This window comes from Pseudomonas sp. PS02303, from assembly GCF_029959925.1.
In the GTDB taxonomy this organism is placed as follows: domain Bacteria; phylum Pseudomonadota; class Gammaproteobacteria; order Pseudomonadales; family Pseudomonadaceae; genus Aquipseudomonas; species Aquipseudomonas mandelii.
Genome location: NZ_JASCOM010000004.1, coordinates 1 through 57,671, shown reverse-complemented (window position 1 = coordinate 57,671; position 57,671 = coordinate 1). Strand labels below are relative to the sequence as shown.

At 60.0% G+C, this 57,671-nt stretch carries 51 protein-coding genes (1 of these 51 running past the window's edge); 23 read left to right on the top strand and 28 right to left on the bottom strand.

Features of this window, described 5'->3' with window-relative positions; all coding sequences use genetic code 11:
* The 6 genes from QMX98_RS02250 to QMX98_RS02225 all read right to left on the bottom strand — a co-directional run.
* Positions 1 to 1,110, bottom strand: the 5' portion of a protein-coding gene (locus tag QMX98_RS02250) for an AMP-binding protein (protein WP_282410178.1). The gene continues 429 nt to the left of window position 1, outside the view; 1,110 of the gene's 1,539 nt are visible here — the first part of the coding sequence; its start codon is at positions 1,108 to 1,110; its stop codon lies beyond the left edge, outside the window.
* A gap of 5 nt (positions 1,111 to 1,115) precedes the next feature.
* Complete coding sequence (locus tag QMX98_RS02245) at positions 1,116 to 1,616, bottom strand: (2Fe-2S)-binding protein (protein ID WP_008060977.1); 501 nt, start codon at positions 1,614 to 1,616, stop codon at positions 1,116 to 1,118.
* A gap of 2 nt (positions 1,617 to 1,618) precedes the next feature.
* Complete coding sequence (locus QMX98_RS02240; RefSeq protein WP_282410177.1) at positions 1,619 to 2,425, bottom strand: FAD binding domain-containing protein; 807 nt, start codon at positions 2,423 to 2,425, stop codon at positions 1,619 to 1,621.
* A complete protein-coding gene (locus tag QMX98_RS02235; protein WP_282410176.1) occupies positions 2,422 to 5,421 on the bottom strand; it encodes a molybdopterin cofactor-binding domain-containing protein in 3,000 nt (999 codons plus the stop codon). Before QMX98_RS02235 ends, QMX98_RS02240 begins: the two co-directional genes overlap by 4 nt.
* Before the next feature lie 163 nt (positions 5,422 to 5,584).
* Positions 5,585 to 7,795, bottom strand: coding sequence for an EAL domain-containing protein (locus QMX98_RS02230; RefSeq protein ID WP_282410175.1), 2,211 nt, complete (start codon positions 7,793 to 7,795; stop codon positions 5,585 to 5,587).
* A 155-nt stretch (positions 7,796 to 7,950) separates the two neighbouring features.
* Positions 7,951 to 8,919, bottom strand: a complete 969-nt coding sequence (locus tag QMX98_RS02225) for an oxidoreductase (protein WP_077750309.1) — start codon at positions 8,917 to 8,919, stop codon at positions 7,951 to 7,953.
* Between the two features lie 26 nt (positions 8,920 to 8,945).
* Between QMX98_RS02225 and QMX98_RS02220 the strand changes: the two genes are divergently transcribed.
* Positions 8,946 to 9,926 (top strand): AraC family transcriptional regulator, encoded by a 981-nt coding sequence (locus QMX98_RS02220; RefSeq protein WP_282410174.1) that lies wholly within the window; start codon positions 8,946 to 8,948, stop codon positions 9,924 to 9,926.
* An 80-nt stretch (positions 9,927 to 10,006) separates the two neighbouring features.
* On the opposite strand, the gene QMX98_RS02215 is transcribed toward QMX98_RS02220, so the two are convergent.
* The 4 genes from QMX98_RS02215 to QMX98_RS02200 form a co-directional block, all read right to left on the bottom strand.
* Positions 10,007 to 10,303 carry a hypothetical protein gene (locus QMX98_RS02215; RefSeq protein ID WP_282410173.1) on the bottom strand — a complete coding sequence of 99 codons (297 nt, stop codon included), beginning with the start codon at positions 10,301 to 10,303 and terminating at the stop codon, positions 10,007 to 10,009.
* 180 nt (positions 10,304 to 10,483) lie between these two features.
* On the bottom strand, positions 10,484 to 12,136 hold the full coding sequence (gene mqo, locus QMX98_RS02210) for a malate dehydrogenase (quinone) (RefSeq protein WP_083377015.1): 1,653 nt from the start codon (positions 12,134 to 12,136) through the stop codon (positions 10,484 to 10,486).
* Positions 12,137 to 12,453: 317 nt separating this feature from the next.
* Entirely contained in the window at positions 12,454 to 13,164 is a 711-nt protein-coding gene (locus tag QMX98_RS02205; RefSeq protein ID WP_282410172.1) for a GNAT family N-acetyltransferase, read from the bottom strand.
* 24 nt (positions 13,165 to 13,188) lie between these two features.
* Positions 13,189 to 13,824: a TetR/AcrR family transcriptional regulator gene (locus QMX98_RS02200; RefSeq protein WP_077749872.1), complete on the bottom strand. Its 636-nt coding sequence runs from the start codon at positions 13,822 to 13,824 to the stop codon at positions 13,189 to 13,191.
* A gap of 162 nt (positions 13,825 to 13,986) precedes the next feature.
* Between QMX98_RS02200 and QMX98_RS02195 the strand changes: the two genes are divergently transcribed.
* A complete protein-coding gene (locus QMX98_RS02195) occupies positions 13,987 to 14,427 on the top strand; it encodes a hotdog fold domain-containing protein (protein ID WP_010459379.1) in 441 nt (146 codons plus the stop codon).
* 105 nt (positions 14,428 to 14,532) lie between these two features.
* Here QMX98_RS02195 and QMX98_RS02190 read toward each other — a convergent pair whose 3' ends face one another.
* Positions 14,533 to 15,660, bottom strand: a complete 1,128-nt coding sequence (locus QMX98_RS02190) for a diguanylate cyclase (RefSeq protein WP_282410171.1) — start codon at positions 15,658 to 15,660, stop codon at positions 14,533 to 14,535.
* 297 nt (positions 15,661 to 15,957) lie between these two features.
* On the opposite strand from QMX98_RS02190, the gene QMX98_RS02185 reads away from it, so the two are divergent.
* Positions 15,958 to 16,401, top strand: coding sequence for a hypothetical protein (locus QMX98_RS02185; protein ID WP_224795516.1), 444 nt, complete (start codon positions 15,958 to 15,960; stop codon positions 16,399 to 16,401).
* Between the two features lie 13 nt (positions 16,402 to 16,414).
* Here the strand turns inward: QMX98_RS02185 and QMX98_RS02180 are convergent, their stop codons facing one another.
* Entirely contained in the window at positions 16,415 to 16,984 is a 570-nt protein-coding gene (locus tag QMX98_RS02180) for a YceI family protein (RefSeq protein WP_282410170.1), read from the bottom strand.
* 179 nt (positions 16,985 to 17,163) lie between these two features.
* On the opposite strand from QMX98_RS02180, the gene QMX98_RS02175 reads away from it, so the two are divergent.
* Complete coding sequence (locus tag QMX98_RS02175) at positions 17,164 to 17,910, top strand: SDR family oxidoreductase (RefSeq protein WP_010459367.1); 747 nt, start codon at positions 17,164 to 17,166, stop codon at positions 17,908 to 17,910.
* A 39-nt stretch (positions 17,911 to 17,949) separates the two neighbouring features.
* Here QMX98_RS02175 and QMX98_RS02170 read toward each other — a convergent pair whose 3' ends face one another.
* The 5 genes from QMX98_RS02170 to QMX98_RS02150 form a co-directional block, all read right to left on the bottom strand.
* On the bottom strand, positions 17,950 to 18,441 hold the full coding sequence (locus tag QMX98_RS02170; RefSeq protein WP_010459366.1) for a DUF2269 domain-containing protein: 492 nt from the start codon (positions 18,439 to 18,441) through the stop codon (positions 17,950 to 17,952).
* A 2-nt stretch (positions 18,442 to 18,443) separates the two neighbouring features.
* Entirely contained in the window at positions 18,444 to 19,571 is a 1,128-nt protein-coding gene (locus QMX98_RS02165; protein ID WP_282410169.1) for a saccharopine dehydrogenase NADP-binding domain-containing protein, read from the bottom strand.
* 269 nt (positions 19,572 to 19,840) lie between these two features.
* Positions 19,841 to 20,488, bottom strand: a complete 648-nt coding sequence (locus tag QMX98_RS02160) for a hypothetical protein (protein WP_042932140.1) — start codon at positions 20,486 to 20,488, stop codon at positions 19,841 to 19,843.
* Between the two features lie 562 nt (positions 20,489 to 21,050).
* Positions 21,051 to 22,394 carry a HAMP domain-containing sensor histidine kinase gene (locus tag QMX98_RS02155; protein WP_010459360.1) on the bottom strand — a complete coding sequence of 448 codons (1,344 nt, stop codon included), beginning with the start codon at positions 22,392 to 22,394 and terminating at the stop codon, positions 21,051 to 21,053.
* Complete coding sequence (locus QMX98_RS02150; RefSeq protein WP_010459359.1) at positions 22,391 to 23,050, bottom strand: response regulator transcription factor; 660 nt, start codon at positions 23,048 to 23,050, stop codon at positions 22,391 to 22,393. Before QMX98_RS02150 ends, QMX98_RS02155 begins: the two co-directional genes overlap by 4 nt.
* A gap of 132 nt (positions 23,051 to 23,182) precedes the next feature.
* Here QMX98_RS02150 and QMX98_RS02145 point away from each other — a divergent pair, with 132 nt between their 5' ends.
* From QMX98_RS02145 to QMX98_RS02120, 6 genes are all read left to right on the top strand, one after another.
* On the top strand, positions 23,183 to 23,506 hold the full coding sequence (locus tag QMX98_RS02145; RefSeq protein ID WP_010459356.1) for a PepSY domain-containing protein: 324 nt from the start codon (positions 23,183 to 23,185) through the stop codon (positions 23,504 to 23,506).
* Positions 23,507 to 23,598: 92 nt separating this feature from the next.
* Positions 23,599 to 24,069 (top strand): DUF2271 domain-containing protein, encoded by a 471-nt coding sequence (locus tag QMX98_RS02140; RefSeq protein WP_010459354.1) that lies wholly within the window; start codon positions 23,599 to 23,601, stop codon positions 24,067 to 24,069.
* A gap of 25 nt (positions 24,070 to 24,094) precedes the next feature.
* A complete protein-coding gene (locus tag QMX98_RS02135; protein WP_282410168.1) occupies positions 24,095 to 26,275 on the top strand; it encodes a PepSY domain-containing protein in 2,181 nt (726 codons plus the stop codon).
* The gene (locus QMX98_RS02130) at positions 26,259 to 27,236 is read left to right on the top strand and encodes an FAD:protein FMN transferase (protein ID WP_282410167.1); all 978 of its coding nucleotides are present in this window, start codon (positions 26,259 to 26,261) and stop codon (positions 27,234 to 27,236) included. Before QMX98_RS02135 ends, QMX98_RS02130 begins: the two co-directional genes overlap by 17 nt.
* A 31-nt stretch (positions 27,237 to 27,267) precedes the next feature.
* On the top strand, positions 27,268 to 27,969 hold the full coding sequence (locus QMX98_RS02125) for a VIT family protein (RefSeq protein WP_010459348.1): 702 nt from the start codon (positions 27,268 to 27,270) through the stop codon (positions 27,967 to 27,969).
* 207 nt (positions 27,970 to 28,176) lie between these two features.
* Entirely contained in the window at positions 28,177 to 28,824 is a 648-nt protein-coding gene (locus tag QMX98_RS02120; protein ID WP_077749865.1) for a BON domain-containing protein, read from the top strand.
* Positions 28,825 to 28,880: 56 nt separating this feature from the next.
* Here QMX98_RS02120 and QMX98_RS02115 read toward each other — a convergent pair whose 3' ends face one another.
* Complete coding sequence (locus tag QMX98_RS02115) at positions 28,881 to 29,528, bottom strand: c-type cytochrome (RefSeq protein WP_282410166.1); 648 nt, start codon at positions 29,526 to 29,528, stop codon at positions 28,881 to 28,883.
* A gap of 353 nt (positions 29,529 to 29,881) precedes the next feature.
* Here QMX98_RS02115 and QMX98_RS02110 point away from each other — a divergent pair, with 353 nt between their 5' ends.
* The gene (locus QMX98_RS02110) at positions 29,882 to 31,246 is read left to right on the top strand and encodes an erythromycin esterase family protein (RefSeq protein ID WP_282410165.1); all 1,365 of its coding nucleotides are present in this window, start codon (positions 29,882 to 29,884) and stop codon (positions 31,244 to 31,246) included.
* Positions 31,247 to 31,294: 48 nt separating this feature from the next.
* On the opposite strand, the gene QMX98_RS02105 is transcribed toward QMX98_RS02110, so the two are convergent.
* On the bottom strand, positions 31,295 to 31,747 hold the full coding sequence (locus QMX98_RS02105; RefSeq protein ID WP_282410164.1) for a hypothetical protein: 453 nt from the start codon (positions 31,745 to 31,747) through the stop codon (positions 31,295 to 31,297).
* A gap of 66 nt (positions 31,748 to 31,813) precedes the next feature.
* Entirely contained in the window at positions 31,814 to 34,654 is a 2,841-nt protein-coding gene (locus tag QMX98_RS02100; protein WP_282410163.1) for a cation-translocating P-type ATPase, read from the bottom strand.
* A gap of 210 nt (positions 34,655 to 34,864) precedes the next feature.
* On the opposite strand from QMX98_RS02100, the gene QMX98_RS02095 reads away from it, so the two are divergent.
* From QMX98_RS02095 to QMX98_RS02085, 3 genes are all read left to right on the top strand, one after another.
* On the top strand, positions 34,865 to 35,932 hold the full coding sequence (locus tag QMX98_RS02095) for an ArsO family NAD(P)H-dependent flavin-containing monooxygenase (RefSeq protein ID WP_083377029.1): 1,068 nt from the start codon (positions 34,865 to 34,867) through the stop codon (positions 35,930 to 35,932).
* A gap of 206 nt (positions 35,933 to 36,138) precedes the next feature.
* Positions 36,139 to 37,632 (top strand): arginine-ornithine antiporter, encoded by a 1,494-nt coding sequence (gene arcD / locus QMX98_RS02090; RefSeq protein ID WP_077749859.1) that lies wholly within the window; start codon positions 36,139 to 36,141, stop codon positions 37,630 to 37,632.
* A gap of 84 nt (positions 37,633 to 37,716) precedes the next feature.
* Positions 37,717 to 38,259, top strand: coding sequence for an Hsp20/alpha crystallin family protein (locus QMX98_RS02085; protein ID WP_010459321.1), 543 nt, complete (start codon positions 37,717 to 37,719; stop codon positions 38,257 to 38,259).
* Positions 38,260 to 38,312: 53 nt separating this feature from the next.
* On the opposite strand, the gene QMX98_RS02080 is transcribed toward QMX98_RS02085, so the two are convergent.
* Positions 38,313 to 39,701 carry an MBL fold metallo-hydrolase gene (locus QMX98_RS02080; RefSeq protein ID WP_169857274.1) on the bottom strand — a complete coding sequence of 463 codons (1,389 nt, stop codon included), beginning with the start codon at positions 39,699 to 39,701 and terminating at the stop codon, positions 38,313 to 38,315.
* Positions 39,702 to 39,797: 96 nt separating this feature from the next.
* Positions 39,798 to 40,718 carry a universal stress protein gene (locus QMX98_RS02075; RefSeq protein WP_154912516.1) on the bottom strand — a complete coding sequence of 307 codons (921 nt, stop codon included), beginning with the start codon at positions 40,716 to 40,718 and terminating at the stop codon, positions 39,798 to 39,800.
* Between the two features lie 303 nt (positions 40,719 to 41,021).
* Between QMX98_RS02075 and ftsH the strand changes: the two genes are divergently transcribed.
* Together ftsH and QMX98_RS02065 are read left to right on the top strand one after the other, a co-directional pair.
* Positions 41,022 to 42,866 (top strand): ATP-dependent zinc metalloprotease FtsH, encoded by a 1,845-nt coding sequence (gene ftsH / locus QMX98_RS02070; RefSeq protein ID WP_010459316.1) that lies wholly within the window; start codon positions 41,022 to 41,024, stop codon positions 42,864 to 42,866.
* Between the two features lie 9 nt (positions 42,867 to 42,875).
* Positions 42,876 to 43,301, top strand: coding sequence for a potassium channel family protein (locus QMX98_RS02065; protein ID WP_010459314.1), 426 nt, complete (start codon positions 42,876 to 42,878; stop codon positions 43,299 to 43,301).
* A gap of 33 nt (positions 43,302 to 43,334) precedes the next feature.
* Here QMX98_RS02065 and QMX98_RS02060 read toward each other — a convergent pair whose 3' ends face one another.
* Together QMX98_RS02060 and QMX98_RS02055 are read right to left on the bottom strand one after the other, a co-directional pair.
* Complete coding sequence (locus QMX98_RS02060) at positions 43,335 to 44,219, bottom strand: universal stress protein (protein WP_010459312.1); 885 nt, start codon at positions 44,217 to 44,219, stop codon at positions 43,335 to 43,337.
* A 52-nt stretch (positions 44,220 to 44,271) separates the two neighbouring features.
* Complete coding sequence (locus QMX98_RS02055; protein ID WP_282410162.1) at positions 44,272 to 46,644, bottom strand: phosphoketolase family protein; 2,373 nt, start codon at positions 46,642 to 46,644, stop codon at positions 44,272 to 44,274.
* 251 nt (positions 46,645 to 46,895) lie between these two features.
* Between QMX98_RS02055 and fnr the strand changes: the two genes are divergently transcribed.
* A complete protein-coding gene (gene fnr / locus QMX98_RS02050; protein WP_102593859.1) occupies positions 46,896 to 47,639 on the top strand; it encodes a fumarate/nitrate reduction transcriptional regulator Fnr in 744 nt (247 codons plus the stop codon).
* A gap of 23 nt (positions 47,640 to 47,662) precedes the next feature.
* Positions 47,663 to 48,646 carry a zinc-dependent alcohol dehydrogenase family protein gene (locus tag QMX98_RS02045; RefSeq protein ID WP_102593858.1) on the top strand — a complete coding sequence of 328 codons (984 nt, stop codon included), beginning with the start codon at positions 47,663 to 47,665 and terminating at the stop codon, positions 48,644 to 48,646.
* Here the strand turns inward: QMX98_RS02045 and QMX98_RS02040 are convergent.
* Positions 48,636 to 49,547 (bottom strand): universal stress protein, encoded by a 912-nt coding sequence (locus QMX98_RS02040; protein ID WP_282410200.1) that lies wholly within the window; start codon positions 49,545 to 49,547, stop codon positions 48,636 to 48,638. The genes QMX98_RS02045 and QMX98_RS02040 overlap by 11 nt on opposite strands.
* Before the next feature lie 228 nt (positions 49,548 to 49,775).
* Here QMX98_RS02040 and QMX98_RS02035 point away from each other — a divergent pair, with 228 nt between their 5' ends.
* A complete protein-coding gene (locus QMX98_RS02035; RefSeq protein ID WP_077749854.1) occupies positions 49,776 to 50,339 on the top strand; it encodes a GNAT family N-acetyltransferase in 564 nt (187 codons plus the stop codon).
* A gap of 53 nt (positions 50,340 to 50,392) precedes the next feature.
* Here QMX98_RS02035 and QMX98_RS02030 read toward each other — a convergent pair whose 3' ends face one another.
* Complete coding sequence (locus QMX98_RS02030; RefSeq protein ID WP_169857278.1) at positions 50,393 to 51,316, bottom strand: universal stress protein; 924 nt, start codon at positions 51,314 to 51,316, stop codon at positions 50,393 to 50,395.
* 211 nt (positions 51,317 to 51,527) lie between these two features.
* On the opposite strand from QMX98_RS02030, the gene QMX98_RS02025 reads away from it, so the two are divergent.
* Positions 51,528 to 52,427, top strand: a complete 900-nt coding sequence (locus tag QMX98_RS02025; RefSeq protein WP_282410161.1) for a diguanylate cyclase — start codon at positions 51,528 to 51,530, stop codon at positions 52,425 to 52,427.
* Between the two features lie 15 nt (positions 52,428 to 52,442).
* Here the strand turns inward: QMX98_RS02025 and QMX98_RS02020 are convergent, their stop codons facing one another.
* On the bottom strand, positions 52,443 to 53,684 hold the full coding sequence (locus QMX98_RS02020; protein WP_102593855.1) for an MgtC/SapB family protein: 1,242 nt from the start codon (positions 53,682 to 53,684) through the stop codon (positions 52,443 to 52,445).
* Positions 53,685 to 53,957: 273 nt separating this feature from the next.
* On the opposite strand from QMX98_RS02020, the gene QMX98_RS02015 reads away from it, so the two are divergent.
* The gene (locus tag QMX98_RS02015) at positions 53,958 to 54,884 is read left to right on the top strand and encodes a universal stress protein (protein WP_077749851.1); all 927 of its coding nucleotides are present in this window, start codon (positions 53,958 to 53,960) and stop codon (positions 54,882 to 54,884) included.
* Between the two features lie 70 nt (positions 54,885 to 54,954).
* On the opposite strand, the gene QMX98_RS02010 is transcribed toward QMX98_RS02015, so the two are convergent.
* Positions 54,955 to 56,313, bottom strand: coding sequence for an MATE family efflux transporter (locus QMX98_RS02010; RefSeq protein WP_042932146.1), 1,359 nt, complete (start codon positions 56,311 to 56,313; stop codon positions 54,955 to 54,957).
* Between the two features lie 96 nt (positions 56,314 to 56,409).
* On the opposite strand from QMX98_RS02010, the gene QMX98_RS02005 reads away from it, so the two are divergent.
* Together QMX98_RS02005 and QMX98_RS02000 are read left to right on the top strand one after the other, a co-directional pair.
* Positions 56,410 to 56,943 carry a hypothetical protein gene (locus QMX98_RS02005; RefSeq protein WP_282410160.1) on the top strand — a complete coding sequence of 178 codons (534 nt, stop codon included), beginning with the start codon at positions 56,410 to 56,412 and terminating at the stop codon, positions 56,941 to 56,943.
* Positions 56,944 to 57,124: 181 nt separating this feature from the next.
* Positions 57,125 to 57,442 (top strand): hypothetical protein, encoded by a 318-nt coding sequence (locus QMX98_RS02000; RefSeq protein ID WP_009048737.1) that lies wholly within the window; start codon positions 57,125 to 57,127, stop codon positions 57,440 to 57,442.
* The last annotated feature ends 229 nt before the right edge of the window (positions 57,443 to 57,671 follow it).

The window sequence follows — 57,671 nt, the reverse complement described above, 5'->3', positions numbered from 1 at the left end:
GTTCAGGTAGCCTTCGAACGCCTCGTCACTCGCCAGGTCGGCGATGATCTGACCCTCCTCCAAGGGGTTGACCTGCACGTCTGCCGTTTCAGCATCAATCGGAACCACGCGCACGCGCTGGTTCATTGCACTGCGCCCTGACGAACCGGGTTTGCGGCTGGCTTGCTGGTCGATGGTGAAGGTGTAGATCTCCGAGCTGCCGTAATGATTGACGAACAATTGCGGCTGGAACGCCTGCTCGACGCGACGCATCAAACCGTCGCTCATCGGTGCACCGGCAAAGCCGATTTTCTCCACACTGGCGACTCGCTCGCGGGCAAAGGCCGGGTGTTCGATGAGCATGTGGTAGAGCGTCGGCACCAGGTACAGGTTGCTGACCTTTTCCCGCTCGATGGCCTGCAGCGTGGCCTCCACATCGAACTTCGGCACACAGACGAAATGTCCGTCGATCAGCGCCATGGACAGCAACGAACGCACGCCCATGGTGTGGTAAAGCGGCATGACACCCAGCGTGCACTCGCCCTGGCGGTAGAGGTTTTGCGCTACGTGGGCAACCGCTGCGGCGCGTTCACTACGGTGCCGACGCGGCACGCCCTTGGGCTTGCTGGTGGTTCCGGAGGTGTACAGCAGCAGTGAAAAGTCTTCGGCGTCGGCCTGCAAAATGATGCCGGAGGGGGTCTGCGAACACAGTTCCTCGAAACTCAGGTCGGTGTTGGCGGCACGCAGACCGGTGGCGATCCGTGGCAGCCTTGTGGCGGCGCTGCAACCGGCCACGGCGGTCACGGTCGCGTCGTCGTAAGCCACTGCACGGATTTGCGCATCTTCGATGCAGTAGCCCAGTTCCTCGGCAGTCGAACGCCAGTTCAACGGGGTCATGACGATGCCCGCAAACTGACAGGCCCAATGCAAGGTTGCCATCTGCCAGCGGTTTTGCATCACTACCAGCAGTCGATCGCCGCGTTGCAGCCCAAGGCATTGCAAGCCCCAGGCGGCACTCTGGATATCGACGAACCATTCTTCATAGGTTTTCTTCAACGCACCGTCACTGACCGCCACGGCGTGCGGGCGGCGTTCAACGGCAGCGAGGAAACTGCGTCCGAGATCGAACATTTTTGTTATACCCCTTTGTTCGTTTGGCGCTGGGCAGCGACTTCGAGCACGGCCTGAACGATGCCGGTGTAACCCGTGCAGCGACATAGGTGCCCCGAAAGCATGTCGCGTACCTGGGTCTCGTCCGGGTTGGGTACCCGCTCGAGAAAATCCACGCAGGACATGAGAATGCCCGCAGTGCAAAAGCCGCACTGCAAGGCGTGATGACGGCGAAAGGCTTGTTGCAGGTCGCTCAGAGTGTCGTCGTCAGCCAGGGACTCGACGGTCTCGATACGCCGCTCGTGCCCCTGTACCGCGAGCATCAGGCAGGAACGCATGGCGACTCCGTCCACCAGCACCGTGCAGGCACCGCAGACACCGTGTTCGCATCCGACATGGACACCGGTGGCACCGAGGTCGTGGCGCAGGAAGTCGCAGAGTTGGGTCCGCGGCTCAGCCAGGGCTTCGCGGGAGCGGCCGTTGAGTTCCAGGCGGATCGGAAAGGTTTGGTCGGCAGTTACACGCATGTTCAGACTCCTTCGATCAGCTGGTGACCCAGCTCGCGAATCAGTTGGCGGCGATAGGCAGCGCTGGCGTGCACATCGTCTTGTGCATCGAGCGACCAGGCGGTTTGATTGAGCGCGTCCGGCAGCTCCGCACCACGAGGCAGGCTGCGACGTTGCGGACGGTCGGCGACCCCGCCGATGCCCAGTTCGACCTGATCCGCGCCGATGGCTGCGGCCAGGGAGACAATTGCAAAGTCGCCGTGGCGCATGGCGATCTCGCGGAAGCGATAGGTAATGCCTTCGCGCTTGAGCGGAAAGCGCACCTCGACAACCAGTTCATCCGCACGCTTGTCGGTGGTGAGAATGCCTTGGAAGAAGTCAGCAGCCTTGACAATGCGCTTGCCTTTTTTCGACTCCAGAACGATCTCGCCACCCAGCGTCACCAGGCACAGCGGCAACTCGGCGCTCGGGTCGGCATGAGCCACCGAACCGCAGACTGTGCCGCGATTACGCGTCTGGAAGTGACCGATCCAAGGCATTGCCAGCGCCAATAAAGGCACCTCGTCCATCAGGGTCGAACGCGCCAGCAACTGCGCCTGTCGTACCCCGGCACCTACCGCCAGGCAATCCTTGCGCAGTTCGATATAGGCCAGGTCAGCCACATGATTGATATCGATCAGCAACTTGGGCTGAGCCAGGCGCATGTTCAGCACCGCCATCAGCGATTGGCCACCGGCGATGATGCGAGCTTCCTGGCCGTACTCGGCGAGCAGCTCAACCACCTGACGACGGGTGTCAGCCCGAACGTAATCGAAAGCAGCCGGTTTCATTGCGCACCTCCCTTGCCAAACAGTGCGCCAAGCGACGCACGCAGCCGCGCCCACCAGCCGGTAGAGATGGCTTGGCCGCTGACCCGTTGCGACAGGCGAGTAAAGATTTGTCCGATGATCACTTTCGAGGCCCCTTGCAACATTCGGCCGCCGACCGCGGCGACCTTGCCGCTGACCGCCACCTGGTATTGGTATTCCAGGCGTGTGTGGCCGTTTTCCAGTTCAACGAAACGCACCTTGGCCTGCCCCTGGGCCGACCCCATCGAGCTGCTGCCGGAACCGGACAGACGCAATGAATGCGGCGGGTCCAGATCACTCAGGGCAACCTTGGCCTCGAAGCGCGCGCGGATCATGCCGACGCCGACAGTGACGTCTGCGCGGTAACGGTTTTCGCCTTCAAGCACGAGGTCGTGACAACCGGGAATGATCGCAGCCAGCGTCTGCGGGTCGAGCAAGGTGTCGAAGACCTGTTGCGGCGAAGCAGGAATCACCACAGAGTCGTTGGCCCGCAGTGCCGGTCCACCGGCAGGTACTGCGTCGAGGTTTTCATCGGGCTCCATACCGGCGGGCCGTGGCGGCTCGTCGATCCCGATCAGCGTGCGTACTTTCGATGGCGTCAGTGGCAGACGGATGTCCGAGCGGCCGAGGGCGTCGGCCACCGCGTTGGCGACGCACACCGGCGTGCTCATATTGTTGCCCTCGCCCACACCCTTGGCGCCCAGTGGGGTGAAGGGCGATGGCGTTTCCATGTGCAGGATCATCGGTTCGATCACTTCCGGTGCGGTCGGCACCAGATAATCAGCGAAGGTCCCGGAGAGGAAGCTGCCGTCCTCGCCATAGGCGAACTCTTCCATCAGCGCCGCGCCGAGGCCTTGGGTGAAGCCGCCACGAATCTGGCCATCGACCAGTGCCGGGTTGAGCAGGCGGCCGGCGTCATGGCAGGTGACGTAGCGATCGATGTGGATCTCGCCGGTCATGCGGTCGATTTCCAGACCGCAGATGTCGAAGACAAAGCCGTAGCACAGCGAGCTGTTGACCTGATCCTTGTCGTCCGGTGCCTCCAATTGCGGCGGGCTCCAGAAGGCGGTTTCACGCAGACCGCCGTTTTCCCCTTCCGGCAGCAGGCCCGGCGACCAGTGGGTCGCACCGGCAATCCGATGAAATGGTGCTACCGCCCCGCCATTGACCACGAATATCTTGCCGCCGGCGAAACGAATATCTTCGGGACTGGCCTGCAATTGCTCGGCGGCAATCGCGGCGAGGCGATCGCGGATCTTCAGCGCGGCTTTGTAAACGGCACCGGCCACAGCGCCGGCGAAGCGGCTGGAATAGTTGCCCGAGGCAATCGACCAGGCGTCCTTCTGGGTGTCCAGCTCGACGTTGACCACGATGGATTCCAGCGCAACCCCAAGCACTTCGGCGACGACTTGAGCGACGGTGGTTTGATGGCCCTGCCCTTGCGGTGCCGAGGACACATGCACACTGACGTCACCCAACGGGCCGACGTTGATGGTTGCGGTGGCGACAGCGCCGTTTTTCGGACCGGCCTTGCGCCGCTCTTCGGGTGTCATCGCAGTGGTGATGTAGCCCATGTTGGAAATCGACGGTTCGATGACAGCGGCATAACCAATGCCATAGATCCGGCCTTCGGCACGCGCCTGATCACGACGTTTGAGCAACTCGTCGAGACCGCCATCAGCCGCCGCCAAGGCAATGCCAGCCTGGTAGTTGCCGGAATCGAGCAACGCACCGGCAGCCGCGCGATAAGGGAAGGCATCGGCCGGCACCAGGTTGCGGCGGATCACATCCAACGGATCAAGCTTCAACTGCACGGCGATGTGTTGCAGCAACCGTTCAAGGGCGAAATACACCTGTGGGCCACCGAAACCACGGTTCAGGCCGGAAGGGGTTTTGTTGGTCAGCACCACTCGGTTGCGCACTTGCAAATTGCGGATCGCGTAGGCACCCGTCAGGTTGCCGTGCATGCGGTAGAAAGTCGCCGGTTCAGGCGCTCTCAGGTAGGCACCACAATCGTCGATCTGGTCATAACGCAAAGCGGTGATACGGCCATCGGCTTCTACCGCCGCTTCAATTTCGGTCACCCGATTGGTCGCCGAAGAAGCCCCCTGAAGATGTTCCAGACGGTCCTCGACCCACTTCACCGGTGCACCGACCTTGCGTGACGCCAGGCCCATCATCACCACGTAAGGGAAAACCCCTTGCTTGATGCCAAAGCTGCCGCCGGAATCTTTCGGTGTACGCAAACGGAGGCGGTTGCCGGGTACATTCAGTGCCCGGGCCATGACCGTGTGCAACGCATAAGGGCCCTGAAAATTGGCCAGCACGTCATAAATGCCGGTGGCGCGCTCGTACTGAGCCAGCACCACATAGCATTCGATGGGCGTGCAGGAACTGCGCGGAAACTTTACTTTGAGCGAGACCTTGTGCGGCGCCTGCTCGAAGGCCTGCTCCGGCTCGCCATAACGAAAGTGCCGCTCATTGACCACGTTGCTGCCGACTGCTTCGTGCAGGACCGGCGCCTGTTCGGCAGTGGCCAGTTCAGGATCGATGATCGGTGGCAGCGGCTCGTATTCAACGCGCACCCCTTCGATGGCGTCCTCGGCCAGATAGCGGCTCTCGGCGATCACCACGGCCACCGGCTCCCCGACGTAACGCACCTTGTCGACGGCGACGCACCAGTGCTCCATCGGCTGACGCACACCCACCGGGAACGGCAGCGCCCAGCGTTTGACGTCTTCGCCGATCAGCACGCCGTGCACACCTTTCATCAGCAGCGCACGGGAAAAGTCCACCGAGGTGATACGTGCATGAGCGTGGGGTGAGCGGATGATCGCCGCGTGCAGCGTTCCCGGAGGGATCGCAGCGTCATCGGCATAGCAGCCGAGGCCGCGCAACAAGGCGGCGTCCTCGACACGGGTCTGACGGGCGCCGATGTGGCTGGTCGGGCTTTCGGTAGCAGGCTGGAAAGTAGTCATTTTTTTCGCGGCTCTTGTTGTTGTGCAGCGCGATAGCGTTAGAGCCGAGTGTGTGAGAAAGGCGCGGGGAGCGCCTTGCCTGAGGAGAGGGAGTTCTGCGCTGGAGTCTGAAAATTTGCCTTAGCGTCTGATTTTCAGGACTGAGACCCGACATAATGGCCGGTCAGGGATGGGACGCGGGATGGCTCAGGAAAGCTTCGATTTCTGCACAAGGCATCGGTTTGGCGAAGTAATACCCCTGAAAAATATCGCAACGACTGCCCTTCAGGAAATCCACCTGGGACGCCGTTTCCACGCCCTCGGCGACCACCGTCAGACTGAGGTGATGGGCCATGGAAATAATGCCTTGGGTGATCGCTGCATCGTGAGGGTCGGTAGCGATTTCCTGAATGAACGAGCGGTCAATCTTGATCTTGTCGATGGGCAAACGCTTGAGATAGCTGAGGCTGGAAAAACCGGTGCCGAAATCATCGAGCGCAATGCGCACCCCCAGCGCCTTGAGCCGGTGCAACGTGTCGATTGCCTGTTCCGCGTTATGCAACAGCAGCGACTCGGTGATCTCCAGCTCCAACTGCTCACCACGCAGACCATGTTTCTCCAGGGTGGCCTGGACACACTGGACGAACTGGCCACGCTGAAAATGCATCGGCGAAATATTCACGGCCATTGAGATGCTCGTAATGCCCTGCTCGCCTAGCTGGCGCAGTTGCGCGCAGGCCGTATCGAGTACCCAAAGGCTTAGCGGGATGATCTGACCACTGTCCTCTGCCACCGGCACAAACACCGCGGGTGAGATAAAGCCTTTTTCCGGATGCTCCCAGCGCAGCAACGCTTCGATCCCGACCACCCGACCCGTGCGCGCTTCTATCTGCGGTTGATAATGCAGCTTGAGCGACTGGGTCTCGATAGCCTTTTGCAGGTCATTGCGCAGGCTCGCGTGCTCGCAAACGCGCTGATTTAGATCGCTGGTGTACCACTGAAAGTTGTTGCGCCCTTGCTGCTTGGCTTTGTACATGGCCATGTCAGCCTGCTGAATCAGCTGCATCGGCTGCTCGATGTGACCATCGTTCAGGGTGATGCCGACACTTGCGCTCAGGTGCAGGTCAATGCCCTGGATGCAGTAGGGCCTGGCAATGCTGGCCATCAATCGCTCGGCTACCGGTACAACGTCCTCATCACGAAGCAAGTCCGGCAGCAGAACGATAAATTCATCACCGCCCATGCGCACGATGGTATCGCCGGGACGAATCTGCTGGGTCATACGCTGCGCCACCTCAATCAGCACCTGATCGCCGAAGTAGTGTCCGATCGAATCGTTGATGGATTTGAATCCATCCAGATCAATGCACATCACCGCCAGACGACGCTTGCGCCGACGACTGATGTGACAATCCAGAACAAGCCGTTCTTCAAGCGAAACACGGTTGAGCAAGCCGGTCAGCCGGTCATGGCTGGCGTTGAAGCTCAACTGGCGCTCGTAATGCTTCTGCTCGCTGATGTCCCGGGCAATGCCGAATACCCCGACGATTTCTCCGTTGACCATGATCGGCAGGTTAGAGATGTCCATGGTCAGCAGATTGTCACTCTCGTCGAGAACCCGTGCCTCGAAGCGCTGAGGTTCTCCGGCGCGGGCTGCGGAAAAATGCTGACTGACCCGCTCCAGGTCCTCTTCGAGTACCAGATGGGAAAAGTGATGACCAATGAAATCGGTTGCGGTGTACGGTTTCAGCTTCAGGCCTGCTGCGTTCACACTTTGGATATTGCCGAACAGATCGAGGGAGAACACGGGGTGGGGGTTGTAGGTGAACAATGAACGAAAACGTTGTTCGCTTTCCTCCAGTCGTTGGCCATCACGCTCATGACGAATCGCAATGACTGCCAGTTGGGCCGCGCGGTCCAGTCGTTGAATCTGCGCCTCGTCCGGCGCATGGACGCGGTTCTGGTACAGGGTAAATGTACCCAACACGCGTCCCTGATGGGAGAGCAAAGGCACCGACCAGCAGGAACGCAGGTTATGCCCCAGCGCCAGGCTGCGGAAACGCTCCCAGTTGGGGTCCCGGGCGATGTCTTCGGTGACCACAAGCTCGCGCCGGAACGCAGCGGTGCCGCAGGTTCCTTCCTGTGGACCAATGGCCATTCCATGAATCGCGTCACTGTATTCGACCGGAAGGCTGGGCGCCGCGCCGCTCAGCAAGCGTTTGCCCTCGGCATCAGTGAGCAGTATCGAACAGAAGGTTTCGGGGGCCTGTGCGTCGTGCATCTGGCAGATGGCGCAGAGTATGTCGCCCAGATGATGATCGGTCGCGATCATACCGAGAATGTCACGTTGCGATTCGGGGAGTGTCTTGCTGCGAAAACCAGGACGAGTATTCATGGTGGTTCCTGAAGACTCTCGAGGTCGTCCGGTCTTCAGAGAGCCAGAAATAGTAGGCGGCCGATCACTGTCCACTAGTGCGTCGGACGCGCACTCTATAGAGCACCGACGCACTAAAAAAAGACTCAGATCCAACATAAAAAACAGTATCAGATTTATGAAACTGTCATCTCTGTCCATTGCTCCGATGCGGCCCAAAGACGCTCGGCATACTCAAGATCGACTGCCCATCTGGCCACGCCCTTGCGTCCCGTCTCCGATTCGTTGATAGAGGCGATATTGCAATCTTCGCAGTAAACACCGCCCAAGGTTGCAAGCGTGGCGCTGGTCGCACACCACAGGCCGGTTGCAGCGCCCTGTTCCAGTGTCTTGAGTCCGATCTCCGGGTTCAGGCGCTGCCGACCGTGCTCATCCAGCACGTCGAATGCGGCTATTTCGGCGCTGCTCAGATGGCGTCCGAGGCTGGTCAGGACTTGCCCCGGGTGCAGCGAGAATGCCCGCACGCCGCGATGACGTCCGCGTTTGTCGAGCGCCATCGCAAACAATGCGTTGGCGGTTTTCGACTGACCGTACGCCACCCACTTGTCGTATGGCCGGCGCAAAAAATCGATGTCGTCAAAATCCACCCCGGCGATCTGATGCCCTCGTGACGAGACCGAAACCACGCGCGCCGCACCCGCGGCAATCAGTGCCGGCCACAGCCCGCAAGTCAGGCGGTAATGACCGAGATGGTTCGTAGCGAACTGACTTTCGTGCCCATCGCCGTCTCGCGTCAGTGGCGAGGCCATGACCCCGGCGCAGTTGATCAGCAGCGAGATCGGACGGCCACTGTTGAGCATGCGTCGGCTGAAGGCTTCAACCGATGCGGGTTGCATCAAGTCCATCTCCAGTACTTCGACCCGCTTGACCTCTGCCAGGGCAGCCAGGGCCCGGACCGGATCTCGGGCGGGAACGATAACGTGCGCGCCGGCGGCAGCCAGGCTCTTCGTGGTGACCAGTCCGATTCCCGAATAACCGCCGGTGACGATCGCAATTTTGCCGGTCAGGTCAACACCTGCCATGACCTCGGCGGCGGTACTGGCGGCATTGAAGTCGGAGTGAATAGGGTTTTGAAGCGTCGGCATGAGAAATCTCCCTCGCAGGTATCGAAGTGCTCGATTCTTCACTAAGCTCGCTGGACGAAACAGCTCAAGAAACCCGGTTTTCTATCGTGATCATCCAAAATTCAGTTTCTGATCCATTGTCCGAAGTCCTGGCGCTGTCAGGACTGCGTGCCGCCTGCTCCGTGCGATTGCAGGCAGGCGGCACTTGGGCATTACAGTTCCGGCCCATCGAATTGAAATTCAATGTCGTGCGACGAGGCGAGTGCTGGTTGCGCATGGACGGCATGGCGCCTTGTCATCTAAGGGCTGGCGACTGTTTTGTCGTTGCTCGTACGCCGTTCGTTCTGGCCAGCGGGCCGGATGTGGAGGCGATAAATGCCTCCGATGTGTTTTCCCATGCGGGGGCGTCGGCAATGTTCGGCGTGGGTGACGATGTCGAGTTGCTGGGCGGCAGCGTTTCACTTGTCGGTCCTGCGGCGATGGAGTTGCTCGATGCATTGCCGCCTGCACTCATCATCCGCGCCGGGTCCGGAGGCGCATCGTCGTTTGGCTGGCTGCTGGATGAACTGGATCGTGAGTGGCAATCGAATCAAGCTGGCGCGCAAGCAATGTGCAACGATCTGCTGCGGCTGATCTTCATTCACGTGCTTCGCCATCGCATCACCGCCGCCGACGCTACTGATTTGAATTGGCTGGGAGGACTTCGAGATCCGGTCATCGCCAAGGTGTTGCGTGCCATTCATGGCGCACCCGAAAAATCTTTGAGGTTGGCTGAAATGGCGGATATGGCTTGCATGTCCCGCTCTGGCTTTACTGCATTATTCAAGACGCGCGTGGGGCAGTCGCCCGGCGAATATGTCACGCGATGGCGCATGCAAGTGGCGGCGTCGAGGTTGCGCGATGGCACGGACAACGTCGCTACCGTTGCCGCTTCGCTGGGTTATCTGTCGGATGCTGCCTTTGGAGTCGCGTTCCGCCGTGTTCACGGAAAATCGCCCGGACAATATCGACGCGAAGCACTGCGATAACCGGGTATTGAGGTGGGCCAGGCTTGCTCGCAATTTGGCCTGAGGAAGCTAGGGCGTAACGCCCTAGCAGATCGCAGAGGTCACTTTTTCTTTTTCGCCGGCTTTTCTGCCTTGTCTGATTTCTTAGCCTTGTCTGGCTTGCTATCAGCTTTTTTTGCAGATTTCTTCGGTTCGGCATCTTTTTTCTTGTCTTTCTTTTCGGAAGATTTCGAAAGAGCCGAAGCCGCAGCTGATTTCTTTGCCTTCGATGACTTTTTGTCTTTCAAATCCTTGCTGGCGTTCGAAGCATCACCTTTGCTTTTCTTCTCGTCTTTAGCCACGTTGACCACCTCTCGGAAAATGCCGGTATTGGCACATTGCCTGTGCGATTCGTCCACAAGCTAATCATTAGGCGAGCGCACCCAAAGGCGGTTCAAAATTTTTGATGCGTTGAGACAGGCTTTGGATGAAGCACCGAGATGTGAGCCCAGATGAATCTACCCCCTCGAAAACCACTCCCCACAAAAAAGCCCACTGACCGTCTCCGATCAGTGGGCTTTCTCTTATTACGCTTCTACTTACAAAGCCATATCACTGGCAGCATTAGCCTTCGGCGCTTTCGCCTTATCAGCATCAGCCGGAGCAGCAGCCGGAGCCGCTACCTGACCAATCGCTGGCGGCGGTGTCAGTTGCAGCACCTTGGCGGTGTAAGCCCACTCCTGCGCAACCTTCTCAGGGCTGCCGTTCAGCTGAGTGCCATAGCTCGGCACGATCTGATGCAGCTTTTCCTGCCAGGCAGGCGAAGCGACCTTGTCCTTGAACACTTTCTGCAGCACGGTCAGCATGATCGGAGCAGCCGTCGAGGCGCCAGGCGATGCGCCCAGCAGGCCGGCAATGGTGCCGTCTTGCGATGCAACGATCTCGGTGCCCAGCTTCAGCACGCCACCCGCTGCTTCATCACGCTTGATGATTTGCACGCGTTGGCCGGCTTGCCACAGGCGCCAGTCTTCGGCTTTGGCGTTCGGGAAGTATTCTTTCAGGGCGTTGAGGCGGTCTTCGTCAGACAGCATCAGTTGGCCGGCGAGGTACTCGACCAGCGGGTATTCCTTGATGCCGACTTTGGTCATTGGCCACACGTTATGCGTGGTGGTGGTGGTCAGCAGGTCCAGGTACGAGCCTTCCTTCAGGAACTTGGTGCTGAAGGTCGCGAATGGGCCAAACAGAATGACGCGCTTGCCGTCCAGGACACGGGTGTCCAGGTGCGGAACCGACATTGGCGGTGCGCCAACGGAGGCTTTGCCGTAGGCCTTGGCCAGGTGTTGTTCGGCCAGGGTCGGGTTTTCGGTGACGAGGAACGAGCCGCCTACCGGGAAGCCTGCGTATTCCTTGGCTTCAGGAATACCGGACTTCTGCAGCAGGTGCAGTGCACCGCCGCCCGCGCCGATGAACACGAACTTGGCGTCGGTTTCGGACTGGGTGCCGTCTTTCAGGTTTTTGTAGCTGACGCGCCAGGTGCCGTCGTCGTTCTTGGTGATGTCTTGCACTTCGCTAGACAGTTTCAAGTCGAACTTCGGTGTGGTTTGCAGGTGCGCGACGAACTGGCGGGTGATTTCGCCAAAGTTGACGTCGGTGCCGATCGGGCTCCAGGTGGCCGCGATTTTCTGGTTCGGGTCGCGCCCTTCCATCATCAGCGGAACCCACTTCTTGATCACAGCCGGGTCTTCGGAGTACTGCATGCCGGCGAACAGCGGGCTCGCTTGCAGGGCTTCGTAGCGCTTCTTCAGGAACTTGATGTTGTCATCGCCCCACACAAAGCTCATGTGCGGCGTGGAGTTGATGAACGAACGCGGGTTTTTCAGCACGCCTTGCTGAACCTGCCAGGCCCAGAACTGACGGGAGATCTGGAACGCTTCGTTGATTTCAACGGCTTTCGGGATCTGTACGTTGCCCTTGTCGTCTTCCGGGGTGTAGTTCAATTCGGCCAGGGCGGAGTGACCGGTACCGGCGTTGTTCCAGCCGTTGGAGCTCTCCAGGGCGACGCCGTCGAGGCGCTCGATCATTTCCATCGAAGTGCCAGGTTCCAGCTCGTTGAGCCAGACACCCAGGGTCGCGCTCATGATGCCGCCGCCGATCAGCAGTACATCGACTTTCTTTGCCTCTGCCGCGTGAACGGACGTGATCCCCATCGACAAAGCCAGCCCCAGCAGGGCCGTGTTCATTTTCTTAAACATCTGTAGCACCTATGATAAAACGCCATCCGCCCTTCCATTCCCGCTCACGGCCCCTTGGTTCACGACATTCAGGCAGGACGTCATGGGTGCTCGTACACAAGAATCGAAGGGTGGGCACACAAGGCCGACTGTCTGCATCGACCTCAATTTATATGTCCCTACTGAACTGACTTTTTATCATTATTGGCTTCAGCTACTTGAGCGACATTGATCCTGTCGGCACGTCTCAAGGACGGGCCAACTGAATAGGTCAAACCAAGTTGGCGCGCAGAATATCATGGCAGGACGACCACGCGCTCCCAAAAGGACTTATGAGTCTAGTCCAGACGGGGCTCGTTCGCCGCGTCCCGGCCCAAACGATTCAGCACAAACACCTTGGCGTTGTGGGTCATTTGGTCCAGATGCCGGTCGCGTTGCTTTTCGGCATCGACCATCGCGCGCTTTCCGTGTTTTTGCAGCAAGTAGTTATGTATCTGCCGAACCTCTAGAGAACTGTAGATAAATGTGACATCCAACAGTCCCATCAAGCCTTCGCTGCTGTGGTCGCGGGTGTTCATCAGCACCTGCGTGCCGCGCACACCCAGCACCTGAAAACCCATCGACTCGAACCACGGCACCTTGGCCACGGTGCAGGTCAGTTCGGCGTGGGGGTAGCGGCAGATCATGTCTTGCAACATGGTCCGCGCGACGCCTCGGCGGCGATGACCCGAGTCAACGGCCATGTAGGCCACGCCGCAGGCTTCGGGATCGTCCTTGACCGGCAGGTACAGCAGAAAGCCGATGACCTTTTCAGGGTTTTCATCGTCGGTGGCGACGATCAACTCGACCGCAATGCCCTTGGACCCGCCGAGGGCTTCCAGGTACAGATGCACTTCGTAACCGACCGCGTACTGATACACGTTGTACAGCGGGTTGCTCGGCGCGATGCCGACCATGCTGATGTCGGTCAGGTTGTCGACGACCATCTGCAGGATCTGGCTGTTGATGGGCTCCGGGCACGGGGCGTCGAAGTGGGTGAGTTCGGGCATTGAAATTCTGACTCCGGGATCGCTTTACTGGGTTTCGGCGGGGCTATTGTCACAGATTGATCGCCACGCCGCTTCTGCCAGCAATTCCCGGTAGGCCTTCGGACTGGCGACCACCCTCCCCGACAACCAGGCCCGGCAGTAACTGTCCGCCTGGCCGATGATCAGCGACGGCAGCAATTCGGCCGGAAACGCGCGCAATTCATCGCGTCGGCCGGGCTCTGCCAGCCATTGGCCGAGTGTCTGGTTACGGATTTTGTTGCGAGTGGCCAGTTCTTCCTTGAACGGCCCTTTGGTGACGGCAAATCGCGCGTGGTACTGGAAACGTGCCCACTCGGGCTGGCTGTCGACCCAATCGACGTAGCTGTGGACCAGCGCGTGCACGCCCTCTTCGGTCGTCTGTGCCTCGGCGAGGTAGCTGTCGCGAAGCAGTGCCTGATCGTCCAGCGCCGTAAAAAACAACGCGGCCACCAAGCCTTCCTTGTTGCCGAAATGATGGTAGATCGCGCCGACGCTGGTATCGCATTCGGCGCGGATCATTTCGATGGTCGTGGCTTCGAGCCCTTGTTCGTTGAACAGGGCCAAGGCTTTTCTGAAGATGTCGCGCTTGAGTTCGGCTCTTCTGCCGGGGTAGCTGCGCTCGAGTAGATCTGCGGTTTCCATGCGGGATACAGGCCAGAAAATTCATGACAAGGCAGGCGGCTGCCGGTGAGAAAGCTGCGCTAGGTTGACAGATTTCCTCGCGACAGAATACTGTTCCGCAACAGAATATTATTCTGTTACGGAACATCATTCTGTAAAACCATCCCTCAGCGAGGCTTCAAAATGAGTCAGTTTCTCAGCATGTTCAACAGCGCCGGCCCGGAAGCATTCAGCAAAATGGCCTGCCAGGTGGCCCCCTACTTCAGCACCATCAAGCCGCTGATCTCGGCGTTGCGCCCCGGTCATGCCACAGTGCAGGTGCCGTTCAGCAAGGAGATCACCAACCACTTGGGCTCGGTTCATGCGATTGCGATGTGCAACGCCGCCGAACTGGCGGCAGGGACGATGACCGACGTGTCCATTCCCGCCGGTGCGCGCTGGATTCCGAAAGGGATGACGGTCGAGTATCTGGCCAAGGCCAAGAGCGATGTGACGGCGGTGGCCGATGGCGAGGCGGTGGATTGGCGGACGGAGGGCGACAAGATCGTGCCGGTGGATATTCATGATGCCGAAGGCAAGAAGGTGTTCACGGCGCGCATCACCATGAATGTGAAGCTCGCTTAAACGCCCGCCTGCCTGTAGCAGCCAGCGTCCGGCTGCTACAACAATTGCGCAACCCGCCAATCGCGTGAATGCTTTCAAGCAGGGCCAAAAAACCTTTCTACCTCCCTACTCCGAAACAGCCACTTGATTACGCCCACGCGCCTTGGCTCGATACAGCGCTTTATCCGCGTTATTCAGCAAACTTTGAAAATCGTTGTCGCCGATGTCCATCGCTGCCACACCGAGACTGGCCGATATACGGTGAACCGGTCCGGTCATCAATCCACCGATCGACTGGATAAGTTGCTCGGCGATGTTAAGGGCGACTTCAATGGAAGTATCCGGGAGCAGGATCGCGAACTCTTCACCGCCGAGCCTGCCGAAGACATCCGTGTCGCGGAAGGACCGGTTGATGATCACGCCCATTTGCCGCAACACCTGATCCCCGACCTGATGACCGTAGGTGTCATTGATGTGCTTGAAATGATCCATGTCCAGCATCACCGCGCACAACGGTAACCGGTTGTGTTGGCAGTCATGGAACAGTTGCTGGGCATGCTCGAAAAAAGCGCGGCGATTTTTCAGGCCGGTGAGTTCATCGGTCTGTGCGGCGTAAGTGGCAATGCGATGGGCGCGTTCCATTTCGCGGGTTAGCAGGAAGGCGGTTTCCAGGGCTTCGGCCAGTTTGCGTGTCGCGCTGGCCACGAATGAGGCGAACACAATCACGGCCAGCGCCATGCCGACCTGAATCGCTGACGCTTGAAACAGCAGCCAGAGCGTACACGGCAACAACACAAGGCCAATGGACGCCAGCGTCATGTATCGATACGCGGAATAACACGACACCGCGCTGACCGACATGCCGACGGCAAAAAGCATGACCAGTGCCTGGGCCAACAGGTCGTTTGCCGGCATGACCGCAAATGCACCCGCCCCCCATATCCCGGCGGACAACACCAGCGTGAACCCGTATTTCTTCTCCCAGCGTTGCGGGGTGCGCTCACTGTCCGGGCAGCGAAACCAGGCCACGAACATCAGGAGGCGCAGCAACGACGACGCTGTCAGCAGCCCTATCCAGGTGAAAATGACGGAGTGATCAAAACGCTCCCAGCACAGCCCGCACAGCATGATCGCGGCCAGAAAACTGCCGAAAATCGCAGGGAATGACTGGTGGAAAAGCTGATGCAATCGATCACTGCGCACCTGCGCTGCGATGAAAGCATCCTGGTCGTGCCGAAATCCTGGGCCACCCATTTGATCCGCCTGATCATGATGCTGCGACAAAAAAAGCGATTGTGGCATCCTGCCACCTAGGCAAACAAACAATTACGACTCGTGGGTACCCGCACATTCACGGCAATGCGCCCTTAAAGCCTCTGTGACAATCGTCAGAAAAGTAATAGCACAAAGTGAGCTATCCCTAGGCATCGAGCCAAATGACATAGCCCCGGCAACGTACAACGCGTTCGTCCTGCTACGCTTTTGAAGCCTCCCATGGAATCGGGCGATAGTGACCCATACGGATCCACTTGACTGTTGAGGTTGCGCGATGTGAGAGCCCAACTTATCAGCGCCGTCATTACCCTGACCATGATCGGAGTGACGACGTATGGGTTTATAGAATGGAACACTGGCGAACGCGCGCGCCGGGATGCAGTGTGCAAGGCAGCTCGACAGCACAAGGAAGAGGTGGAAATTCGAGCTCGAGCGATGGCTGCCGGGCTGTCTGTCGATGCTTACGCCGAAGCCGAGAAAGCCGAAGTCGGCAAATTGGTCAGTTCCCTGGATACCGCGAAGAATGATGCCGAGGTTGAAGCCGTCATAGACGCACACGCTGCCGAGTTGAAGGCGCAGGACGCCGCCACCGACGCGGAGCTGAAAAACCAGGGCAGCCAGCAATTCCTCGAACAGAAGTTCAAGGAACAGCGGATCACCACGGACATCAAGCAGGAAATTGAACGGGCCGAGAAGGCCGTGGCGGATGCTTGCCGTTAGACCCCACTGACCGCTACCGCTGCGGCGCAACCATCCGAAACCGGATAATGATGTCGTCGGAAACAACCGTGTCGCCCCATTCACCCTCGCCGATCTTGAAGTCGCTACGCTTGAGCGTTAGCTGGCCATCGAAGATCCCGATGGCCTCCTCCTCTTTCAGGAGGACCGGAACGGTCACCTCACGGGTGACACCTCTGAGCGTCAGTTTGCCGGTGATCGAATAGCGGTGGTCACCCAGCGCGTTCACGGCGGTCGATTCAAACGTCGCCTCGGGATACTTCTGCGTGTCGAACCAGGCGGGCCTTTGCAGTTCGGTGTTGGCGTCTTCGCTACCGGCATCGATGCTGCCGAGCTGGATGGTCAGCGCGGCACGGCCCTCCTCGGGGTTGTCCGTGTCGAAGTCGAGCGTGGCCTTGAACGTGTCAAACGTGCCGTACACCCGCGAGCTGAACTGGTTGTACGTAAAGGAGATCGTGCTGGCGGTTTCATTCACTTGCGTGTATTCGGCCGCTTCGGCACCTGGAGAAAAGCCGAAGGCAAGCGCAGCAGCCAGTACGGAAAACGACGGGAATCGAGAGTTCATGGGGCGCTCCAGTCGTGGCACACGCTGGCCAGACAGGTGGACTAAAGCAAAGAACCACCGTTTATTCCACCAGGCATTGAGACTTCCGACCTCCTGTCGGCAACGTGCACCAGCGCCCGATACGGCCACCTGCACAGGTGTTTAATGATTCAAGCACTCACCGCTTCGGGAGACAGGACATGAAAATCGTCGTCATCGGTGGCACCGGGCTGATCGGCAGCAAGCTCTGCCAGAACCTGCAGGATCTGGGGCATGAAGCCTTGGCGGCGTCGCCAAGCACCGGCGTCAATGTCATCAGCGGCGAGGGGCTGACGCAGGCGTTGAAAGGTGCGGACGTGGTGGTCGACGTGTCGAACTCGCCTTCGTTCGAGGACCACGCGGCGTTGCACTTCTTCGAAACCGCCGGGCACAACCTGATCGCGGCGGAGAAAATTGACGGCGTCAAACACCATGTTGCGCTGTCGGTGGTCGGCACCGAGCGGATGCTCGACAGCGGTTACTTCCGGGCGAAAATGGCCCAGGAAAAACTCATCAAGAAGTCGGGCATTCCCTACACCATTGTGCGGGCCACGCAGTTTTTCGAGTTTATCCATGCCATTGCTCACTCCGGGCGCGAGGAAGGCGACACCATTCACTTGACGTCCGCCGCGCTGCAACCGGTAGCCTCGGCCGATGTGGCGGCGGCACTGACGGACATCGCGTTGAAAGCACCGATCAATCAGACCGTCGAAGTGGCCGGCCCTGAAAACCGCCCCCTCATCGAGTTCGCGAGCGACTATTTGAAGCACACCCGGGACCCGCGCCAGACCGTCGCGGACGACACGGTCCCTTACTTCGGAGCGCCGATCAATGACCAGTCGCTGACACCAGGTGCCAATCCCATTGTCGGCGCGACCCGGTTTCAGGAGTGGCTTGAGACCCACTAGGCGACAACGCCAGATCAAATATGAGGCGTGGCCGTTGCGCTAGGCCACCGCCTCGATCAACTGCATCGGCGTCATCTTCGTGACCATCATCATCACGATCACAAACATCCCCGCAAAACCCATCACGCCCATCCAGAACCACTTCTGGTAGACCGACCGGTATTGCGCGTCGAGCCCCTCGCCCGTCTCCACCGCGCTCAACGCCATCCCGTGCAGCCGCTTCTGCAGCACCAACACCGGCAGCCACAACGACCCCACGCACAGGAAAATGATCAACGAGGTCAGAATCCATTCAGTGCTCATGGGCAGCCCGGACACTTTCATCAGCAGGTAGCCGGAGACGATCTGAATGAAGCCTGCCGGGGTGGTAATCCAGGTGTCGAAGCGCACCACCATTCTGGCGACGTGCGCGATCACTTGCGGGTTGGCTGTGCGACTGGCCGCGATCAGATAGAGATAGGAGCCCATGCCGAACCCGAACAGGAAAATCGCGGCAATGACGTGCAGGTACTTCAGGCACAGATAGAGCATGCTCAGCCCTGCTCGTCAGAAAAGCGCACGGACAGCTGCAGATTGGCGGGGTCGTTGATCGCGGCCATGTACTCGTCGACGCTGATCTCGCCCACGCAGGGACGGGCGCCGGGTGCCGGCACGTAACCCGCGACCCGTTTTGCTACCAGGGCGACAGCCGCGCAGCTCGGGATTTCAGGGCCCTTGTCATTGTGCGCCGTCAATTGCACGGTCATGGACAGCGGTTGCCCGTCAACGCCCTGCCCTTCGACGTCGATGTACATCGCACTCAAGCCATCACCGAATCGCTCAAACCACGTCCCCCAACGATGCAGCCTTGCCGCCCACGCCGCAGAGTCCCGCACCAGCCCGATTCTCAACGCCTCGGCGAGCACGTAGTTGACCACGCCACCGAGTTTCAGGCCCGAACCTGCCTTGAAACTCAAGGTATGGGCGCCGTAACGGGCCGCGAAGATATCCATGTCCGGCACATCGACATTGGACAGGACACGAGTCCCCAATTGCGGCATCTTGCGCAGGGTCAAATCCTGCCAGCCCGACACTTCGTGCACCTGGCCGTTCTTGAGCTGCTTGATTGGTTTGCCCGCATAGGCCAGCACCCCTTCGACGGTCGAGAGGCCGGGCATCTTGGCCGAGGAAGAAATGCCATGCGCAATCGAGTCGATACGTTTGAAGCGATATCGATAGTGGTCGATGAGCGCCGACGACAGCGTCGGCACCGAACTGCACCCACTGAGAACGGCCACGCCGGCCTGTTTTGCGCTCGCGTCGAGCACATCAATGCCATTGACGAAGGTGCGGCAGTCAGCCAGATCGCAGTAGTTCACGCCCGCGTCGATGCAGCTTTGCGCGACGGCATAGGATTGCCCCTGAAACGGGCCCCCGGTGTGCACGACCCACTGGATGCCCATCGCGCTCAGCGCGGAGCCGAACGCACTGCCCATGGCATCACCGCACCAACTTTCACAGACACGGCCGGACTGGGTTTTCAGTTCATTGACCTGGCGCTGCAACTTGTGTGAGTTACGACCGGAGACCACCAGCTCTACGTCTGGCATCGCAACTAAATGCCTGCAAACGATGCTGCCGAAGTTTCCGTAGCCACCGACCACCATCACCCTGAGTGTCATTCAACGCTTTCCTTAACCATTGGATCATGTAGCCAATCCGCCCGGGACCGGGCGCGGCAAAGCTTTACTGATATCGAACGGACAGGCAAGCCGCGAAGCACCGCTAGCCATAAGCGAGCATCCATTCACCGTGCCCGCTTACAGTTACGCGCCAAGATGGCGGCAAAAAAAAGCGACCTTCTCAGTGCAGGCCTATATTGCCTTGCACTAAGAAAGTCGCCACTGCCAGGCTTTAAAACAAGCCCGCCAGACTTACGCGCTGAACGGGCCTAGCACTGGCTCGCAACGGTCCGCGCAGAGAAAACGGCGTAGTCCTGTTGTTTGACTCGCTGAGTCAACACCAGCATGGTCAGGAAACCCAATGCGATCAGCACCGGATACGCCATCAACAGTTCGGAAAGCGAGTATTTCCAGGCCAACGGGCGACCGACGCCCAGCATGGCCGCGTACATCCACGACACCGCCGACAGCGAGCCGCAAAACAGCGCCAGCATCCGTGCGCTGAATCCGAGATCGAGCAAGGAGCCGGCCTTTTGCAAAGCGGGCAATACCAGGCGATGCAACAACATGCCGTTGTAGGTCAGCAACATGACAATAATAACTTTGGCTTGAAGTTTTGGGTTCATGAAGTAGTTCATACCTTTATCCAGGTAATCAATTCCCATGACAGCGATACCGGTTACCCATAACGCGATTAACGCAACCACCACCGACTTCTGCAGACTTTCCATGTGAGCATGATCATGCCCAGTGGATGTTTTCCGTTTCAATAAATCTTTAACCATTGCAATATCACTGGTCAACACCAGACCAATAGCCACGCAACACGACAATAAATGAACGTAAATAACGCCCAGCCGCAAAAATTCCATACATTCTTTGTTTTCCAACAGGCTCATAATTGTATTTATCGCCACGGTAAGTTCCCCACCTTATTCGATAGTACAGATCGGTTCTTCAACAGGGCATTTCGCTCTTCAAACCCTGTGCGATCTTACTTTTTATAAGATATGCCAAATCGTCGACCTGACACTGCTTAGCCCATTGAATTACCTGGCAATTCAATGACCGGCTTAGTTATTACCTCCTGAATTTCAGATAAAAAAATCCCCATTTGCATTCACTGCACATGAGGTTTTTTTCCACTTCTTTTTTACGACAGCATTAGCACGTCATGGTGACATGCTGAAGTATCAGAGGGCGAAGAGGCTAGAATGTTCATTTTTTGAGCAGACTACCGACAAACGGTTACTTCAGTCAAAGCAACTCATCCCGACGGTAAGTCGGCAACTTCCCGGAAAGCCGCATGATAACTGGACCGCGTAAATTAGATGAGCGCCAGATACTTCCATTGGATCCATTAGTTGTTGCATTACTTACGACAAGTGCCTGAGAGACCCGCGCTCATTTACTGTCCTCACCGCTGAAACAGTCGGACTTTTTAACGCAAGCGGACTTACGACAATGACCCGGCCGTCGTCAGTCTCCGATCACCGTCGCGAGCGGTAACCAGACGCACACTTCGAAACCCTCTTGTCGACCGGTTGCAGGAGAGACCAATTTCATACTCGCGTTGACCCCTTGGACAATGGTTTTGGCGATCGCCAGCCCTAATCCAGAACCGCTTATTTCACTGTGACCTCGCACAAAACGCTCGGTCAGGTGCTGCAACACCGACGCCGGTACCGCCGGGCCGCCATTGACTACCCGCAGTTGGGCCTGTTCGGTGAGGCTGACTTCGATCGGCTGGTCGGTGGCGCCGTACTTCAGCGCGTTCTCGATCAGGTTGCGCAACAAGATGCCAAAGGCATCCGGGTCGATGTTCGAGTACACGCTGGCCTGCCCTGGCAAATGCAATTCAATGCGCTGGCCGCTGCGCTGGTTCCACTCATCAACGCCATGGGCCAGCAACGGAATCAGGTCCTGAGGCGTTTCGGACAACAGCCCCCCGCCCTCGGCCTTGGCCAATTGCATGAGCTTTTCCGAAAGCCGCGCCAGCTCACGCAAGGCGTTTTCGATCTTCGCCGCCCGCACCCGCAACGGACCTTCGGGCGCCTCGTGGTGTAAGCGCTGGATCTGCGCCAGGGTCGCGGCCAGTGGCGTGCGCAGTTCATGGGCGCTGTTGGCGGTAAAACTGCGCTCGGCCTCCAGAGCCTTGCGCAAGCGCTCCAGCAGGTGGTTGACCGCCTCGGCCAACGGATCGATTTCTGCGGGCAGGCGAGCCACCTTGATCGGCGACAGATCCCCCACCCCACGCGCCTCGACCGCCCGACGATACGCCAACACACTGCGCAGGCTGATCCGCACGAACAACCAAGTGCCCAACAGACTGACGGGAATCAGCGCCAACAGCGGCAACAACAAGGCAAACAAAGCCTCCCGCGCGGCTTCACGGCGATGACCCAGCGGCTCGGCGATCTCAATGAACAGCGTCTCGCGTAACGCACTGGCGCCATACAAACGGTACTTTTCAGAGGTGGAAAATCCTTCGGTCGGCCGCTTACTGAAGATCTTCGGGTTGGCGTCGTGGGACTGCATCAGGATTTTGCCGCTGGCATCGCGCACCAGGTACGTCAGGTATTCGTTGTGCATTTTCAACGTCGCAACGTGCTGCGCTTCACGGGGTTCCTCCCGGTTGCTGATTTCCAGCACGGCCAGCGGCAAGATCCGTTGCGCGGTCTCTTCCAGCGCACTGTCGAACGCCTCGTTCAACTCATGTTGCACCACCAGCCAGGCGCCGACCGTCGCGCCCAGCCACAGTAAGGTCATGCCCAGGGTCAGCCCCAGGCCGAGGCGTTTTTGCAGGCTCGAAGAAGACTTCATGCGGCCGCCAACCGGTAGCCCATGCCGCGCACGGTTTCAATCAGATCGCGCCCCAGTTTTTTACGCAGACGGCTGATGTACACCTCGATGGTATTGCTCTCGATTTCGGCACCGAAGGCATACAGCCGCTCTTCGAGCTGCGACTTGGACAACAACGCGCTGGGGCGCTGCACGAACGCTTCGAACAGCGCCCATTCGCGGGCCGTCAGGTCCACGGTGGTGCCGGCACGCTGCACGGTGCGGGCGCTCATGTCGACCTGCACATCACCAAGTCTGATCTGCGGATTGGGGTTGCCGCTGTAACGTCGGGCCACCGCCGCCACACGGGCCGAGAGTTCAAACAGGTCGAACGGTTTGACCAGATAATCGTCGGCCCCGGCATTGAGGCCGGCAATGCGATCGGAAATCTGGTCCTGGGCCGTCAGGATAATCACCGGGGTCACGTCCCCCGCCGAGCGCTGCTGACGCAAGAAATCCAGCCCGCGACCGTCCGGCAGCATCAGGTCCAGCAGGATCAGGTCGTAAGGCGTGGTGCGCACGCTGTTGCGCGCATGGTCCAGGCGCTGCACCCAATCGACGGCGTGACCGTCATCGGCGATCTGTTCGCGCACCGCCTCCCCCAGCCCTGGGGCGTCCTCGACCAATAAAACCCGCATCTGGCACCTCCTGTGGTGGTTGTCGTGCCGCACCTTAATCGCCTTACCTGACGTGAATCTGAAGATTCAGCTGGTTGTCAGGAATGCACCTTAGGGTATGCCACAGACGCCGACCTCGGCAGGAGACAGATCATGAAATCAGGTTTTATTGCCCATGCCGCGCTGTTGAGTCTGCTGCTTAGCGGTTTCGCCATGGCCGACGACGACTGCAGCGACCCGGTGAGCGACTGGCAACCGCGCGAGACTTTGCGACAGCAGGTCGAGCGGCAATACGGCTGGAGCGTACAACGCATCAAGGTCGACGACGGTTGTTACGAACTCAAGGGGTTGGACCGCAAGGGCAACGCCATCGAAGCCAGCTACTCACCAGCCTCGCTGCGCCTGCGCACGCTCGAGATCCATTTCCGCGACGACGGCGATGCCAGGGATTATCTCGGCAGCCCGCTCACCGAATGACGCCTCACCCGTCGATGAGTTTTTCCTGCGATTCAGGTTGCTGTCAGCAAGCAGGTCCAGGCTCTCGACCTAACGATCACAAGGACACCCTCATGAAAAAGATCATCGCAGCCACCTGTCTCGCCGGCGCCATTGCCCTGCCGGGGTTGGCCCAGGCCCGGGAAGTAACCCTGACCACCCAGCTCAAGGACTACAGCGGCAATGATGCCTACCTGGCGATCTACGTGACCGACGCCAACGGCCAATACCAGAAAACCCTGTGGGTGGCCGGCAAGAAGGCCAAGTACTACAAGCACCTAGGCGACTGGGCCCGTGGCAGCGGGATGAACCCGAGCGAGTTCGACGGCGTCAGCGGTGCCAGTGTCGGCAGTGGGCGCACGCTCAAAGTCAGCGTCGAACTGGCAGACACCCTGATCGATGCCGGGTATCAGATCCGCATCGACAGTGCCGTCGAGGACAAACGTGACGCCCGCGCCGATGTCAGCGTGCCCCTGACGTCCAAGGGCGCAGGCCAGCCGGCGACCGGCAGCACCTATGTCGAGTCCTTTACTTACGATTTGTAGCACCTGCCCTTTCTGGAGGCTGAACATGCTTCGCCAGTCCCATTCCCTGTCCGGCCTGATCGCCGCCCTGTTGGTCATGCTGTTGGCCATCAGCGGCGCGATCCTGTCGGTCGACCCGGCGCTGGAACGCTTGCACAGCACCCCCACCGCCGCCGGGCAACTCACCGTCGGTCAATTGGCCGGGCGTGTGGCCAATCACTTTCCGGGCGTGGAGCAGATCCAGCGCACAGCGTCCGGGACGGTCATCGTCTACTACAACCAGAACGGTCAGGCCGGGGCTGAAACCGTCGACCCACTGACTGGCGAAGGCCTCGCGCCTTATGCGCCCTCCGCGTTCACGCGTTGGGTGAAAGAGCTGCACCGCTCGATGTTCCTTGGCACACCGGGCCATGGGGTGTCGGGTGTCGGCGCGTTGTTCATGCTGATGCTGTCAGTGTCCGGCGCGCTGTTGCTGGCCCGACGCCTGGGTGGCTGGCGCAACCTGCTGCGGCCACTGCGCGGCACGTTCAACCAGCGCTGGCATGCTGAAGTCGGGCGAATGGCCTTGCTCGGGCTGCTGCTGTCGGCCTTGAGCGGGCTGTATATGTCCGCCACCACCTTCGGCTTTATCGCCGACGGCAGTCAGAATGAACCCGCCTTCCCCGCCCACGTCAGTGCCGGGCCGGCCTTGCCGGTGGCGAGCCTGCAAGCCTTGCAGGCCACCGATCTGAATGACCTGCGCGAACTGGTCTACCCCAGTCCTGGCAACCCGAAGGACGTGTTTTCCCTGCGCACGGCCCAGGGCGACGGCTACGTGGATCAGGCCAGCGGCGCCTTGTTGTCCTACCAGGCCCACGACTCGATGCACAACCTCTACGAATTGATCTATCAGCTGCACACCGGTGAAGGCCTGTGGTGGCTGGGCCTGCCGCTTGGGCTCTGCGCCCTCTGTGTGCCGTTGATGAGCGTCACCGGCCTTCTGCTGTGGTGGCGCCGGCGCAAGGCGAGCCCGAACATCCGCCACAACAGCCCTGCCCACTCTGCCGACAGCGTGATTCTGGTGGGCAGTGAAAACAACAGCACCTGGGGCTTTGCCAAGACCTTGCATGACGCCTTGCACCTGGCCGGACACCGAGTGCATAGCGCGGCGATGAATCAATACGCCAACGACTACCGCAGCGCCCAACGCGTGATCATCCTCACCGCGACCCACGGTGACGGCGACGCGCCAGCCTCGGCTTCGCAGTTCATGGCGCGGCTGGCCAAAACCGGCCTCAAGCCCGGCCTGCCCTTTGCCGTGCTGGGCTTTGGTGACCGCCAGTTTGCGCAGTTCTGTCAGTTCGCCCATCAGGTGCAGGACGCGATGTTGCAAGCCGGTGGCTCGCCGTTACTGGGGCTGGAAACCGTCAACCGCCAATCCTCTCAGGAATTTGCACGTTGGGGCCACGCGCTGGGCGACGTGCTCAAACATGACCTGACACTGGTCCATGCCCCGCAGCGGCCACAGACCCATCCATTGCTGCTGACAGAGCGCATCGTCTATGGCGAACAGGTGAACGCACCGACCCACGTCTTGCGCTTCAAGGCACCCGGTGCGCTGCCGGACTTCCTGGCCGGTGACCTGGTCGGGATTGTGCCTCCGGGCAGTCCGATCCCCCGTTTTTACTCGCTGGCCAGCGGTTCGCAGGACGGCGTGCTGGAAATCTGCGTGCGCAAACACAACGGTGGCGTGTGCTCGGAATTCCTTCATGGCCTGGACATCGGAGCATCGATCGAAGCGTTTATCCAGCCCAACCCGCAATTTCGCCCGGCGTCGGGCACGCACCCGGTGATCCTGATCGGTGCCGGTACCGGCATCGGTCCATTGGCCGGTTTTATCCGCAACAACACGGCCCACCACCCGATGCACTTGTATTGGGGCGGGCGCAACCCGGCTTCGGACTTCCTCTACGAGCCGCAACTCAAGCAGTACCTGGCCGACCGGCGCCTGACGGCATTGCGCGCCGCCTTTTCTCAGGTTCAAGACCGCTGCTACGTGCAAGACCGGCTGATCGGCGATGCCCAGGCCCTGCGTCGACTGATTGAAAAAGGCGCCCAGGTGCTGGTGTGTGGCAGTCGCGAAATGGCCAAAGGCGTGATGCACGCCCTCGATGAGGTGTTGGCACCTCTCAACCTGACGGTGCTGACCCTCAAGGCACAAGGACGCTACCGTGAAGACGTCTACTGAGTTGCAGCGCTACAGCCTGAACGGCGAAACCATGGGCAGCCGCTACACCGCCCTGTTCTATGGCGGGGCCGGAATCGATACCGACGAAGTGGGTCAGCGCCTGGCGTGCGCCGTGGCCCGGGTGGATCAGCAAATGTCCACCTGGAAACCCGACTCGGACCTCAACCGCCTCAATGCCGCCCCCGAGCAGCAATGGATTTCGGTGCCCCAGAAACTGGCAACGGTGCTGTCAGCGGCACTGCGTGTCAGTCAGCAATCCGGCGGCGCCTTCGACATTGCCGTCGGTGATCTGGTGAATGCCTGGGGGTTCGGCCCCGCAGACCCGACCGTTACAGAACAGACACTCGCGACGATGCCGCCGCGCACCCGGCTGTCAGCCAGCGCCGCGTTGGTGGTCGACCCGTTACGCAATCAGGTGCGCAAACGCGCGCCGCTGCACCTTGATTTGAATGGCATCGCCAAGGGGTTTGGCGTCGATGAGTTGGCCCGTTGCCTGGAAGGTTTTGGCATCACCCGCTACCTGGTCGGCATCGATGGCGAGATGCGCGCCCGGGGCGTCAAACCCGGCGGCCAGTGCTGGACCGTGGCGGTGGAAAAGCCTGACCGGGGCGTGCGTGAAGTCATGGGTGTGATGGAACTTGGCGACGCCGCGATCGCGACCTCCGGGGACTACCGACAGTGGGTCGACGTGGCCGGTCAAGCCTATGCTCATACCATGAACCCGGCCACCGGCGCGCCGCTGTGCAACCCGCTCGCCGCCGTCACCGTGGTGGCTGCTTCGTGCATGCTCGCCGATGCCTGGGCCACGGCGCTGATGGTGCTGGGTGAAACCGAAGGGCCACGTCTGGCACAGGAACGCGGGATGGACGCGCTGTTCGTGCTGCGCGACGGCCAACAATTCAAGGAAATATCCATTGTCGGCGGCCAGTTGCAGGCGCAGATTGAAACCCGCCCGATGTGAACCGCCCAATGACAGTGAGTCGCGCTCAACCATGAAATTCATGCACAGACACACCGAATCCCACCGCAGTGATCGTATCGGCTGGCTGCGCGCCGCCGTCCTGGGGGCCAACGACGGGATTGTCTCCACCGCCAGCCTGCTGATCGGCGTCGCCGCCGCCAACGCCAGCCACGCCACGTTGCTGGTCACGGGCATGGCGGGGCTGATGGCCGGCGCCATGTCCATGGCGGCAGGCGAGTACATCTCCGTACACTCCCAGGCGGATACCGAGCGTGCCGATTTGTCCCGCGAACGGGCCGAGTTGGCCAGTGACCCGAAAGCCGAACACATCGAGCTCGCCAACATCTACATGCACCGTGGCGTATCACCCGAACTGGCGCATCAGGTGGCCGATCAATTGATGGCCCATGATGCGTTGGGTTCACACGCCCGGGACGAACTGGGTATCAGCGCCACCCTTACCGCCAAACCCTTGCAGGCCGCCCTCGCCTCCGCCGCCAGCTTTGTGGTGGGTGCCGCCCTACCCCTGGCGGTGACGTTTGTCGCGCCGGAGCACAGCGTGGTGCCCTGGATATCGGGCATGTCATTGGTGTTTCTCGGGACGCTGGGCGCCATTGCCGCCAGGGCCGGCGGCGCCAAGGTCATCACCGGTGCCTGGCGGGTGACCTTTTGGGGCGCGTTGGCCATGGCGGTTACGGCACTGGTGGGGCACTTGTTTGGCGCTGTGGTCTAGCGCGCGTCCCTCCTGCAAAAACAAAGGGCGTCCCTTGATGAAAAGGACGCCCCGACAAACTCGCTCGTCAGATTGGCATTCTGACACCACGGACCTGTTGCCCCATTGTTGATATAGCTCAATGACGCTCTGTCGTTCAGGCGTAGAAAAGACTTATCGGGCGCTCACGGTCCGTCCTGTCTAACGCCCTTCACAGAGGACTTCATCATGAACGATTTGAGTCTGCGTAATGCCATCCTGGATGAACTGGAATTCCAGCCTGAAATCAATGCTGCGAACATTGGCGTGGCCGTGGACGATGGTGTGGTGACCCTCACCGGTCACGTTTCCACCTATGCCCAGAAAATCGACGCAGAGCGCGCGGTCAAAAGCCTCAAAGGCGTACGCGCCGTCGCCGAAGAAATCCAGATCCGCCCCGAGAAAGGCGCCGGCACGGCAGATGACACCATTGCCAGTCGCGCGTTGAAAATCATCAATTGGAGTTCCGACGTGCCCGAAGGCGACATCAAAGTCGTCGTGCAACATGGGTGGGTCACCCTGGAAGGCCAAGTGGACTGGCAATACCAGAAAGAAACCGCGGAACGGGCCGTGCGCAAATTGTCCGGCGTGCTGGGCATCGACAATCAGCTCGCCCTTCGTCCCCGGGTCGACGCTGGCAATATCCAGCGCAGCATCGAAGCGGCACTCAAGCGCAATGCCGAGGTAGAAGCCGAGGGGATTCACGTCAAGGTCCAGGGCGATGTGGTGATACTCGAAGGCCGGGTCCATTTATGGCGCCAGCGTCAGGTTGCAGAACGGGCGGCCTGGTCAGTACCCGGTGTAAAAGAGGTGATCGATCACATACTGCTCGCCTGAGTCACGGCACCGGGGAGTGTGCGATCTCCCCGGGCCGCTGTATTGAGACTCAAAGGTCATTGTGGCTGGGCGCCGAGTGTCGCCATGTAACGAGCGACAGATTCGGTGTCCGCCTCAGACAGTGAATGATTCGACGACTTCATCGAGTCGTCTCGGGGACGCTGGTCCGTCTGCTGCAGCACCTTGATCTGGCGAATCGCATACTCCGCATGTTGACCTGCCACCCGGGGAATCCGGCCATTGCCCTCCCCGCCAGCACCGTGACACGAACCGCACCGAGCGACGCCGGACTCGGGAATGCCGTTGCCAAAGATGGATTCACCCCGGGCATCGGCGCTGTCGGCATCCGCCTTCATTGGACTTTGACGTGAGAAATAATCAGCCAGTTCGGTGATCTGGGTCTCGGTCAAATGATCAAACCCGCGCATGTACTGAGCCCCGGATGTATCGCTGCGCAGATGCCGCTTGAAGTCGCCCAGTTGCAGCTTCAGGTACTCTTTTCGCTGCCCGGCCAGCTTGGGAAACATCGGTGAGACGGACTCCCCCGTCAAGCCATGACACAAGGAGCAGATCTGATCCACCATGGCGACACCGGACATGGCTGACGCGTCTTGCGAGGTCTGCTCGTTGCTACTCGTGCAGCCCATCAACGTCACGATGCACATGGCAAGTAAACGATGTGATTGGCGGGGAGTACGCTTCATGTCACAGGCTTCCATGGTCTCACCCTCGATTCGACGATCAATACACGTCCGTCACACCTTGAAGGCTGTCGGAGCGACCCTCTGAATTGAGCTTAGCCAGAGGCCGCCCGTTACAGGTCAATGACAACGAACCGTTCAGCCTGATTCGAACTAAAGGCCATCGCTTCGCCTTATATCCCGTGTGCCGGGAACGCTGTCTCAAACACCATCGCTCAAGGCATTGCCCCCTTTGTTGATCAAACTCAATCATTTGTCTGAATCGAGGTGTTGGAATACCCACCAGACGATAGAGCATCTGATGGAAGACGCGCGCCAGGCCTGTGGCAGTGACCTGACTCAAGGGGATAACCGTCATGAACACCCCCTCCCACGACTCGCCGGACAGGGATGGCTCTCCTCGGCACATCGACGTGGCCACCATCGCACCGCTCCTGCGTCAATACGCAGAACCCCTGCCGACGCGGGACTCATCGACCTTTGGTGAAATGTTCGATCGCTACGCCGATGCCCGTGTCGTCATGATCGGTGAGGCCAGCCATGGCACCCGCGACTTCTATGAAACCCGGGCAGCGATCACCCAAAGGCTGATTGAACACCACGGGTTCAACATTGTGGCGGTGGAAGCCGACTGGCCGGACGCCGGCCATGTCGACCATTACGTCCGGGGCCTGGCCCGTTCGGCGTGGAAGCGTCACATTTTCAGCCGTTTTCCGACCTGGATGTGGCGCAATGCCGAGGTGAATTCATTCGTCCACTGGCTGCATCAATTCAATCACTCACTCGCCCCTGAACGTCGTGTCGAATTCCGGGGCCTCGACATTTACAGCTTGCGCAACTCCATTCATGAAGTGCTGCGCTACCTGGACCAGGTCGACCCGCAGTTGGCCCACGAAGCACGGCGGCGTTATGGCTGCCTGACGCCGTGGCAGGATGATCCGGCGCTGTACGGTCACTTCGTCGAACGCGGCGGCCTGATGCCCTGCGAACAGCCGGTGGTCGAGCAACTCAACGCCATGCTGGCCAAACAACTGGCCGGGCTCGTCCGGGATGATGAAGGGTTCTTCAATGCGGCGCAAAACGCCCGGGTGGTGCAGGCAGCGGAGCAATACTACCGCGCGATTTATCGAGGCTCGACGGCCTCGTGGAATCTGCGCGACCGGCATATGTTCGACACCCTGCAGCGGCTGCTTGAGCACCGGGGGCCCCACGCCAAAGCCGTGGTCTGGGCGCACAACTCCCATATCGGCAATGCGGCCGCCACCGAAATGGGCTGGAAGGGCCAGTTCAATATCGGTCATCTATGCCGCAGTGCCTATGGTCGCGAGGTCGTGCTGATTGGCATGAGCACCGACCGGGGCCAGGTGGCGGCGGCCGATGACTGGGACGGCGACCTGCTCATCAAGGACATCAGGCCCTCGCACCCGGACAGCTGGGAGCATCAGTTTTTCAAAGCCGGCATTCCAGCGTCGTTGACCGACTGGCGAGACCCGCGCCGCAAAGAACTGCGCCGCGTCCTGAGCAAGCCATTGCTGGAGCGGGCCATCGGCGTGATTTATCGTCCTGAAACCGAGCGTCGCAGCCATTACTTCGAGGCGGCGCTGGCCGACCAGTTTGACGCGATGATCTGGATCGAACAGACCCGCCCCGTGACCGCACTGGCGCTGCCGAAAGGCCAGGCGATCGAACCGGAGGACGAGACCTTTCCGTTTGGTTTGTGAGGCGCAGCAAGATCGATGAAAGCGGCTCCCCTGCGAGGTGCCCCTTCTTCAAATGCTCAGGCGCTTGGCCAATTCAACACTGGGCACCCACAGCGCGTTGATGCAACTGTCCTCATCCTTTTCCGTCACTGGCTCAAGAGCCAACGGATCAAGCAGGCGCCAGTTGACCATCGCCATCCGCGCAATGCCGTTTTTGTCGAGGAGCGAATTCGCCAGACATTCACACAATGACCGAGGCAGGGCTCTTGTGAGGGAATCGATGTCGGCATTCTCAAGCTCGATCTCAAAACGCGCTGTGCACCTGTCTGCCAAGTCTTGCGCCGCCTGGGAGGCGAAATGAGACACCGTAAAGTATCCCGCCGTCAGCCCCATCAGGATCGCCACCAGGAAGGTTGCCTCACGTTTCCAGGAACGGGGACCCGGCCAGCGCAAGTGCCCGAGTGCCGTCCCTCTGCCTTGGGTCACATGAACCCCGCTGCTGACGAGTTTGTTGTCTGTCATGACCGTATCTCTCGCCCATGTTTATCAAAACAATGACGCCGATCAGCAAATGCCGTTTGATCTTGATCAACTTGAGTGCAGTTGTGTCCTGTCTTCTCGTCTTGCACGGTGCCAATGCCTGCACAGCTTGCGCAGCTCGCTGAACCAGAAGACCAGGCTCGCCATTGCCAGACAAAGGCCCCACTGGCTGAGCGTCAATGCACTCGTGCCGAACGCCTTGTTGAGTGGCGCCCAGTGCACCACTGCAATCTGCAAGACCATGGCCAGGACGATGGCGCCCCAGAGCCATCGATTGGCGAACAGGCCGATAAACGCACTGGTTGATTCAGAGCGCGCGTTCAACGCGTTAAACAGCTGCGCCAAAACAAGGACGGTAAAAGCGCCCGTGCGTGCTTCCTCCAGCGACGCATCCCCCGCTATCAACCCTCCCGGCAGCATCCAGTCGACCGTTAACAAACTCGCCAATGCCATGACCAGCCCCACCTCGAACACCCCCACCCACATGCGTGTGTCGATGATTCGGTCCGAAGGCTTGCGCGGGCTGCGTGTCATGACATCCTCGCTATGCGGATCAAGGCCCATGGCGATGGCCGGTGCCGCATCCGTGACCAGGTTGATCCACAGAATCTGCGTGGCCAGCAGCGGCAGGATGATCCCGCCGTTCTCATCCACCAGGCCGATGACGCTGGCCCCCACAACGGCGAGAAACACCGTCAGCACCTCGCCCATATTGGAAGACAGCAAGTAACGAAGAAACTTGCGGATATTGTCCAGAATCCCGCGGCCTTCACGCACGGCCAATACGATGGTCGCGAAGTTATCATCGGCCAGGATCATTTTTCCCGCCTGCTTGGTCACCTCCGTTCCGGTAATGCCCATGGCAATGCCGATGTCGGCTGACTTCAGTGCCGGAGCGTCATTCACACCATCGCCGGTCATCGCCACCACATGCCCCTGCGCTTGCAGCGCATCGACAATCCGCAACTTATGCGAGGGCGCCACACGGGCATAGACCGAGGTCGACCGGACCGCCTCGGCCAGGGCCGCATCGTCCAGCTTATCCAGATCGGCCCCGGTCAACGCCCCGGCACCGGCCTGGATGATGCCCAGATCCTCGGCGATGCGCGCAGCCGTTCGCGGATGGTCACCGGTGATCATAATGATGCGGATGCCTGCCCGATGGGCTTCGGCAATGGCCGGCGCGACTTCTTCACGCGGCGGGTCACTGATGCCGACCGTACCGATGAAAACAAGGCCGGCCTCAAGGGGTTCACCGCTCGTGACCTCCTCGCCAGCGGCCAAGGGACGGTACGCCACGGAAAGCGTGCGCAATCCCACGCCCGACAACTCATTCACATCAGCCACGGCTTTTGCACGCAGGTCGTCGGTGAGTGGCACGACATCCATGCCGACCTGGACTTGTGTGCAATGCTGGAGGAGCACATCGGGCGCGCCCTTGCTGATCAACAGCCGCTCGTCGTTGTGCTCATGATCGATGACCAGGGCCGACATCATTTTTCGATCAGAGGTAAAGGGTATTTCAGCCACACGCTCGAAGCGGTTCACGCTGCGTGCCGGCGCATCGAGCTTGCGCTCCGCCACCAGAAAGGCACCCTCGGTCGGATCACCTTGAACCACCCAGGTGCCGTCTTCCTGCTGCGCCAGCACGGCATTGCCAGCCAGGCTGCCGCCGCGCAATAACAGCACGTTTTCGCTGTGCACCGGCCCCCCACTCAAGGGCAGGTCCTGGTGATGAATCTGCCCTTGCGGGGCGTAGCCGACACCGCTGACCACTCCTTTACCCGACGCAGTCATGGTTTGCTGGATGGTCATTTCGGAACGGGTCAGCGTGCCGGTCTTGTCGGTACAGATGACCGATGCAGACCCCAGGGTCTCCACTGAAGACAGTCGCTTGATGATGGCTTTGCTGCGCGCCATGCGCAGCATGCCGAAGGCGAGCACCAGTGACAGAACGGCAGGCAGCCCCTCTGGCACCGCCGCCACCGCCAGGGACACACCCAGCAGCAAAACCCGCAGCACATCGTCGACCGTCTGAATGTCAGTGAGCATCAGCACGGCCACGACGACCACCGTAGCGATCACCAGAACCGCAATGCCGAGCATCCGCCCTATGGCGCGCACTTCCTTTTGCAGAGGTGTGACCTCTTCGGGCGTGACATCCAGCAGATGAGCGATGGCCCCGACTTCAGTCGCCATACCGACCGCCGTGACCATGCCGACTCCCGTCCCCTGGGCGATGGCTGTGCCCTTGAAAATCATATTGGCGCGCTCTGCCAAAGGCACCTCGGTGCTTGAACACGCGGTATTTTTCGACACCGCTTCACTCTCTCCGGTCAGTGACGCTTCCAGCACGCGCAATTCATTGGCCTGGATGAGGCGAGCATCGGCGCCCACCGAATCGCCCTCGGATAACACCAGCAGGTCACCGATCACCAGTTGCTGACTGGGGATTCGCGTCAGGGCCCCGTCGCGGATGACGGAAGAAGAGGTCTGGGTCAGGTTGGCCAACGCCGCAACAGCTCGCTGTGAGCGGGTTTCCTGGAAAAAACCGAGCAACGCATTAGCCAGCACGATCAGCGTGATCACCAACGCATCGACCGGCCATTCCTGACGGTCCATCAGCAACCAGATGGCCAGGGTGATGCCCACCGCGACAAGCAGCAGGTACACCAGCGGATCTTGAAACTGCCGCAGAAGATAATGCCAGGCGGGCTTGACCGGTTGGGTCCGTAACTCATTGGGTCCGTCACGACTCAGACGGGCCTGGGCTTGCGCGCTGGACAAGCCCACGCGCAGATCAGCGTCCAGCTCGCGGACAAGCGTTTCGACGTCTTCGAGGTGGGGAGAAACGATACGGCGTTTACCACTCTCAACTGCGCGATTCATTTGATCCCCTTTTACAACGGAGCGTGCGCCGTTGATCCATTGATAGCGTAACGAACGCGAATGCACCGAAATGATAGGTGACGATAACCGGTTGAGTGCGTTGTGCAGCATGCCCTTAATCAGCCGCTGCATTAAACGCTTGAGCAACATCAACAAATAGCCGATCTGCATCGGGTATCTTGGCGTGACTTTGCGCCCTGAGGATTCGCCATGCCTTCTACCCCCACCGAAGTGGACGTCGCAATTATCGGCGGTGGCCAGTCCGCACTCGCCGTGGCTTACTTTCTGCGCCGAACAGGGCGTTCGTTTGTGATTATTGATGCCGAAGCCGGGCCGGGCGGCGCCTGGCGGCACGGCTGGCATTCCCTGCGACTGTTTTCACCCTCGACCTGGAGCTCCATCGCCGGCTGGATGATGCCGCCGGTCACGGACGGCTACCCAAGCCGCGACAACGTCCTCGATTACCTGCGCGAGTATGAGCAACGCTACCAATTCCCTACCGCGCGGCCCTATTGGGTGAACGCTATTGAACGCCGGGATAATCGGCTGCTCGTCAAGACCGATAGCCTTAGCTGGCTGGCCCGCACGGTGGTTAGCGCGACGGGCACTTGGCGCCATCCCTTCCTGCCTCACTACCCCGGCAGTGAAACCTTTACCGGCCAGCAAGTGCATTCGGCCCACTACGTCGACGCCAAGCCGTTTGCCGGCAAAAAAGTCCTGGTGGTGGGCGGCGGCAACTCCGGTGCCCAGATCCTCGCTGAAGTCTCGCAAGTGGCCGACGCCACCTGGGTCACGCCGCAGCCGCCACAGTTTCTCGCCGATGACGTCGATGGCCGAGTGCTGTTCGAACGCGCCACCGAACGCTGGAAAGCCCAACTCGCCGGCACCGTCATTGCACAACCGGTCGGTGGCTTGGGCGATATCGTAATGGTGCCGCCAGTCGCCGAAGCCCGGGAGCGCGGTGTATTGCACGCGGTTCGGCCGTTCCTGCGCTTTACCGACACTGGCGTGGAGTGGGCGGACGGCTCGCAAACGCCGGTCGACGCGGTGATCTGGTGCACCGGTTTCCGCCCTGCCCTCGGCTATCTGGGATCACTGGGCGTGTGCACCGCCGATGGGCGCGTGGCCGTCGAAGGCACGCATTCCATTCAAGAGCCGCGCTTGTGGCTGGTGGGCTATGGCGACTGGACCGGCGCCGCTTCCGCGACACTGATTGGCGTCACGCGCACAGCACGCAGCACCGTGGAAGAAATCGACAGATTTTTAACCGAACATTGAATCCAGGGGTGATCGCCGCGATGGGGCGATTCATCCCCCCAGGGGCCTTCGTTAATAACTCGCCGACGCCGGCAAAACTGTTTCCCCTGTCTCTGACTTAAATCAAAGACGGGCAGCCCATTCACGCCGACATTTAGAGCCAGCATTCGCACCAGCGCATTCGCGGTGAGTGCAGAGGACTTTCGTCTCGTCTCGTGGAGGCTGACATGGCTACCCAACTGCAAGGCACTCAACCGATCATCCCACCGACGGTCCCCCATCCGTTGGCGGGCAGCTTGCGAAAGGTCGAGCCCAAACGACTTTCCCTGAGTTTGCTGATCGCGCTGGTGGTCGGTTCGATGATCGGCAGCGGTATTTTCAGTCTGCCGCAGAACATGGCGGCCAGTGCCGGAGCCGGGGCGATTCTGATTGGCTGGCTGATTACCGGCGTCGGCATGTTGTCCCTGGCCCTGGTCTACCAGACCTTGTCCAACCGCCAGCCGGCCTTGGACAACGGCGTGTTTGCCTATGCCCGCGCCCTGGGCGGCGAATTCCTCGGCTTCAATTCCGCCTGGGGCTACTGGATCAGCGCCTGGATCGGCAACGTCAGTTACCTGGTGATTCTGTTCGCGGCGCTGAGTTACTTCTTCCCGCTGTTCGGTGAAGGCAATAACAAAGCGGCCATTGCCGGAGCGTCCGTGGTTCTGTGGTCGTTGCACTGGATGATCCTCAGGGGCATGCGTACCGCGGCGCGGGCCAACGCGTTGACGACGATCGCCAAAATTGTGCCGTTGCTGCTGTTTATCGGTTTGGTGATCGCGGCCTTTCAGAAAGAAACCTTCTCGGTCGACTTCTGGGGTTCGTCGGCACTGGGCAGCACGCTTGATCAAGTCAAAAGCACCATGCTGGTCACCGTGTGGGTGTTCATCGGGATCGAGGGCGCCAACGTGTTTTCCGCCCGAGCCGCAGAACGGGCCAACGTCGGTCGTGCCACGGTCATCGGTTTTGTCATCACCCTGTTGCTGCTGATCGCGGTGTCCCTGTTGTCGCTGGGCATTCTCAGACAGCCAGAACTGGCGGCGCTGAAAAACCCGTCGATGGCTGGCGTGCTTGAGGCGGCGGCCGGGCCATGGGGCGCGGTGCTGATCAGCATCGGCTTGATCATTTCGGTGGGCGGTGCCCTGCTCGCCTGGACGCTGCTGGCAGCCGAATCGGTGTTCACACCGGCCAAGGAAAACGTCATGCCGGGGACACTCGCCGTGGAGAACACCCAAGGCGTGCCGGCCCATGCGCTGTGGATCACCAACGGCTGCATTCAACTGTTCCTGTTGCTGACGCTGTATTCGAGCGCCACTTACCTCGCGCTGATTTCCCTGGCCACGTCGATGATTCTGCTGCCGTACCTGTTCAGCGGTCTGTACGCGCTGAAATTGACCTGGCAGGGCCAGACCTACGCCGGTCACAGGGGCCTGCAACTGCGCGACATGGCCATCGCCCTGGTCGCCACGCTGTATTGCACGTGGCTGCTGTATGCCGCCGGGCCTAAATACATGCTGCTCAGCGCGTTGCTTTACGCCCCCGGCTCGTTGATTTACCTGGTCACGATGAAGTCTCGCCAGGGCCAACCGCTCAGCGGCCCTGAAACCGGGCTGTTAATCATCATCTGGACGGCAGCCGCCTTTGCCGGGTGGATGCTGTGGTCCGGGACGCTGGCCTTGTAACGCAAGGGCCTGCTTAGTGTTTTCCGGGTGGAATGCAGCGAGGGATGTTCAGTCCACCCTTCAATCCCAAGAGGAGTATTGAAAATGAGCAATTCCGTGAAAAAAATGCCGATAAAGACTGAGGAAAAAGGGAATCAGCCCTCCGTCACGACAGACCTTTGGAGACCTCTGGAAAAACTCCGGCAGCAGGTCGATCAACTGTTCTCGGACTTTGGTCACGGCCGGGGGCTATCCCCCTTCAGTCGTGGGCTGTTCGATGTCGAGCCTTTATGGTCGCAGGAGTTGACGGTCCCCAGCCTGCCGGCCGTGGACATCACCGAGAAAGACAAAAGCTACGAAATCACCGCCGAACTGCCCGGCATGGATCAGAAAAACATTGAGATCAAACTGTCCAACGGCAGCCTGATCATCAAAGGGGAAAAGAAAGAAGACAAGGAGGAAAAACGCAAAGGCTATCACCTCAGTGAGCGCCATTACGGCTCCTTCGAACGGGTGTTCAGCTTGCCCAAAGGCGTCGATGCCGAGAAGATCGACGCGAGTTTCAGCAAAGGCGTGCTGAGCATCTCGCTGCCGAAAAAGCCTGACGCGATGAAAGCGGACAAAGTCGTGCCGATCAAGGGCGAGTAAGTCCCGAGCAGCCCTCGCCCCCTGGCCGGAAAACCGGCCAGGGGGCTTTTTTATCAGGACGATGAACTTGAAGATGGATCGATGGGTGTGAGCTCGACGCTGTCACGGTACTCCGGCACCGACACCGACCAGCCCAGCTCCAGGCTGATGCGCCGGCGCAAGACATCCGAGGCATTGGGCTCGCCGTGTACCACATAGGTGTGTTTCGGCGGCCGCTTGAACCCGCGCAACCACTCGATGATCTCGTCGGCGTCAGCGTGCGCCGACAGGGTTTCCATCGGCACCACCTCGGCCCGGATTGGCACCTCCTTGCCGTGGATACGCACCGAAGGCGCACCGGCGATGATCTGCGCACCGCGGGTGCCGCCGGCCTGAAAGCCCGGGATCAGCAGGGTATTGAGCGGATTGGGCGCCAGTGCCTTGAGGTGGTGCAGCACCCGTCCTCCGGTCGCCATGCCGCTGGCTGCGATGATCACTGCCGGGGTGCGTTGCTGATCCAACTCGATCGAGTCACGGGTCGCCCGCACAAAATGCGTGCCCTGGCACATGCCTTCGCAGTCCTCCAGCGACAACCGGTGCTCACTGCGAAAACGCTGATACAAGCGCGTGACATCCGTCGCCATGGGGCTGTTGAGGTAGATCGGCAGGTCCGGGATCGCGTGCTGCTGTTTGAGTCGGTACAAGTGATACATCAACAATTGCGCTCGCCCGACCGCAAACGAGGGCACCAGGGTGATGCCATGGCGCAACGCGGTGCGGGTGATGACCTCGGCCAGTTGCTTCTCCGGCGACTCTTCAGGGTGCCGACGGTCACCGTAGGTCGACTCTATGAGCAGGTAATCGGTCTGTTCGATGGTTTCCGGGGCGAACATCAACGGATCGTTCGGCCGCCCCAGGTCCCCGGAACACACCAGCGTGATGCCATCGGCGACGATTTCAACGGTCGCGGCGCCCAGGATATGCCCGGCCCCGCGCAACAGAATACTGAGCCCCGGAACAATCGTGACCCGGTGATGCAACTCAACCGGATGCAACAGCTTCAGTGCGCGTTCGGCGTCCTGCTCGGTATAAAGCGGCAAGGCCGGGGCGTGTTTGGAAAAGCCGTGTCGATTGGCGAATTCGGCCTCTTCTTCCTGCAAGCGACCACTGTCTCGCAGCAGGATTTTGACCAGTTCACAGGTGGCGGGCGTGGCATACACCGGGCCGCGATAACCATTGCGCGCCAGCACCGGCAAGTAGCCGCTGTGATCCAGATGGGCATGGGTCAGCACGATGGCCTGGAGGTCGCGAACCGGCAGCTGGAAAGGGTCCCAGTTGTGCAAGCGCAGTTGCTTGTAGCCCTGGAACAAACCGCAATCGATCAGCACATGTTGATCGCGATGCTCCAGCAAGTACTTGCTGCCCGTGACGGTGCCCGCAGCACCAAGAAATGTCATTCGCATGGCCGTCTCCTTGAACATTCATGGAAGCGCTATTGATCGCTCCTTTCGGCTCAAGGGCTGTTGATTTTTATCAACTGTGGCGCAACGGGTAGCCGTTCAGTCGAGCCAGGGGCGTGGCTTGACGAACATCAAACTGCACGGTGCGCGGTTCAATACGCTCTCGGCGGTACTGCCGATGAACCGGTCGAGCCCATGGCTATAGGCCGTCCCCAGCACCACCATGTCGAATGCGTGCCGTTTGGCGAACAGCCCGATGACTTTGTGCGGAATGCCGGTCAGCAGGTGTCGGCGTTGCCTGTCGATGCCATAGCGTTCGGCAAGCGCCTCGAAGGCCTCCTCCTGGGCATCGTTGACCGCATCTCTGAGGCTGTCATTCAGACTCAGCGTCGGCACACTCATCGTTGCGTCGCCCACCACCGACCAGCTGCTGACGTTGAGCAGTTGCAAGGTTGAGCCACAGGAGGCCGCCAGAGTCGAGGCCAGGTCGAGAATCCGGTCGTTGAGACCCTGCGTCAGTTCCTCCAGATGGGACAGATCGATGACCGCAAGAATGTTCAACGGCTTGGGATTCCTGGCCTCGGTGACCAAATGCAAATGGGACGGGCAGTCGCGCAGCAACAGCCAGTCCAGTGGCCGATGGAACGCGCGGTCGAGTGCCGGTACATGGTGGGTGTCCTTGATCACCAGGTCCGGATGGAAATCGTTGACGTACTCAAGCACGTTCGACCGGCTGGATTTGCCCCAGACCACTTCAGTGGTCACTTGCAACCCGATGCACCGCTGGAACCGGGCCTGCTGCTCCAGCCAGTGACGGTGCACTTGCAAATAGCCTTCCCGCGCCTGAGCCATCGCATCGTGGTCAAACAGTCCGGCAACCGCCAGCGCCTGCACATAGTCGAAGGCAACGATGTGCAGCAAGGCACCGGTGGCACAGGCCAGTGCATGTGCGCGGTCGAATGCCGGGGTGCGGACCATCTCGGAAGGGGCAATCAATAAGATACGTTTGATATTCAGCATCACCTACCTCGTCCTGGGATCGACCTATTGCCTTACCGCAAACCCGATTCCTGTCGGCGTTTGTGCAGCTCTACAGGCTGATGGCGGCTGGAAAGCTGTTGTTTGAGTATCAGGCGTTATCCCGTGGTGGCTCTGATCTTTGTCAACTAATGGAAGGCTTTCGGCGGGCGTCCCCATCGACTTCGGGCGCACAGAAGCATTGTTGATTTAACTCAATGATTTTTTGTCGCTCAGGCGTAGAAAACACTGACCAGACTCACGGTTGCGCCATCCCCGCCGCGGCCCCTTCTCTGAGCCACGTCCATGAAAAAAACCCACCAATGGAACCTGTCTTACTTCGCCATCGCGTTTGTCGTGCTGACCCTCGTTCAGTTTTTGTTTATCGAACGGCGTGTGGTGCAGAGCATTCCGTACAGTCAGTTCCTGCAACTGCTGAGCGAACAGAAGGTCAGCGATTTGCGGATCGAGAAAGACCAGATCAGCGGCAAGCTTCAAGAGCCCATCGACGGACGCCTGCAGTTCTCGACGGTGCGGGTCGATCCAGCACTGGCGAGCGACCTCGCGCATTCAGGTGTCGGCTTTACCGGCATCAATGAAAATACTTTCCTGAGTGGCCTGCTGGGCTGGCTGTTGCCCTTTGTGCTGATCATGGTGGTCTGGCATTTCCTGTTTCGCGGGCTGGCGGAAAAACAAGGCATGGGCGGGCTGATGAGCATTGGCAAGTCCCGCGCCAAAGTGTTCGTCCAGCGCGATACCGGGGTGACCTTCGCCGATGTCGCCGGCATCGATGAAGCCAAGGCCGAACTGGTGGAAATCGTTTCATTCCTCAAGGACAAGGCCAAATACTCACGCCTGGGTGCGCACATTCCCAAGGGTACGTTGCTGGTCGGCCCGCCCGGCACTGGCAAGACGCTGGTGGCTAAAGCGATCGCCGGTGAAGCCGGTGTGCCGTTCTTCTCGATCTCGGGGTCTGAGTTCGTCGAAATGTTCGTCGGCGTCGGCGCCGCCCGCGTGCACGACTTGTTCGAACAGGCTCGGGAAGCGGCGCCCTGTATCATTTTCATCGACGAACTGGATGCCTTGGGCAAAATGCGTGGCGTCGGTGCATTTGGCGGCAATGATGAAAAAGAACAAACCCTCAATCAATTACTTGCCGAACTGGACGGATTCGATCCGCGTGAAGGCGTCGTTCTACTCGCCGCGACCAATCGCCCGGAAATTCTCGACCCCGCCCTGCTGCGAGCGGGTCGGATCGATCGCCAGCTGCTGATTGATCGCCCAGACCGCAAAGGCCGTCAGGCCATCCTCAAGGTTCATCTTCAAAAAATCGTCGTGGAACCCACGCTGGATAGCGAGCAGATTGCCGACATCACCACGGGCTTCACGGGCGCTGACCTGGCCAATCTGGTCAACGAAGCGGCCATCGTCGCTACGCGCCGCGGCGCTGATGCGGTCAATCTTGCAGACTTCACCGCAGCGGTGGAACGCATTGTCGCCGGGGTCGAGCGCAAGAGCAGCGTGTTGCGTGCCGACGAGCGTCAGGTGGTGGCCTATCACGAGATGGGGCATGCCCTGGCCGCCAGCAGTCTGCCGGCCATGGACCCCGTGCATAAAGTCTCGATTGTGCCCCGGGCCATTGGCTCGCTGGGCTATACACTGCAACGCCCCACTGAAGATCACTTCCTCATCAGCTGCCAGATGCTCAAGGACCGGATTGCCGTGCTGATGGCCGGTCGAGCCGCAGAATTCCTTGCTTATGGCCAGATCTCCACCGGCGCAGCCGACGACCTGGCCCGCGCCACCGATATTGCTCGTCAATTGCTCACCCGGTTTGGCATGAGCGCCGAACTGGGTCTGGCGGTGCTGGAGCGAAAAACGGCCACCTACCTTGGCGACAGCATGCAGGGCGTCAGTGAGAAAGACTACTCGGAACAAACCGCCAGGGAGATCGACCTGGGCATCCGTGCCCTGCTCGACGAAGCCTACACCCGGGCCAAGGCGTTGCTGCAGAGCCGCCGCACCGATCTGGACGCCGGGGCCCGTCTCTTGCTGGAGAAAGAAACCTTGACCCCTGAAGAGTTCCCCCCGCTTCAGCCCATGAAGCCGGTCCTGACACTCCCCCTCGCCGTGACACTGCGCGATCGCTAGAGGTTCGCCATGCTGGCAGTCACGCTGATCAATACACTGGTGGTGATCATCGTCGTGGTCATCCACTACGAATGCCTGTTACGCCTGAACGACTGGCTGCCCCGCCTGAGACTCTGGAGCCGCTTCAGGATCGTCGTCGGGGTATTCGGTGCCCTGTTTGCCCACGCAACAGAAGTCTGGTGCTTCGCACTGGTCTATTACCTGATGGTGCGTTCCGGCGAATGGGGCACCTTGACGGGTAACTTCGATGGCTCATTCATGGACTGCGTGTACTTTTCCTTCACCACCTACACGACCATCGGCTTCGGCGATATTTCACCGGTGGGCAACCTCAAATACCTGACCGGCCTGCAAGCCTTGACCGGTCTGGTACTCATCACCTGGACGGCGTCCTTCCTGTTTCTTGAAATGCAGAAGTACTGGAAGCGCAAATAGCCGGCCCGAAGGCACGCAGCCCTCCCGGGGCCTCTAGACCGCAAGCACGTTGCACGGCACCTGATACAAAATGTGCTCGGTGGTGCTGCCCAGGAGCTTGTCGACGCCGGAGGACTGGACCTTGCCCATCACGATCACATCCACCTCGTGTTCGTGGGCAAATTCACTCAACGCCTTGACCGGATGGCCGGACACCAGGTGACGACGATCCGCAGGCACACCGTATTGGCCGGCGAGTTTCACGAAGGCTTGCTGCAGGTCCTTGCGCAGTGCTTTGGTCAGGTCCGCCAGGGTCAATCCATCCATGTCCGCCAGAAAGGCCGCCGAAATGTCACAGGCGTACAGCAAATGCAATTCGGCATCGCACTGGATGGCCAGGCTGTTGGCCTGCCTGATGATGCGGTCGTTCAGCGTATTGTCGGGGAATTCGGTGTCGGACACTTCCACCGCGGCCACGATCTTGCGCGGCCAGCCGTCGCCGCGCCCGCCCACCAGATACACAGGCATCGGACAGTGGCGCAACAAGTACCAATCCAGCGGGGTGAAAAAGGCGCGCTTGAGCGCAGACTCGTGCTGCACCTGCTTGATCAACAGGTCGGGCTGCATTTCCGTGACGTGATCGAGGATGTCTTGCTCCATATCCTCGGCCCAGGCCACCTCCGTGGTCGCATCGATGCCCTCGCAACGCAGCGTCTCGGCCTGCACCTGGAGCCAATCACGATGGTCTTGCAGGTAGCGCTGACGGGCCTGTTCCCGATCACCTTCCTCCAGCAGCGACAACAATTTGAACGAAGGAATGAAAGCGGCGATATGCAGGCTCGCGCCGCTGGCCCTGGCCAATGCCGCCGCGTGTTTGATCGCCGGGGAATGGCGCAGGGCCGGGTTGATGATGAGTAACAAGCGTTGATACTGGCTCATGATGTGACTCCCGTCAGGTGAACATTCGACACGCACCGCGGCGCGGCAAGACTCAGGGATTTGCCAGCGTCCATTGCCAGTTCAGCACCTCCGGCATGTCTTGTCCGTGTTCGATGAGGTAGAGCTTGTGCCGCTCCATCGTCGACCAGTAGCGCGACCGCTCGGTTTGCAGCTGATCGCGCAGCCGCGGCACCCGCTCGACAACGTCCAGCGCCAGTTGATACCGATCCAGATTGTTGATTACCGCCATGTCGAACGGGGTGGTGGTCGCGCCCTCCTCCTTGAAGCCCCGGACGTGGAAATTGTCATGATTGGTGCGTTTGTAGAGCAGGCGGTGGATCAGCGCGGGATAACCGTGGAAGGCGAAAATCACCGGTTTGTCGACGGTGAACAGCTCATCAAACGCCGAGTCCGACATCCCGTGGGGATGCTGATAGGACGGCTGCAACACCATCAAGTCGACCACATTGACCACCCTCACCCGCAAGTCCGGCACGTACTCGCGCAACAGCGTCACGGCGGCCAGGGTTTCGAGGGTCGGCACATCGCCGGCGCAGGCCATGACCACGTCGGGGTCGTCATCGTTCTGGCTGGCCCACCCCCAGCGACCAATGCCCGCCTGGCAATGGCAAATGGCGGCATCGATGTCCAGCCACTGCCATTCCGGTTGTTTGCCGGCGACGATGACGTTGATGTAATTGCAGCTCTTGAGGCAATGGTCAGCCACCGACAACAGGCAATTGGCGTCGGGCGGCAGGTAGATGCGCACCACGTCCGATTTTTTGTTCGCCACCAGATCGATGAACCCGGGGTCCTGGTGGGAGAAGCCGTTATGGTCCTGACGCCAGACATGGGAGGTCAGCAAATAATTGAGCGAAGCAATCGGTTTGCGCCACGGCACTTCGCTGGCGGTTTTCAGCCATTTGGCGTGCTGATTGACCATCGAATCGACGATATGGATGAACGCCTCGTAACAGGACAGCAGGCCATGTCGCCCGGTCAGCAGATAGCCTTCTAGCCAGCCCTCGCACACCTGTTCGCTGAGGATTTCCATGACCCGGCCATCGGCGGCCAAATGGTTGTCGTCCGCCTCCAGTGGCGCCATCCATGTCTTGGCGCTGACCTCATAGACCGCGTCCAGCCGGTTCGAGGCGGTTTCATCCGGGCCGAACAGGCGAAAGTTGTTCGAGGCCAGGCTGTTTTTCATCACGTCGCGCAAAAACGTGCCCAAGACGCGCGTGGCCTCGGCGCGCAGGCTGCCGGGAGCCTCGAGTTTCACCGCGTAGTCGGCAAATCGCGGCAGGTCCAGCGGTCGCAACAACGCGCCGCCGTTGCCATGGGGATTGGCACTCATGCGCCGATGCCCGGTCGGTGCCAGCGCCGCGATGTCGGGCAACAACGCACCATTGGCATCAAATAGCTCATCGGGACGGTAACTGTGGAGCCATTCCTCCAGTTGCCGCAGATGGATCGGTTGCTGGAAATCGGCCAAGGGCACCTGATGCGCACGGCAGGTGCCTTCGACACGATGGCCATCGACGAATTTCGGTCCGGTCCAGCCTTTGGGGGTGCGCAACACCAACATCGGCCAAAGCGGCCGCTCTGGCGCCTCCGATGACCGAGGCTGGCGTGCTTCGCGCTGAATCTCGCGGATTTTCAGCACCATCGTGTCCAGCGTCCGGGCCAGGGCCTGATGCACCTGCGCCGGCTCATCACCTTCAACGAAATACGGGTCGTAGCCATAGCCATACATCAGGGCCGACAGCTCATCCTCGCTGATTCGGGCCAGCACCGTGGGGTTCGCGATTTTGTAACCATTGAGGTGCAGGATCGGCAATACCGCCCCGTCACGCGCCGGGTTGAGAAACTTGTTGGAGTGCCAGCTCGCCGCCAGCGTGCCGGTTTCGGCTTCACCGTCGCCAATCACGCAGGCGACGATCAAATCGGGATTATCGAACGCCGCACCATAGGCGTGGGCCAGGCTGTAACCGAGTTCGCCGCCTTCATGGATCGAGCCCGGAATCTGCGCCGACACATGGCTGGAGATTCCGTAAGGCCAGGAAAACTGCCGGAAAAGACGAACCAGGCCGTTGGTGTCGCGCTCCACCGAGGGATAACACTCGGTATAGGTGCCTTCCAGATAGGTCTGAGCCACCACGGCGGGGCCGCCGTGACCAGGGCCTGCGACGAACAGCATGTTCAAGTCGTACTGTTTGATCAGCCGGTTGAGGTGCGTATAGATCAGGTTCAGCCCCGGCGTTGTGCCCCAGTGACCGAGCAAACGCGGCTTGATGTGCGCCAGGGTCAAAGGCTGGTGCAGCAGCGGGTTGTCCTTGAGGTAGATCTGCCCGACGGCCAGGTAATTGGATGCCCGCCAATAGGCGTCCAGCCCCACCAGTTGCTCATCACTGAGGAAATCGCTCATGAAGTTCTCCTTAAAAGATCCGACCGGCCGGCAATCCTTGACCAATTCTGGGAGTCTGGAACGCTCAAGACTTGATTTACATCAAGTATTACCGTCGGCGCTCAAGTTGAAGGGCGTTGAAATGCCATGAAAATCAAACCGTAAGGGACGGTTTTCCCCGTTCGTCGATTACCCCGTCAAACATTCGAATGAACCCTCCCCCCGATGGCTCACCAACTATGCTTAAACGACTCCCAGACGGCGTTCCTCTCATGCCTGAAATTCGTCCGCTGCAAGTTCATCACCTCAAGTCTGCGTGTTCCAGCTGCAGTGTGTTGGAGTTGTGTCTTCCCATTGGCATGACCGGAGAGGAGGTCGAACGGCTCGATACGCTGATCGTGCAACGCTTCAAAGTCAAAAAGGGCGCCGCGCTGTACCGCACCGGTGACCCTCTGCGTTCGCTTTACGCAGTGCGTATCGGCTCATTCAAGACCTGCGTGGTGTCCGTCGATGGCCGTGAACAAGTCACCGGGTTTCACATACCCGGCGAAATGCTCGGTCTGGATGCCATCAGTGCCGATGCGCACGCTTGCACGGCGTTTGCCCTGGAGGACAGCGAAGTCTGCCCCATTCACTTTGCGCAGCTGGAAAAACTGGCGCAAACCCTGCCGTCGTTGCAGCACAACCTCAACCGGCTGCTGAGCCGCGAAATCGTGCGCGATCACAGCATGCTGATGTTGATGGGCAACATGAACTCTGATGAGCGCCTGGCGGCTTTTCTGCTGAACCTGTCCCAACGGTTCAGCATCCGTGGCTATTCATCCAAGGAGTTCGTGCTGAAAATGCGTCGCGAAGAAATCGGCTCCTATCTTGGGCTACGCCTGGAAACCATTTGCCGGGGCATTGCGCACCTGCGGGACCAAGGGCTGGTGGAGATCGCCGGCCGCGACGTCAAGATCCAGGACATGGAAGGGCTCAAGCAGATGGTCGCCGGCTGTCATCGCCAACCTCGCTGATTTCGCCCGCCTGGAGCTTTGTCATGCGCGCCATGGTTCTGACTGTCCCCGGCCAACCGTTGCAATTGCAAGAACGTCCCATCCCGATACCTGGCCCACATCAATTGCTGCTTAAAGTGCTCGCCTGCGGCGTATGCCGCACCGACCTGCACCTGGTGGACGGTGAATTGCCGCAAGCCGTGCTGCCACGGGTACCCGGCCATGAAATCGTCGGCGAAGTCACGGCGGTGGGCAGCGAGGTCGCGCCCGACTGGATCGGCCGGCGGGTCGGCGTTCCGTGGCTGGGCTGGACCTGCGGTGAATGCGCGTTCTGTACTTCGGGCCGGGAAAACCTTTGCGACCACGCGCAGTTCACCGGTTGTCACCTGGACGGCGGTTATGCCGAGTACACCGTGGCCGACCAGCGTTTCTGTTTCCCCATTCCCGAGGTGCTCTCGGACCTCCAGGCCGCGCCATTGCTGTGTGCCGGGCTGATCGGCTTTCGCGCGTTGCAAATGGCCAAGGGCGCTCGGCACCTGGGCCTTTATGGCTTCGGGGCCGCCGCGCATCTGGCGATTCAGGTGGCGCGGGGCCGGGGTCAACGGGTATCGGCCTTCACTCGACCTGAGGACAGCGAAGGCCAGGCCTATGCCCGGTCACTGGGCGCCGAGTGGGCCGGTCCATCGGACCAGCCTCCGCCGCACCTGCTCGATGCCAGCCTGATTTTCGCCCCCGTCGGTGCGCTGGTGCCGCTGGCACTGGCCGTCACGGCCAAGGGCGGCTGCGTGATTTGCGCCGGTATTCACATGAGCGACATTCCCGCGTTCCCTTATCGGCTGCTGTGGGGCGAACGCAGCGTGCGCTCGGTGGCCAACCTGACCCGTGAAGACGGCACCGCGTTTTTCGAAGAACTGCAACACACGCCAGTGCATTGCGACGTCACCCGTTTTGCCCTGGAAGACGCCAACCAAGCGCTCGCCTGTTTACGGGCCGGGCAGTTCAAGGGTGCCATCGTGCTCACCCCCTGACGTTCGACCTGACGGCCAGAATGCTGCCCGGCACCGAGTACAGCGCCCGCTCGGTGTTACTGCCGATCAACCGGTCGATCCCCACTCTGTGCTCCGTGCCCATCACCACCACATCCGCCAGGTAGTGCTCGACGAATTCACTGATCACCGGCACGGGCAGGCCCATCACGAAATGCCGCCGCTCTGGCGGTACACCGTAGCGATCCGCCAGGGCGACAAAGGCCTGGTGCAAGGATTGGCGCAGTTCCTCGATTAAATCCACGTCCCAGCCACCGCTGGCCAACGGCGCATCGCCGTTGAACGCCGGTGACAAGTCGTAGGCGTAAAGCAGGTGCAGCGGAGCGTCGCATTGCAGGGCCAGGGCGTTCGCGGTCTGGATGATCGTGTCATTCAAGCCATTGATTTGCGTCGACGGGTCGAACGGGTCCACCGCCGCCACGACCCGGTGCGGCAAGCCGTAACGCGCCTGGTTGACCAAGTGCACGGGCACCGGGCACTCGCGCAGCAAGTGACAATCGAGCGGTGTGATGAACACCCGTTTGAGCAACGGTTCGAAGGTGACATCCTTGATCAGCAGATCCGGCTTGAAGTCTTCGACCGTTCGCAGAATGTCCAGCAGCGGATGGGTGGTGAACACCACCTCGACCGTTGCGTCCAGCCCCATCTCGTTGAGCCGTTCGACTTCATCGGCGGCCCAACGACGGTAGCGGCGCAAATAGCCCTGATAGCGTGCGTCGTCGATTTTGTCTTCCCACACATGCACCACCGGCGCCGGCTCGACAAAGGCCCGCACCGCCAGTTCGGCCCCGCTCGCCCTGGCCAGCGCGACGGCCCGCAACATGGCGGGGGACTGATGCAGGGTTTGGTCGGCGATCAGCAACAAACGTTGGTATTGGCCCATCACACACCTCGGCTCGACACCGGTCATCAAACGCCGGCAAGTGTCCAAGACTGCGCTCCTCGCCCCCTCCTCCCGCTTGATTTACATCAAACATGAGCCAATCAACGCCTGCCGTCGCGACTCTCTGATCCAGATCAGATTCAGGCGCCGCCAACGGCGTAGAAAGGAAGTCACCGAACGGCTCGTCATCGTGCCGCACACCTTTCAAACCGGATGGAGGAATACCCCATGCTGACTGTCAAAGACCACAATGACCGAGCCGCTGCGGCCTATGCCGCCGTCACCGGCAAATACTGGATCGAAGCGCTCAAGGACGGGCGTCATGTGCTGATCCGGCCACTGGCGGAAAAAGACCGCGAACGTGAACGCGCGTTTATCAAGCGCCTGTCGCCCGAGTCCCGGCATATGCGCTTTCTCGCACAAATCAACGAACCCGGCACGGCGATGCTCGACCAGCTGATGGACACCGATAACAAACAGCGCACGGCTTTCATTGCGCTGGTCCACGAAAATGGCCAACTGATCGAGATCGGTGTCAGCCGCTATGCCGCTACGGGGGAACATGAATGTGAATGCGCCGTGACCGTCGCCGATGAATGGATGCACCTGGGCCTGGGCACCTTGTTGATGGAGCATTTGATCAAAGCCGCGCGCAAGAACGGTTTCCGCCAGATGTATTCGGTGGACGCCGCCAGCAACACGCCGATGCGTGACCTGGCCAAAGCGCTGGGTTTCGAAACACACAACGATCCTGATGACACGCGTCAGGTCATTCACCGTCTAGCCCTGTAAAAAATCGTCCCGCGATGTTCAGGCCAACGGTTCATCGCGGGACGATCCAGCCTTCAGGATTGTAAAACCCGGCCCGGCTTGATGGCCAATACGCTGCAAGGCGCCCGATGCAACAGTTGCTCGGCCGTGGTCCCCAACAGCTTGTTCAGCCCCTTGTGCTGCACCGTTCCCATCACGATGACATCGGTGCGGTGCTCAGCAGCAAAATCACAAATGCTCGTCAGCGGCGCGCCCTCGATGAAATGGCGATTTTGCGGCGCTACCCCGTGGCGTTCGGCAATCGCCGCAAACGCTTCGTGCTGGGCGCTGCCCAGGGTTTCATAAATCCCGACGGCCAATGGCAGCGCGCCAAAGCCAATGTCCTGGGCGTACACGGCCGTCCAGTCATACACATGCACCAGCTCAAGGGTTGCACCACACACGGAGGCCAGCTTCGCTGCGGCGTCGATGATCTGGTCGTTGAACACGTGGTCCTGGTCCTCGCTGCGCAACACATCGATGATGGCCAGCACGTTGTGCGGCTTAGGGTTGACGGCGTTGGTCACCAGGTGCACCGGCACCGGGCAATCGCGCAACAACTGCCAGTCCAGCGGCGTGAAAAACACGCGCTTCAAGGCTGACTCTTCCTGCGCATCCTTGATGATCAACGCCAAGGACATCTCGTTGACGAAATGCAGGATCTCCTCATACGGATGCTGCACCCAGACCACCTCGCTGGTGACCTCGACGCCATGCTTTCTCATCAGCGCGGCTTGCTCGGCGAGCCATTCCCGATGGGTTTGCAAATACCCGTCACGGGCCAGGCTGATCTGTTCGGGGGCGAACAACCCCGCCACCGCCAGGGCCTGCAAATAATCGAAGGCGACGATGTGCAAGGGCATCTGCATGGCCAGCGACAACGCGGCGGCACGGTCGAAGGCGGGCGTGTGGGTCATGTTTTGGGGAGCGATTAACAGTAAACGCTGAGTCTGCGACATGGGGCACCTCGGCACGTGGTCGTTTCAATGGAATGAACAGGTATTCAGAGTGAGCGTTCCTGCTTCGGGCAACTTGATCTTTATCAGCTATAACGCGCGTTTTTGATGCCCGTTGCGTCCGTAAAAGTTGATTTTGATCAACAGATTCCCGGCCCCTTCCTCTTAGCCTGAATCAAGGCCTGATGCGTCCAGGGCTACATGGGAGGGGGCAATGATCGATTATGACCAGCAGGTGTTGGCAAGAGCATGGGACGCTGCGACTAACCCGGTGTTGATCACCGAGCGCACGGGATGCATCGTCTGGATCAATAATGCGTTCTGCCGCTTGAGCGGCTATTCCAAGCCGGAACTGGTGGGGAAAACCCCGCACCTGCTGTCTTCGGGTCGACAAAGTTCCACCTTCTACCGTGACCTGTGGCTGACGATTCTGGCGGGCCTGCCCTGGCAGGGCGAAATGGTCGAGCGACGCAAGGACGGCGCCAGCTGCACGGTCAATCAGATCATCACCCCCGTGCTCGACCCTCATGGCGTGGTGACGCATTTCATCGCCATCCTGCACAATTTCAAGGTCACGGATGAAGAACGCGCCAACATGCAGCAACTGGCGTTCCATGACGCCCTGACTGGATTGCCCAACCGCAGTCTGTTTCTGAACCTGCTCAATCAGGCGATCAACCACGCCACCAAACACCAGCAGCCACTGGCGTTGATGTTTATCGACCTGGACCACTTCAAATCGGTCAACGACGCGTTGGGACACGCCTGTGGCGACAAGCTGCTGGTGGCCGTCGCCGAGCGCCTGGGCCAGTCCGTGCGCAGGTCTGACGTGGTCGCTCGCTTAAGTGGCGACGAGTTCGCAATCCTGATCACGTGCATGGAACAAGCCGACCAGCTTGAAGCCCTGGCCAACAAGCTGATCGCCGCGATCGGTGAGCCGTTCATGATCGATGCGCACCGCGTCAACACGGCCATCAGCGTCGGGATCAGCCTGTTTCCTGCCAATGGCGCGAGTGTCGAAGACCTGCTCGAACAGGCTGACGGGGCCATGTACCTGGCCAAGCGAGCCGGTGGCAACGCCTGCCGCTTCAAACGACTGTCGCCCGATGACTAGATCGCAAACAGGGCCTCAGAGCAACCAGAGGCCCGCCCACATCGCCAGTGTCAGCAACACCTGGCCGGGCACCACATACACGGCGAACCGGCGCCCGCCGCTGACCCAGGCCACGACGCATTTGCTCAGGGAATTGCTGCTGACCGCGAGCAGCACAGGCGCGGCAATGACATCAAACGGCAACAACCCGGACTTGGCCAGGGCCGCAATCGAGGCCGTCGAGGCATGCGCATCGGCGAACCCGGTGAAGGCTGCCGTCAGCATCACCCCCACCTCGCCGAAGTAGTTGAGCATCATCGACGACAGAAAAGTAATACCGGTCATGGCCAGCGCGACCACCACGGCCAGCTTGAGGTTGAAGGCCCCACCGACCTTGATCGGCTGGCTGGGGCCGGCCACCGGCTTGTGAAACATCAGACCCAGGCCATAGAGCGCGGTGGCGATGGTCCCGCACAACAGCGGTCCCCACACGTGACGCAGCAGATCGGGTTCAACCGCCCCCAGGATCAGGCCGACCTGCGTGAAGGTGGCCAGGTTGGAGAAAATCGCCGCCGCGCCGAGGATCTTGATGTTGCCGGGCTCCGCGCTGACCCGATGCCCCATCGTGGCGATGGTCACAGTGCTGGAGGCAAACCCGGAGGCGATGGCACTGAGCGCATAGCCGTAACGGCTGCCGAGCGTTCGCACGGCAATATGGCCCACCGCGCCTATCGCCATCAGCAGCACGGTCAAGGCGCAAATGGTTCGCAGGTTGATCGCCGAATAGGGGCCGATGAAGCGGTCCGGCGCCAACGGCAATACCACCAGCACCGCCACCAGCAGCACCAGCGCGTCGCGCATTTCCGCCTCGGTCAATTGACTGCGCGCAAAGTGATGCAATTTCTGCCGATACGCCAGCAACCCCGCCATCGCCACACCGATGGCCGTGGCCAGCGCCGGCGCGGTAACGCACAACCCGCCCAGCACCAACACCGTGAACAAGGCCACTTCGCTGGTCACGCCGGGGTCATCGCTCAGGCTGCGCCAGTACGCCACCGTGACCAGCAACGCCACACAGGTGGCCATGATCCCCAACAGCAAGCCGCCGCCCACTTGCATCGCGCCATACCCCAGCAACGCGGTAATCGCGAACGTGCGCAAACCGGCACAGGCACGGCTGTCCCCTCGCCCCTTGTGCCGTTCGCGTTCAAGGCCGATGAGCATGCCGATCCCCAGCGCAGCCGCCGCGCCGGTCATGCCACCGAGGGTTTCATTCATTGGACTCTCAATCCGGCCAGGCCGGGGGGATCTGCATTCAGTTGACGCCAGCGTGCGCCAAACCGTTCATGCCCAGGTTGATCATGATCAACCTCTCCGAGTATGGCCCAGGCAACCAAACGTCGGCCGCCCTCGCGCCGACACGCGCAGGTTTGACAAAGATCAAGCGGCCCATCCTCACCATTGCCACTATGGACTTCAGGTAAACGCTCCAGCCAACCCTCGCGGCCACTTCAGGCCTGCGTCTGTGTGAAGACCCAAGGGAGAATTGTCATGACCGAACAAGCACGCTTCATGCTCATTGCCTCGCCCCTGATGGAAAACAGCCCCGCGTTCGACCGGGCCGCCGCGCTGGCCAAGGCGCAAGACGCGGCGCTGCACATCGTCGCGTTCGATTTCCTGGAAGGCCTGGCCACCGCCAGCCTGGTCAACCGCGACGCTCTGGAGCAGATGCGCCTGGGGTACGTCGAGCGCCACCGCCAGTGGCTGGAAGATCAGGCCCGGCCCTTGCGCAAGATCGGCGTGACCGTCACCACGGAAGTGGTCTGGGTCGAACGTCCATTGCAGGAAATCCTGATCCACCTCAAAGAGCAGCCGATGACCCTGGTGATCAAGGCGCTGCAACACGAATCGCTGCTGTCACGGATGATGTTCACGCCGCTGGACATCCACCTGCTGCGCGAATGCCCGGTGCCGCTGCATTTTGTCAGCAACGTGCAACACGCCTTGCCGCGCCGGATCGTCGCGGCCGTCGACCCGTTCCATCGCGATGGCCAATACGAAGGCTTCAATGACCGCATCCTGCATGAGGCGGTGAAGCTGGGCACGGCCTGCAACGCTCAGGTCGACGTGGTGTACGCCTATGACCTGTCGTCCATCGGCGCCGATGAGTTCGGTTTCGGCGACGCCACCAAATTCTTCTCCTCGACCAAGGCCAAAACCCTGTTCGACGCCCAAGGTGAAGCCTTCAACGCGCTGGCCGAACGCAACGGCATTCCGCCGGAACAGCGGCACATGGTGATGGGCAACCCGGCCAAAGTCCTGTCCAGTTATGCCGATGCCTACAACGTCGACGTGATCGTCATGGGCCGGGTTGGCCACCGCGGCATCGGGCGGCTGATCGGCAGCACAGTGGAACACCTGCTGTACAAAATGCCATGCAGCGTGTGGGTGGTGTCGCCGGAAGTCATCGAGGAATAAGCAACGACCGCGCGCCATCCAAAAAAATGGGCCGCCGTTTGCACGGCAGCCCATTTTTTATGGCGCGGCGCTACACCAACCGCTCGATCGCCTGATGCTTCCAGACCTTTTTGTAATACGCCGTCTGCAACACCAGCATGCCCAGGTACGCCACGGGAAAGGCCATCCACACGCCCTGCAACCCAAACTGCCCGTCCAGCACATACGCCACCGGCAACTGCACGCCGACCACGCAGAAAATCGAAATCGCCATTGGCACCAGCACCGAACCACTGGCGCGCATGATGCCGCCGACAATCGCCTGGAAGCCAAACACCAACAGGCTCCAGAGCATGATGTGCAGCAGATGCTCCGCCATCGCCCGGGTCGAATCCTCGGTGAGAAACAACCCCAGCAACCAGTGCGACAGCAAATACCCCAACACCACCAGACCACCAGTCAGGCACACATTGATCAACAGCCCCGTGCGCAAAATCGGCCCCATGCGCTCAAGCCGCCCTGCCCCGATCGCCTGAGCGCCAAGGATCGACGCGGTGATCGCAATCGACAACGCCGGAAACTGCACGTAATTGACGATCTGCGTCACCGCCCCATACGCCGCCGTCGCCTGTGAACCGTGCCGATTCACCAGCGCCAGAATCACCAACTCCGACACCGACAACACCACCATCTGCAACCCGGTCGGCAAACCGATGCGCAACACCTTGCCGAGAATCACCAGGTCCAGGCGCATCGCCGCAAACATCTCCCGATCCGGCGCCAACGGATGCCCCTTGCGAATCAGGCGCCACGCCAACCAGCCCATCGCCGACAAATTCCCCGCCAGCCCCGCATACGCTGCACTCTGAATCCCCATCATCGGCAACCCGAACCACCCCCGAATCAACGCCGGCGTCAGCGCCAACCCGATACACGTCGACACCACCAACGCAATCAACGGCGACACCGTATCGCTGACCCCGCGCAGCAGCTGAGTGAACAGCACGTAGACCAGCAGCGACGGCATGATCCACATCATCACGTGGGCGTAAGACACCGCATCGTCAATCACGTCGGCCGGTGTGCCGAGGCCTTGCAGGGCGGGCCGTGCGAAGACGCTGCCCAAAATCGCCACTACCAGTCCGATCATTGCGCCCAGGAGCAACGTGGTGCCGGCGATGGTTTTCACCAAGTGCGGCTCGCGCGCGCCCCAGGCTTGGCCGATGAGCACGCCAGCACCTGCGCCGAGGCCAATGACCAGAGCGATGAAGAAGAAGACGATGGGGAACATGCCAGACACGGCGGCCAGGGCCTGGGTGCCGAGCATTTGGCCGATGTAGATGCTGTTGATGGTTCCCGACATGGATTGGAGGAAATTGGAGAGGACCATGGGAGCGAGAAAAAGGAGGTAGGTTTTCCAGAGGGGATGCTGAGGGGCTGGGGTTTGCATTGAGGGTCCGTCTCGGGGTGGGCGCGGTTTGGGAATTCTACGCTAGGGGGCTGGGCGTCACCTGTTCGATTTCGTGGATTTGGACAGTGCGAGTAAATGTCCACTTTCGGCCAGGAGCAGACATTCGAACCGCTGACCAATACACTGCCGCGACAATCGTATTCAAAAACTTTTGAGCAAATGTTCACGCAGGAAGAAGGGTTTCAAATGAGTCTTGATCTGTACCTGGAAGCGGATAATGCACTCACAGCCCCGACATTGAGGAAAGCCTTAAACGATGCTGATGCCTGCGAAATCAACGTAGTTGGCGACAGTTTGGAAGCTACCTTTATCTCGGGACTAACGTTGAGTACCGATGGCGTAATCACGGACTCAACAATTTACTCCGAGGATACGAAGGGCATCGACTTCCGTGTTGCTATGCGTTGTACCATCAGAATCAAAGGCCCCGAGCCGGAGGGGCAGTCTGCTATGGACGATCTGGACAAAATAGCGCAATCCATCGCTCAGACGTGCTCATCCCTCTTCCTGATAAGCTTCCAGCTCGAAGAAACATTGTACTGGCGGGACACAGCGGGGCTGCACCGTCCTGATGCCAGAACCTCCAAAAACAATGACGAATCCACCTGAGCGCACTCTGTCTACTACTGGGCATTTGCTGCACATCTCGATGAAATGGCTATTAGCTGCTTTTCGCGAAGGGCCGCTTTGGATCGGTTCGGGCCTGTCTCGACCACAATAAAACGGCAAAAAAGCAGATGCTTGATTATGAAGCAGTTAAACCCAGAATATTTACTAAAAGAAAATGTACATGAAGAAGCTAAGTAATGATTTCAGTGGAGCACTCCGAACATTTGCGTACTTCATGGCAAGTGGAAGCCACTACATGCTTGAAAACGTAGAGTACCTCGACATTTATGGATCTGAGCCGAGTGCAATTGAGATGGTCTTCGCGATATTCGCGAACGTAATAGAGATGGACAGCGAAGGCAACGTGCTCAATTTCACCTACGCCCAAAGGAGAGCGACTGACTACTTAAGGTCATACTGCGACCCTTCTTTCAAAGTAACGCCGCCTCTTGAAGACTGGGAAACCGAGCTCTATGGGCCGCCCTCACTCGGACGCTAAGAAATGGCTTTAGCTCGCAGACACGGGGGACCGGAAAGGGTCGAAAGATCCAGCCGAATGGCTGCTTTTGGCCGTTTTCTGCCCCTCGTGACAGGCAGAAAACGGCCAGAAGCAGTCACTCGAACGAGGTTTTTACCTGATCGGTAGGAGGCATTAAAGACAGCTATGACACTTTCCAAAGGCGACTTCATAAAACTAACCCACGTCGATTCTACGAAGGCTGTGTATG

Bases quoted from the DNA above. Each gene is read 5' to 3' on its own strand.
- QMX98_RS02245 (WP_008060977.1), bottom strand. From the start codon at position 1,616: ATGCGTGTAACTGCCGACCAAACCTTTCCGATCCGCCTGGAACTCAAC.
- QMX98_RS02240 (WP_282410177.1), bottom strand. From the start codon at position 2,425: ATGAAACCGGCTGCTTTCGATTACGTTCGGGCTGACACCCGTCGTCAG.
- QMX98_RS02235 (WP_282410176.1), bottom strand. From the start codon at position 5,421: ATGACTACTTTCCAGCCTGCTACCGAAAGCCCGACCAGCCACATCGGC.
- QMX98_RS02230 (WP_282410175.1), bottom strand. From the start codon at position 7,795: ATGAATACTCGTCCTGGTTTTCGCAGCAAGACACTCCCCGAATCGCAA.
- QMX98_RS02225 (WP_077750309.1), bottom strand. From the start codon at position 8,919: ATGCCGACGCTTCAAAACCCTATTCACTCCGACTTCAATGCCGCCAGT.
- mqo (WP_083377015.1), bottom strand. From the start codon at position 12,136: ATGTTTAAGAAAATGAACACGGCCCTGCTGGGGCTGGCTTTGTCGATG.
- QMX98_RS02205 (WP_282410172.1), bottom strand. From the start codon at position 13,164: ATGCCCGAACTCACCCACTTCGACGCCCCGTGCCCGGAGCCCATCAAC.
- QMX98_RS02200 (WP_077749872.1), bottom strand. From the start codon at position 13,824: ATGGAAACCGCAGATCTACTCGAGCGCAGCTACCCCGGCAGAAGAGCC.
- QMX98_RS02195 (WP_010459379.1), top strand. From the start codon at position 13,987: ATGAGTCAGTTTCTCAGCATGTTCAACAGCGCCGGCCCGGAAGCATTC.
- QMX98_RS02190 (WP_282410171.1), bottom strand. From the start codon at position 15,660: ATGGGTGGCCCAGGATTTCGGCACGACCAGGATGCTTTCATCGCAGCG.
- QMX98_RS02180 (WP_282410170.1), bottom strand. From the start codon at position 16,984: ATGAACTCTCGATTCCCGTCGTTTTCCGTACTGGCTGCTGCGCTTGCC.
- QMX98_RS02175 (WP_010459367.1), top strand. From the start codon at position 17,164: ATGAAAATCGTCGTCATCGGTGGCACCGGGCTGATCGGCAGCAAGCTC.
- QMX98_RS02170 (WP_010459366.1), bottom strand. From the start codon at position 18,441: ATGCTCTATCTGTGCCTGAAGTACCTGCACGTCATTGCCGCGATTTTC.
- QMX98_RS02165 (WP_282410169.1), bottom strand. From the start codon at position 19,571: ATGACACTCAGGGTGATGGTGGTCGGTGGCTACGGAAACTTCGGCAGC.
- QMX98_RS02155 (WP_010459360.1), bottom strand. From the start codon at position 22,394: ATGAAGTCTTCTTCGAGCCTGCAAAAACGCCTCGGCCTGGGGCTGACC.
- QMX98_RS02150 (WP_010459359.1), bottom strand. From the start codon at position 23,050: ATGCGGGTTTTATTGGTCGAGGACGCCCCAGGGCTGGGGGAGGCGGTG.
- QMX98_RS02145 (WP_010459356.1), top strand. From the start codon at position 23,183: ATGAAATCAGGTTTTATTGCCCATGCCGCGCTGTTGAGTCTGCTGCTT.
- QMX98_RS02140 (WP_010459354.1), top strand. From the start codon at position 23,599: ATGAAAAAGATCATCGCAGCCACCTGTCTCGCCGGCGCCATTGCCCTG.
- QMX98_RS02135 (WP_282410168.1), top strand. From the start codon at position 24,095: ATGCTTCGCCAGTCCCATTCCCTGTCCGGCCTGATCGCCGCCCTGTTG.
- QMX98_RS02125 (WP_010459348.1), top strand. From the start codon at position 27,268: ATGAAATTCATGCACAGACACACCGAATCCCACCGCAGTGATCGTATC.
- QMX98_RS02120 (WP_077749865.1), top strand. From the start codon at position 28,177: ATGAACGATTTGAGTCTGCGTAATGCCATCCTGGATGAACTGGAATTC.
- QMX98_RS02115 (WP_282410166.1), bottom strand. From the start codon at position 29,528: ATGAAGCGTACTCCCCGCCAATCACATCGTTTACTTGCCATGTGCATC.
- QMX98_RS02110 (WP_282410165.1), top strand. From the start codon at position 29,882: ATGAACACCCCCTCCCACGACTCGCCGGACAGGGATGGCTCTCCTCGG.
- QMX98_RS02105 (WP_282410164.1), bottom strand. From the start codon at position 31,747: ATGACAGACAACAAACTCGTCAGCAGCGGGGTTCATGTGACCCAAGGC.
- QMX98_RS02100 (WP_282410163.1), bottom strand. From the start codon at position 34,654: ATGAATCGCGCAGTTGAGAGTGGTAAACGCCGTATCGTTTCTCCCCAC.
- QMX98_RS02095 (WP_083377029.1), top strand. From the start codon at position 34,865: ATGCCTTCTACCCCCACCGAAGTGGACGTCGCAATTATCGGCGGTGGC.
- arcD (WP_077749859.1), top strand. From the start codon at position 36,139: ATGGCTACCCAACTGCAAGGCACTCAACCGATCATCCCACCGACGGTC.
- QMX98_RS02085 (WP_010459321.1), top strand. From the start codon at position 37,717: ATGAGCAATTCCGTGAAAAAAATGCCGATAAAGACTGAGGAAAAAGGG.
- QMX98_RS02080 (WP_169857274.1), bottom strand. From the start codon at position 39,701: ATGCGAATGACATTTCTTGGTGCTGCGGGCACCGTCACGGGCAGCAAG.
- QMX98_RS02075 (WP_154912516.1), bottom strand. From the start codon at position 40,718: ATGCTGAATATCAAACGTATCTTATTGATTGCCCCTTCCGAGATGGTC.
- ftsH (WP_010459316.1), top strand. From the start codon at position 41,022: ATGAAAAAAACCCACCAATGGAACCTGTCTTACTTCGCCATCGCGTTT.
- QMX98_RS02065 (WP_010459314.1), top strand. From the start codon at position 42,876: ATGCTGGCAGTCACGCTGATCAATACACTGGTGGTGATCATCGTCGTG.
- QMX98_RS02060 (WP_010459312.1), bottom strand. From the start codon at position 44,219: ATGAGCCAGTATCAACGCTTGTTACTCATCATCAACCCGGCCCTGCGC.
- QMX98_RS02055 (WP_282410162.1), bottom strand. From the start codon at position 46,644: ATGAGCGATTTCCTCAGTGATGAGCAACTGGTGGGGCTGGACGCCTAT.
- fnr (WP_102593859.1), top strand. From the start codon at position 46,896: ATGCCTGAAATTCGTCCGCTGCAAGTTCATCACCTCAAGTCTGCGTGT.
- QMX98_RS02045 (WP_102593858.1), top strand. From the start codon at position 47,663: ATGCGCGCCATGGTTCTGACTGTCCCCGGCCAACCGTTGCAATTGCAA.
- QMX98_RS02040 (WP_282410200.1), bottom strand. From the start codon at position 49,547: ATGGGCCAATACCAACGTTTGTTGCTGATCGCCGACCAAACCCTGCAT.
- QMX98_RS02035 (WP_077749854.1), top strand. From the start codon at position 49,776: ATGCTGACTGTCAAAGACCACAATGACCGAGCCGCTGCGGCCTATGCC.
- QMX98_RS02030 (WP_169857278.1), bottom strand. From the start codon at position 51,316: ATGTCGCAGACTCAGCGTTTACTGTTAATCGCTCCCCAAAACATGACC.
- QMX98_RS02025 (WP_282410161.1), top strand. From the start codon at position 51,528: ATGATCGATTATGACCAGCAGGTGTTGGCAAGAGCATGGGACGCTGCG.
- QMX98_RS02020 (WP_102593855.1), bottom strand. From the start codon at position 53,684: ATGAATGAAACCCTCGGTGGCATGACCGGCGCGGCGGCTGCGCTGGGG.
- QMX98_RS02015 (WP_077749851.1), top strand. From the start codon at position 53,958: ATGACCGAACAAGCACGCTTCATGCTCATTGCCTCGCCCCTGATGGAA.
- QMX98_RS02010 (WP_042932146.1), bottom strand. From the start codon at position 56,313: ATGCAAACCCCAGCCCCTCAGCATCCCCTCTGGAAAACCTACCTCCTT.
- QMX98_RS02005 (WP_282410160.1), top strand. From the start codon at position 56,410: ATGTCCACTTTCGGCCAGGAGCAGACATTCGAACCGCTGACCAATACA.
- QMX98_RS02000 (WP_009048737.1), top strand. From the start codon at position 57,125: ATGAAGAAGCTAAGTAATGATTTCAGTGGAGCACTCCGAACATTTGCG.